The 55553-nt window shown below is 72.8% G+C and carries 59 protein-coding genes (2 of these 59 only partly in view); 38 read left to right on the top strand and 21 right to left on the bottom strand.

From position 1 onward, the window contains the following. The 4 genes from ACTMTB_RS08615 to ACTMTB_RS08600 all read right to left on the bottom strand — a co-directional run. Positions 1 to 817 carry the 5' portion of a DUF1906 domain-containing protein gene (locus ACTMTB_RS08615; RefSeq protein WP_441143878.1) on the bottom strand. Its footprint begins 116 nt before the window's first position, so 817 of the gene's 933 nt are visible here — the first part of the coding sequence; the start codon lies at positions 815 to 817; its stop codon lies beyond the left edge, outside the window. 47 nt (positions 818 to 864) lie between these two features. Continuing rightward, positions 865 to 1740, bottom strand: a complete 876-nt coding sequence (locus ACTMTB_RS08610) for a DUF1906 domain-containing protein (protein ID WP_441143876.1) — start codon at positions 1738 to 1740, stop codon at positions 865 to 867. A 166-nt stretch (positions 1741 to 1906) separates the two neighbouring features. After that, a complete protein-coding gene (locus ACTMTB_RS08605; protein ID WP_441143874.1) occupies positions 1907 to 2905 on the bottom strand; it encodes a phosphotransferase family protein in 999 nt (332 codons plus the stop codon). A gap of 82 nt (positions 2906 to 2987) precedes the next feature. Then, positions 2988 to 4160, bottom strand: coding sequence for a thiolase family protein (locus tag ACTMTB_RS08600; RefSeq protein WP_280839035.1), 1173 nt, complete (start codon positions 4158 to 4160; stop codon positions 2988 to 2990). A 101-nt stretch (positions 4161 to 4261) separates the two neighbouring features. Between ACTMTB_RS08600 and ACTMTB_RS08595 the strand changes: the two genes are divergently transcribed. Then, positions 4262 to 4699: a PH domain-containing protein gene (locus tag ACTMTB_RS08595; RefSeq protein ID WP_441143872.1), complete on the top strand. Its 438-nt coding sequence runs from the start codon at positions 4262 to 4264 to the stop codon at positions 4697 to 4699. A gap of 34 nt (positions 4700 to 4733) precedes the next feature. Here the strand turns inward: ACTMTB_RS08595 and ACTMTB_RS08590 are convergent, their stop codons facing one another. Together ACTMTB_RS08590 and ACTMTB_RS08585 are read right to left on the bottom strand one after the other, a co-directional pair. Continuing rightward, the gene (locus tag ACTMTB_RS08590; RefSeq protein WP_441143870.1) at positions 4734 to 5675 is read right to left on the bottom strand and encodes a rhomboid family intramembrane serine protease; all 942 of its coding nucleotides are present in this window, start codon (positions 5673 to 5675) and stop codon (positions 4734 to 4736) included. 27 nt (positions 5676 to 5702) lie between these two features. Next, the gene (locus ACTMTB_RS08585) at positions 5703 to 6233 is read right to left on the bottom strand and encodes a peptidylprolyl isomerase (RefSeq protein WP_280839038.1); all 531 of its coding nucleotides are present in this window, start codon (positions 6231 to 6233) and stop codon (positions 5703 to 5705) included. An 84-nt stretch (positions 6234 to 6317) separates the two neighbouring features. Between ACTMTB_RS08585 and ACTMTB_RS08580 the strand changes: the two genes are divergently transcribed. Further along, positions 6318 to 7115, top strand: coding sequence for a hypothetical protein (locus tag ACTMTB_RS08580; protein ID WP_441143868.1), 798 nt, complete (start codon positions 6318 to 6320; stop codon positions 7113 to 7115). A gap of 104 nt (positions 7116 to 7219) precedes the next feature. On the opposite strand, the gene corA is transcribed toward ACTMTB_RS08580, so the two are convergent. From corA to ACTMTB_RS08565, 3 genes are all read right to left on the bottom strand, one after another. Further along, entirely contained in the window at positions 7220 to 8368 is a 1149-nt protein-coding gene (gene corA / locus ACTMTB_RS08575) for a magnesium/cobalt transporter CorA (RefSeq protein WP_280839040.1), read from the bottom strand. A gap of 397 nt (positions 8369 to 8765) precedes the next feature. Beyond that, entirely contained in the window at positions 8766 to 9860 is a 1095-nt protein-coding gene (locus ACTMTB_RS08570; RefSeq protein ID WP_357615023.1) for an aminotransferase-like domain-containing protein, read from the bottom strand. A gap of 166 nt (positions 9861 to 10026) precedes the next feature. After that, on the bottom strand, positions 10027 to 10416 hold the full coding sequence (locus ACTMTB_RS08565) for a CBS domain-containing protein (protein ID WP_280839042.1): 390 nt from the start codon (positions 10414 to 10416) through the stop codon (positions 10027 to 10029). Positions 10417 to 10531: 115 nt separating this feature from the next. On the opposite strand from ACTMTB_RS08565, the gene ACTMTB_RS08560 reads away from it, so the two are divergent. The 5 genes from ACTMTB_RS08560 (at position 10532) to ACTMTB_RS08540 (ending at position 14049) form a co-directional block, all read left to right on the top strand. Then, positions 10532 to 10708: an NUDIX domain-containing protein gene (locus tag ACTMTB_RS08560; RefSeq protein ID WP_441143865.1), complete on the top strand. Its 177-nt coding sequence runs from the start codon at positions 10532 to 10534 to the stop codon at positions 10706 to 10708. After that, positions 10705 to 11475 (top strand): hypothetical protein, encoded by a 771-nt coding sequence (locus ACTMTB_RS08555; protein WP_441143863.1) that lies wholly within the window; start codon positions 10705 to 10707, stop codon positions 11473 to 11475. The genes ACTMTB_RS08560 and ACTMTB_RS08555 overlap by 4 nt, the downstream gene beginning before the upstream one ends. Positions 11476 to 11565: 90 nt before the next feature. Next, complete coding sequence (locus tag ACTMTB_RS08550) at positions 11566 to 12297, top strand: sugar phosphate nucleotidyltransferase (RefSeq protein ID WP_441143861.1); 732 nt, start codon at positions 11566 to 11568, stop codon at positions 12295 to 12297. Next, positions 12285 to 13352 carry an iron-containing alcohol dehydrogenase family protein gene (locus ACTMTB_RS08545; RefSeq protein WP_441143859.1) on the top strand — a complete coding sequence of 356 codons (1068 nt, stop codon included), beginning with the start codon at positions 12285 to 12287 and terminating at the stop codon, positions 13350 to 13352. The genes ACTMTB_RS08550 and ACTMTB_RS08545 overlap by 13 nt, the downstream gene beginning before the upstream one ends. Further along, entirely contained in the window at positions 13327 to 14049 is a 723-nt protein-coding gene (locus tag ACTMTB_RS08540) for a CDP-alcohol phosphatidyltransferase family protein (protein WP_441143857.1), read from the top strand. Before ACTMTB_RS08545 ends, ACTMTB_RS08540 begins: the two co-directional genes overlap by 26 nt. Positions 14050 to 14191: 142 nt before the next feature. On the opposite strand, the gene ACTMTB_RS08535 is transcribed toward ACTMTB_RS08540, so the two are convergent. Then, the gene (locus ACTMTB_RS08535; RefSeq protein ID WP_441143855.1) at positions 14192 to 15448 is read right to left on the bottom strand and encodes a glycosyltransferase family 4 protein; all 1257 of its coding nucleotides are present in this window, start codon (positions 15446 to 15448) and stop codon (positions 14192 to 14194) included. Positions 15449 to 15585: 137 nt separating this feature from the next. On the opposite strand from ACTMTB_RS08535, the gene ACTMTB_RS08530 reads away from it, so the two are divergent. Together ACTMTB_RS08530 and ACTMTB_RS08525 are read left to right on the top strand one after the other, a co-directional pair. Next, on the top strand, positions 15586 to 16446 hold the full coding sequence (locus ACTMTB_RS08530; RefSeq protein WP_441143853.1) for an Fpg/Nei family DNA glycosylase: 861 nt from the start codon (positions 15586 to 15588) through the stop codon (positions 16444 to 16446). 268 nt (positions 16447 to 16714) lie between these two features. Further along, on the top strand, positions 16715 to 18286 hold the full coding sequence (locus ACTMTB_RS08525) for a sugar transferase (RefSeq protein WP_441144037.1): 1572 nt from the start codon (positions 16715 to 16717) through the stop codon (positions 18284 to 18286). On the opposite strand, the gene ACTMTB_RS08520 is transcribed toward ACTMTB_RS08525, so the two are convergent. Further along, complete coding sequence (locus ACTMTB_RS08520; RefSeq protein WP_441143851.1) at positions 18283 to 19719, bottom strand: RNA-guided endonuclease InsQ/TnpB family protein; 1437 nt, start codon at positions 19717 to 19719, stop codon at positions 18283 to 18285. The two genes, ACTMTB_RS08525 and ACTMTB_RS08520, sit on opposite strands and share 4 nt — an antisense overlap. A gap of 144 nt (positions 19720 to 19863) precedes the next feature. On the opposite strand from ACTMTB_RS08520, the gene ACTMTB_RS08515 reads away from it, so the two are divergent. From ACTMTB_RS08515 to ACTMTB_RS08505, 3 genes are all read left to right on the top strand, one after another. Further along, positions 19864 to 21087, top strand: coding sequence for a sensor histidine kinase (locus tag ACTMTB_RS08515; RefSeq protein WP_441143849.1), 1224 nt, complete (start codon positions 19864 to 19866; stop codon positions 21085 to 21087). Continuing rightward, complete coding sequence (locus tag ACTMTB_RS08510) at positions 21084 to 21854, top strand: LytR/AlgR family response regulator transcription factor (protein WP_441143847.1); 771 nt, start codon at positions 21084 to 21086, stop codon at positions 21852 to 21854. The genes ACTMTB_RS08515 and ACTMTB_RS08510 overlap by 4 nt, the downstream gene beginning before the upstream one ends. Positions 21855 to 21923: 69 nt before the next feature. Next, positions 21924 to 22574 carry a DUF5701 family protein gene (locus tag ACTMTB_RS08505; RefSeq protein WP_441144035.1) on the top strand — a complete coding sequence of 217 codons (651 nt, stop codon included), beginning with the start codon at positions 21924 to 21926 and terminating at the stop codon, positions 22572 to 22574. Positions 22575 to 22852: 278 nt separating this feature from the next. Here the strand turns inward: ACTMTB_RS08505 and ACTMTB_RS08500 are convergent, their stop codons facing one another. The 3 genes from ACTMTB_RS08500 to ACTMTB_RS08490 all read right to left on the bottom strand — a co-directional run bounded on the left by ACTMTB_RS08500 (position 22853) and on the right by ACTMTB_RS08490 (position 26876). Continuing rightward, positions 22853 to 24967: a choice-of-anchor D domain-containing protein gene (locus tag ACTMTB_RS08500; protein WP_441143845.1), complete on the bottom strand. Its 2115-nt coding sequence runs from the start codon at positions 24965 to 24967 to the stop codon at positions 22853 to 22855. Positions 24968 to 25129: 162 nt separating this feature from the next. After that, entirely contained in the window at positions 25130 to 25414 is a 285-nt protein-coding gene (locus tag ACTMTB_RS08495) for a hypothetical protein (RefSeq protein WP_441143843.1), read from the bottom strand. Between the two features lie 91 nt (positions 25415 to 25505). Then, positions 25506 to 26876, bottom strand: coding sequence for a hypothetical protein (locus tag ACTMTB_RS08490; RefSeq protein ID WP_441143841.1), 1371 nt, complete (start codon positions 26874 to 26876; stop codon positions 25506 to 25508). A gap of 233 nt (positions 26877 to 27109) precedes the next feature. Here ACTMTB_RS08490 and ACTMTB_RS08485 point away from each other — a divergent pair, with 233 nt between their 5' ends. From ACTMTB_RS08485 to ACTMTB_RS08465, 5 genes are all read left to right on the top strand, one after another. Next, complete coding sequence (locus tag ACTMTB_RS08485; RefSeq protein ID WP_088959760.1) at positions 27110 to 27523, top strand: hypothetical protein; 414 nt, start codon at positions 27110 to 27112, stop codon at positions 27521 to 27523. Between the two features lies 1 nt (position 27524). Then, complete coding sequence (locus ACTMTB_RS08480) at positions 27525 to 29165, top strand: sodium/solute symporter (RefSeq protein ID WP_441143839.1); 1641 nt, start codon at positions 27525 to 27527, stop codon at positions 29163 to 29165. A 110-nt stretch (positions 29166 to 29275) separates the two neighbouring features. Then, positions 29276 to 30040: an ABC transporter ATP-binding protein gene (locus ACTMTB_RS08475; protein ID WP_441143837.1), complete on the top strand. Its 765-nt coding sequence runs from the start codon at positions 29276 to 29278 to the stop codon at positions 30038 to 30040. Continuing rightward, entirely contained in the window at positions 30025 to 31713 is a 1689-nt protein-coding gene (locus tag ACTMTB_RS08470) for an ABC transporter permease (protein WP_441143835.1), read from the top strand. Before ACTMTB_RS08475 ends, ACTMTB_RS08470 begins: the two co-directional genes overlap by 16 nt. Further along, a complete protein-coding gene (locus ACTMTB_RS08465) occupies positions 31713 to 32228 on the top strand; it encodes an SRPBCC family protein (protein ID WP_441143833.1) in 516 nt (171 codons plus the stop codon). Before ACTMTB_RS08470 ends, ACTMTB_RS08465 begins: the two co-directional genes overlap by 1 nt. 101 nt (positions 32229 to 32329) lie before the next feature. Here ACTMTB_RS08465 and ACTMTB_RS08460 read toward each other — a convergent pair whose 3' ends face one another. From ACTMTB_RS08460 to ACTMTB_RS08450, 3 genes are all read right to left on the bottom strand, one after another. After that, a complete protein-coding gene (locus ACTMTB_RS08460; RefSeq protein ID WP_441143831.1) occupies positions 32330 to 32584 on the bottom strand; it encodes a hypothetical protein in 255 nt (84 codons plus the stop codon). Positions 32585 to 32926: 342 nt separating this feature from the next. Continuing rightward, the gene (locus ACTMTB_RS08455) at positions 32927 to 33148 is read right to left on the bottom strand and encodes a DUF397 domain-containing protein (RefSeq protein ID WP_441143829.1); all 222 of its coding nucleotides are present in this window, start codon (positions 33146 to 33148) and stop codon (positions 32927 to 32929) included. Next, entirely contained in the window at positions 33145 to 33930 is a 786-nt protein-coding gene (locus ACTMTB_RS08450; protein ID WP_441143827.1) for a helix-turn-helix domain-containing protein, read from the bottom strand. The genes ACTMTB_RS08455 and ACTMTB_RS08450 overlap by 4 nt, the downstream gene beginning before the upstream one ends. 196 nt (positions 33931 to 34126) lie before the next feature. Between ACTMTB_RS08450 and ACTMTB_RS08445 the strand changes: the two genes are divergently transcribed. The 13 genes from ACTMTB_RS08445 to ACTMTB_RS08385 all read left to right on the top strand — a co-directional run bounded on the left by ACTMTB_RS08445 (position 34127) and on the right by ACTMTB_RS08385 (position 46734). Next, entirely contained in the window at positions 34127 to 34354 is a 228-nt protein-coding gene (locus ACTMTB_RS08445) for a hypothetical protein (RefSeq protein ID WP_441143825.1), read from the top strand. A 262-nt stretch (positions 34355 to 34616) separates the two neighbouring features. Further along, positions 34617 to 35372 carry a flavin reductase family protein gene (locus ACTMTB_RS08440; protein WP_441144033.1) on the top strand — a complete coding sequence of 252 codons (756 nt, stop codon included), beginning with the start codon at positions 34617 to 34619 and terminating at the stop codon, positions 35370 to 35372. Between the two features lie 221 nt (positions 35373 to 35593). Next, positions 35594 to 35965, top strand: a complete 372-nt coding sequence (locus ACTMTB_RS08435; protein ID WP_441143823.1) for a DUF485 domain-containing protein — start codon at positions 35594 to 35596, stop codon at positions 35963 to 35965. Further along, positions 35943 to 37616 carry a solute symporter family protein gene (locus ACTMTB_RS08430; protein WP_154941171.1) on the top strand — a complete coding sequence of 558 codons (1674 nt, stop codon included), beginning with the start codon at positions 35943 to 35945 and terminating at the stop codon, positions 37614 to 37616. The genes ACTMTB_RS08435 and ACTMTB_RS08430 overlap by 23 nt, the downstream gene beginning before the upstream one ends. A gap of 98 nt (positions 37617 to 37714) precedes the next feature. Beyond that, positions 37715 to 38689, top strand: coding sequence for an NAD-dependent epimerase/dehydratase family protein (locus ACTMTB_RS08425; protein WP_441143821.1), 975 nt, complete (start codon positions 37715 to 37717; stop codon positions 38687 to 38689). A gap of 78 nt (positions 38690 to 38767) precedes the next feature. Next, positions 38768 to 40000, top strand: coding sequence for an LCP family protein (locus ACTMTB_RS08420; protein WP_441143819.1), 1233 nt, complete (start codon positions 38768 to 38770; stop codon positions 39998 to 40000). A 232-nt stretch (positions 40001 to 40232) separates the two neighbouring features. Beyond that, complete coding sequence (locus tag ACTMTB_RS08415; protein WP_441143817.1) at positions 40233 to 41441, top strand: LCP family protein; 1209 nt, start codon at positions 40233 to 40235, stop codon at positions 41439 to 41441. 207 nt (positions 41442 to 41648) lie between these two features. Beyond that, positions 41649 to 42590 (top strand): LCP family protein, encoded by a 942-nt coding sequence (locus tag ACTMTB_RS08410; protein ID WP_441143815.1) that lies wholly within the window; start codon positions 41649 to 41651, stop codon positions 42588 to 42590. A gap of 58 nt (positions 42591 to 42648) precedes the next feature. Beyond that, complete coding sequence (locus ACTMTB_RS08405) at positions 42649 to 42984, top strand: rhodanese-like domain-containing protein (RefSeq protein WP_088959745.1); 336 nt, start codon at positions 42649 to 42651, stop codon at positions 42982 to 42984. Between the two features lie 11 nt (positions 42985 to 42995). Continuing rightward, entirely contained in the window at positions 42996 to 43787 is a 792-nt protein-coding gene (locus ACTMTB_RS08400) for a glycerophosphodiester phosphodiesterase (RefSeq protein ID WP_441143812.1), read from the top strand. Between the two features lie 52 nt (positions 43788 to 43839). After that, entirely contained in the window at positions 43840 to 45297 is a 1458-nt protein-coding gene (locus ACTMTB_RS08395) for a PAS domain-containing sensor histidine kinase (protein WP_441143810.1), read from the top strand. A 74-nt stretch (positions 45298 to 45371) separates the two neighbouring features. After that, a complete protein-coding gene (locus ACTMTB_RS08390; protein ID WP_441144031.1) occupies positions 45372 to 45788 on the top strand; it encodes an ATP-binding protein in 417 nt (138 codons plus the stop codon). A gap of 61 nt (positions 45789 to 45849) precedes the next feature. Continuing rightward, entirely contained in the window at positions 45850 to 46734 is an 885-nt protein-coding gene (locus tag ACTMTB_RS08385) for a DUF5926 family protein (RefSeq protein WP_441143808.1), read from the top strand. A gap of 49 nt (positions 46735 to 46783) precedes the next feature. Here the strand turns inward: ACTMTB_RS08385 and ACTMTB_RS08380 are convergent, their stop codons facing one another. Further along, the gene (locus ACTMTB_RS08380; protein ID WP_441143806.1) at positions 46784 to 47995 is read right to left on the bottom strand and encodes an arginine deiminase; all 1212 of its coding nucleotides are present in this window, start codon (positions 47993 to 47995) and stop codon (positions 46784 to 46786) included. Between the two features lie 162 nt (positions 47996 to 48157). Here ACTMTB_RS08380 and ACTMTB_RS08375 point away from each other — a divergent pair, with 162 nt between their 5' ends. The 5 genes from ACTMTB_RS08375 to pheA all read left to right on the top strand — a co-directional run bounded on the left by ACTMTB_RS08375 (position 48158) and on the right by pheA (position 51643). Continuing rightward, complete coding sequence (locus tag ACTMTB_RS08375) at positions 48158 to 48895, top strand: hypothetical protein (RefSeq protein WP_441143804.1); 738 nt, start codon at positions 48158 to 48160, stop codon at positions 48893 to 48895. 210 nt (positions 48896 to 49105) lie between these two features. Beyond that, positions 49106 to 49564 (top strand): hypothetical protein, encoded by a 459-nt coding sequence (locus ACTMTB_RS08370; protein ID WP_441143802.1) that lies wholly within the window; start codon positions 49106 to 49108, stop codon positions 49562 to 49564. Positions 49565 to 49640: 76 nt separating this feature from the next. After that, a complete protein-coding gene (locus ACTMTB_RS08365; RefSeq protein WP_154941152.1) occupies positions 49641 to 50030 on the top strand; it encodes an ACT domain-containing protein in 390 nt (129 codons plus the stop codon). Positions 50031 to 50169: 139 nt separating this feature from the next. Continuing rightward, the gene (locus ACTMTB_RS08360) at positions 50170 to 50676 is read left to right on the top strand and encodes a hypothetical protein (protein ID WP_441144029.1); all 507 of its coding nucleotides are present in this window, start codon (positions 50170 to 50172) and stop codon (positions 50674 to 50676) included. Between the two features lie 10 nt (positions 50677 to 50686). After that, complete coding sequence (pheA, locus tag ACTMTB_RS08355; RefSeq protein WP_441143799.1) at positions 50687 to 51643, top strand: prephenate dehydratase; 957 nt, start codon at positions 50687 to 50689, stop codon at positions 51641 to 51643. A 38-nt stretch (positions 51644 to 51681) separates the two neighbouring features. On the opposite strand, the gene ACTMTB_RS08350 is transcribed toward pheA, so the two are convergent. The 3 genes from ACTMTB_RS08350 to ACTMTB_RS08340 form a co-directional block, all read right to left on the bottom strand. Beyond that, on the bottom strand, positions 51682 to 52407 hold the full coding sequence (locus tag ACTMTB_RS08350) for an AIM24 family protein (RefSeq protein ID WP_210773886.1): 726 nt from the start codon (positions 52405 to 52407) through the stop codon (positions 51682 to 51684). Positions 52408 to 52500: 93 nt separating this feature from the next. After that, the gene (locus tag ACTMTB_RS08345) at positions 52501 to 52860 is read right to left on the bottom strand and encodes a metallopeptidase family protein (RefSeq protein ID WP_280839077.1); all 360 of its coding nucleotides are present in this window, start codon (positions 52858 to 52860) and stop codon (positions 52501 to 52503) included. Positions 52861 to 52959: 99 nt separating this feature from the next. Then, the gene (locus ACTMTB_RS08340; protein WP_441143796.1) at positions 52960 to 53391 is read right to left on the bottom strand and encodes an OsmC family protein; all 432 of its coding nucleotides are present in this window, start codon (positions 53389 to 53391) and stop codon (positions 52960 to 52962) included. A gap of 133 nt (positions 53392 to 53524) precedes the next feature. On the opposite strand from ACTMTB_RS08340, the gene ACTMTB_RS08335 reads away from it, so the two are divergent. The 3 genes from ACTMTB_RS08335 to ACTMTB_RS08325 all read left to right on the top strand — a co-directional run. Beyond that, positions 53525 to 54235, top strand: coding sequence for a hypothetical protein (locus tag ACTMTB_RS08335; protein ID WP_441143794.1), 711 nt, complete (start codon positions 53525 to 53527; stop codon positions 54233 to 54235). 204 nt (positions 54236 to 54439) lie between these two features. Next, on the top strand, positions 54440 to 55261 hold the full coding sequence (locus ACTMTB_RS08330; RefSeq protein ID WP_441143792.1) for an HAD family hydrolase: 822 nt from the start codon (positions 54440 to 54442) through the stop codon (positions 55259 to 55261). Beyond that, positions 55261 to 55553: the start of an HAD family hydrolase gene (locus ACTMTB_RS08325; protein ID WP_357609639.1), read on the top strand. Its footprint extends 520 nt past the window's final position; only the first 293 of its 813 coding nucleotides appear in the window; it begins with the start codon at positions 55261 to 55263; the stop codon falls past the right edge of the window. The genes ACTMTB_RS08330 and ACTMTB_RS08325 overlap by 1 nt, the downstream gene beginning before the upstream one ends.

Here is a 55553-nt window from a genome sequence, read left to right as displayed (position 1 = left end):
AGTTGCTGTCGATGTTGAGCCGGACGCCGCCCCAGGTCTCGTGGTGGTCGCCCTGGTACTGCTTCATCCGCCGCTTCGGCACCCAGTAGTTCGCCGGGATGGCCGGGTCCGACGTCGTCTGCACGCCGTCCCAGTTGGCGAAGTCCACCACGTCCGGTCGGATGTGACCGGGCTGGGAGTAGGCGCCGACGTGGTCCTGGAGACCGGCGGACCGGGTATTGGTGTAGAGGCCGGACAGGTAGCCGTGGTCGTGCAGGCGGGCGGTCCACGCGCTGGTGAACTTCAGGACCGCGGTCGAGCAGGCGGCGTCGCCCGAGGGGTAGCGCTCCATGTCCAGGATGATCGTGCTCTGCACCGGGAGGCCGAGGCCCCGGGCCCTGGTCACGGCGTCGTCGGCCGCCGCCCGCCCCTGCGCCGCTGCCTGCGCCGGGTCGATCTTCCGCTGGTACGTCGAGCACGGTGCCTGGAGGCCGACGTAGAGCGGGAAGAACCGCCAGCCCTTGGCCTGCTGGTTGGCCACCCACTCCCGGGTGAGGTTGGCCTGCGCGCAGCCCCGGTTGACCCCGCCGATGTAGATCCCGATCGCCCGGTACGGCGACTGCAGCCAGGCCGTCATCTGGGCGCCGGTGGGCGCGGCGCAGGTGTCGAAGCCCAGCCCGGTGAAGGTGCCCGGGTGCGGCCCGGTGTAGCCGGCGGCCCGAGCCGGGCGGTCGGTGGCGGCGATCCCGGCGGTGGCGAGGAGCATCCCGGCCACGGCGGCGGTCAGCAGCCGGTGGGCGGCCCGCCGCAGACCCGACGGAGCGGAGGTGATCGTCACGGGTTCCCCGTTCTGGTGAGGGTCGTCGGACGCTGGGAGGGCTCGGGTCAGCGGGTCGGCCTCACCACACCGGACCGGTACCGCGTCGGCGGCAGCTCCAGGTCGAGGTAGTTGCTGTCGATGTTGATCGTGACGCCGCCCCACGTCTCGTCGTGGTCGCCCTGGTACTGCTTCATCCGCCGCTTCACCCAGTACGTCGCCGGGATGGTGGGGTGGGACACCGTCTTCACGCCGTCCCAGTTGGCGAAGTCCAGCAGGTCGGGAGACACGTGTCCCGGCTTCCCGTAGGCGGCCACGTGGTCCTGGAGACCGCCCCCGCCGCTGCTGGTGTAGAGACCGGAGAGGTAGCCGTGGTCGTGCAGGCGGGCGCTCCACGCGCTGCTGAACGAGAGCACCGCGGCCGAGCAGGCGGCGTCGCCCGCGTTGTAGTACTCGATGTCCAGGATGATGGTGCTCTGCAGGACGATGCCGAGGTTGCGGGCGTTCGTCGCCGCGTCGTCGGCCGCCGCCCGACCCTGGGCCGCCGCCTGCGCCGGGTCGATCCGCCGCAGGTAGGTCGTGCAGGGCGCCTGGAGGCCGACGTAGAGCGGGAAGAGCCGCCAACCCTTCGCCTGCTGGCTCGCCACCCACTCCCGGGTCAGGTTGGGCTGGGTGCAGCCCCGGTTGACCCCGCCGATGTAGACGCCGACCGCCCGGTACGGCGACTGCAGCCAGGCGGTCATCTGCGCGTCCGACGGCGCGGTGCAGGCGTCGAAGCCCAGCCCGGTGAAGGTGCCCGGGTGCGGTCCGGTGTAGCCGGCGGCCTGCGCCGGCTCGCTCGGTGCGGCGACCGCCGCGGTCGCGAGAAGCATCCCGGCCACGGCGGCGGTGAGCATCCGGCGGGCGGCACGGCGTAGGCCCGTCGGAGCGGAGGTGATCGTCACGGATTCCCCGTTCTGGTGAAGGTCGTCGGACGGCGGAGCGGGCGTGGACACGCGCTCAACACCGACCGGGGGGAATCCTGCCTGGCCCACGGCGTGCTGTCCACCCCGTCGGCGTCCATTCCGGAGCCTGCCGGGATATCAGTCCCGCGCGCCGGGCAGCGGACGGTCAGACCGGCAGCGGCGCGAAGAGCTCCCCGAGCCAACCGGGCACCGCCTCGGCGTACTCGGCGCGGGCCGGGTCGGGGGTGACCAGGGCGCGCTGCCAGGACAGCGCCCGGCTGACCGTGGTCACCCGCATCGCCAGCTCGGCGGCCTCGCGCAGCGCCGCCCGGTCGTACCGGTCGGTCCACGCCTCCAGGTACGCGTCCCGCAGCCGCAGCAGCGCCGGGTCGTCGGCGGACAGTTCGCCGGCGTACGCCACGGAGCGCAGCGTCACCAGCAGCGTGCCGAAGGGGTGGGCGACGGAGGCGTCCCCCCAGTCGAAGAAGCGGTACCCGTCGGCGGCGACGAAGACGTTGCCGTCGTGCAGGTCGTCGTGCTGGATGCTCGCCGGCACCCCGAAGTCCGCCAGCCGCCCGCAGAGCGCCCCGAACTCCCCCCGGTACGCCCGCAGCCGCTGGTGCAGTTCCGGGTCCATCCCGTTCTCCGCGCCGAGCAGCAGCGCCTCCTCGTCGTCCAGCAGCACCTCGAACCGTTCCGGCAGCCCCGCCGGCCGGTGGTCGGGCACCCCGAGGGCGAGCAGCCGCTGCGCGTGCGGCGCGACGGTGAGCTGGAGCGCCGCGTACCCGGGCAGCAGCCGCTCCCAGCGGGACAGGTCCGGCGCGGCGGCGAGCGTGTCCCGCAGGCTCGGGCCGCCGTCGGGCAGCAGGGACCAGCCGCGCCCGGTGTCCACGGCGATCGGGTGGAGCACCCGGTCCGGGGTCAGCCGGGCCAGCTCGGCCACGAGCCCCGCCTCGTGCCGGGTGCCCGGGTTGTTGGCCTTGAACCAGACGTCCCCGCTGTCGGTGGGCACCCGCCAGACCAGCGACCAGGGCCGCATCCGGGGTTCGACGGGCCCGGTCACCCGACGACCGCTCCGGTCGAGCCGGTCGGCCACCCACTCCAGGACGGTCGCCTGCCAGTGCGGGTCGGCCCAGTCGGTCCGCGGCGTCGAGGTCTCGGTCACGCCGCGAAATCTAGGCCGTCGCCGGTGGCGGAGTCACGCGTATTCCGCCCGCCCCGGCGAGGACCCGTCGTGGTCGTGGCCGTCAGAGCAGCTCGACGATGGTGGCGTTGGCCATGCCGCCGCCCTCGCACATGGTCTGCAGGCCGTACCGGATGCCGTTGTCGCGCATGTGCTGGAGCATGGTGGTCATGATCCGGGCGCCGCTGGCACCGAGCGGGTGACCGAGGGCGATCGCGCCACCGCGCGGGTTGAGCCGGTCCGGGTCCGCCTCGGTCTCGGCCAGCCAGGCCAGCGGCACCGGGGCGAACGCCTCGTTCACCTCGTACACCCCGATCTCCTCGATGCCCAGCCCCGCGCGGCGCAGCGCCTTCGCGGTGGCCGGGATCGGCGCGGTGAGCATGGTGACCGGGTCGTCGGCGGCGACCACGGCGGTGTGGATGCGGGCCAGCGGTCGCAGGCCGTGCCGGCTGGCCCACTCGCTGGTGGTGACGGCGAGCGCGGCCGCGCCGTCGGAGATCTGCGACGCGGACCCGGCGGTGACCACGCCGTCGGCGCGGAACGGGGTCTTCAGCTCGCCGAGCTTCTCCAGTGAGGTGTCCCGGCGGATGCCCTCGTCGGCGGCGAACTTGCCGCCGTCGGCGAGCGCCACCGGGGCCAGCTCGGGGTCGAACGCGCCGGCGTCCTGCGCGGCGGCCGCCTTCTCGTGGCTGGCCAGCGCGAACTCGTCGAGCTGGGTACGGGAGAAGCGCCAGCGCGCGGCGATCAGCTCGGCGCCCACGCCCTGGTTGAACGGCAGCGGCTCGTCGGCGGCGAAGCCCTCGACACCCCGGTAGCGGTCGCGGAGCTGGTCGCTGAAGGGCATCCCGCCGGCGACGCTGGAGCCCATCGGCACCCGGGTCATCGACTCGACGCCACCGGCGACCACCAGGTCGGCCTGGCCGGAGGCGACCGCCGCGGCGGCGAAGTGCAGCGCCTGCTGGCTGGACCCGCACTGCCGGTCCACGGTGGTGCCGGGGACCGACTCGGGCCAGCCGGCGGCGAGCACGCCGTTGCGGGCGATGTTCCAGGACTGCTCGCCGACCTGGGACACGCAGCCCCAGACCACGTCGTCGACCTGGCCGGGCTCGATGCCGGTGCGCTCGGCGAGGGCGCGCAGCACGTGCGCCGAGAGGTCGACCGGATGCACGGCGGACAGGCTGCCCTTGCGCCGCCCCACCGGGGTGCGTACCGCGCCGACAATGACTGCGTCACTCATATCTACTCCCCGGTAACCTGGCTGCCGTCGATACTACGTCCTCCGGGAGCCGGTGTCGTCCGCCCCCGACAGTGGCCCCGTCCGGCTGGCATGCTGGACCCGTGCAACCTCCATCGTCCCCGTCCCACCAGTGGCGGGTGCCGCCGGCCCTGCCGGTGGTGAAGCTGGTCGGCGCGGTGCTGCTGGTCGCGCTCGGCCTGCTGCTCGCCGACGGTGACCGGGTCCAGGCCGTGCTGACCGTCGCGGTCGCCGCCGGCCTGGTCGGCTGGGCGCTGCGCGACCTGCTCGCCCCGGTCCGCCTCGCCGCCGACCCGGCCGGGGTCACCGTCATCCACGGGTACGCCGGCCGGCGGCACCTGCCCTGGCCGGCCGTCGAGGCGATCACGGTGGACCGGCGGTCCCGGCTCGGGCTGTCCACCGAGACCCTGGAGATCGACGCCGGGGAGTCGCTGCACATCTTCGGCCGGTACGACCTCGGCGCCCCGCCCGACGAGGTGGCCGAGACGCTCCGGTCGGTCCGGGCCGCCGCTCGCCACTGAGCAGCGGCTCAGCCGACGAGCATCGGGCAGCGGCTCAGCCGGTCAGCATCGCGGTGCGGACGATCACCAGGCCGAGCAGCGCCACCAGGACGACCGCCGTGCCGCCGGCCTGGAAGACCGATCGGCGCATGCGCGGCGCGTACGCCAGCACCCATCCCATCGCCGCGCCGGTGACCAGGCCGCCGATGTGGCCCGGGATGGAGATGTTCGGCACGGTGAAGGTGAAGATCAGGTTGATCACCAGGACCGGCACGATCGCCGAGGTGTCCCGGCCCAGCCGCCGCATGATCACGAAGACCGCGGCGAAGAGCCCGAAGATCGCGGTGGACGCGCCGGCCGACGCCGCGTTCGGTTCGCTGAACAGGTAGGCCGCGACGTTGCCGCCGAGGCCGGCGACCAGGTAGAGCCCGAGGAAGCGCAGCGGCCCGAGCAGGGCCTCCAGGTCCCGGCCGAGCACCCAGAGCGCCCACATGTTCAGCAGCAGGTGCACCAGGCCGTAGTGCAGGAACATCGCGGTGACCAGGCGGTACCACTCGCCGGTGGCGACGCCCTCCACCGGGAACTGCGGCGGCCACTGCGCGAGCACCGCGCCCCACTGGGTCAGCGGGGTGCCGCCACCGAGCAGCCCGCCCAGGCCGGAGCCGCCGACCATCGAGTCGCCGCCCCGGTCGCTGAGGATCGACAGCACCATGGCCAGCACGTTCAACGCGATCAGGGTGCGGGTGACGAGGCCGCGGCGGCCGGCGGCACCGCCACCGAAGGCGGTACGCGCCGGCCGCACGCTGCGGCGTCCCTCGTTCACGCACTCCGGGCACTGGTGGCCGACGGAGGCCTCCCGCATGCACTCCGGACAGATCGGCCGGTCGCAGCGGGTGCAGCGGACGTACGTCTCCCGGTCGGAGTGGCGGTAGCAGACCGGAGTGGTCGGCACCGGCCCGCCGGTGGCGTCGCCGGCCGGCCCGGGGCGATCAGTCATGCGTGCAAAGGTACCTCGCCAGGGCGATCAGGCCGGGGTGCGCTCGATCTCGACCCGCTCGATCACGACGTCCTGCAGCGGCCGGTCGCTCGGGCCGGTCGGGGTGTTCGCGATCGCGTCCACGACCTTCGCCGACTGCTCGTCGGCGACCTGGCCGAAGATGGTGTGCCGGTTGTTCAGGTGCGGGGTCGGCGACACCGTGATGAAGAACTGCGAGCCGTTGGTGCCCGGCCCGGCGTTCGCCATCGCCAGCAGGTACGGCCGGTCGAAGCGCAGCTCCGGGTGGAACTCGTCGCCGAACTTGTAGCCCGGGCCACCACGGCCGGTGCCGGTCGGGTCGCCCATCTGGACCATGAAGCCGCTGATCACCCGGTGCGAGATGGTGCCGTCGTAGTACGGCCCGCTGCCCGGCTGACCCGTGCGCGGGTCGGTGTATTCCTTGTTGCCCTCCGCCAGGTCGACGAAGTTGCGGACGGTCTTCGGAGCGTGGTTGGGGAAGAGCTCCAGCCGGATCGAGCCAGCGTTGGTGTGCAAGGTGGCGTAGACAGCCTCGGCCACGGGTACTCCTCACTCGTTGGTCAGTTCCATGCGGATCCTCCCATGTGCCCGATCTGGCAGTGCGGAGGCATCCGAAGGTGGAGGATGACGAAGGAACAACTCCCAGGAGGTGGGACCGTGTTTGGAATCGGGCGGCGCAAGACCCAGGGGCAGCTCGCGAAGGCTGAGCTGAACCAGGGCATCGGTCACCTGAGGCAGGCCGCCACGTACGCGGCGAAGGGTGCCGGCGCCACGGTCGGGCCGCGGGCCGTCATCGCGCGCGACCGGGCGTCCAGCGGTTTCGCGTCGACGGTCGCGGCGCTCGCGCCGCTGGCCCTGGCGGTCCGCAACGCCCAGGCGCAGACGGCGGGCAAGGCCCTCACCGGCCGGAAGGCCGCCGCCACGCAGCCGGCGATGAGCAGGAAGGCCAAGGCCAGGAACCTGAAGGCCGCGAAGAAGAAGCAGAAGAAGAGCGGGTCGATGATGACCGGCCTGCTGGCCGCCGGCGCGGTCGCCGGCGTGGCCGGCGCGATGGCCATGCGCCGCCGCCGCGAGCAGCAGGAGTGGGCGGAGTACGACCCGACGCAGGGCGTGGAGACCGTCCGCGACGAGGTGGACACCCTGGTCGTCGAGACCCCGTCGGCGAACGGAGGCAAGGTGACCGACTCGTCCACGATGTCCAGCGGCGCCGGCACGGCCGGTGGCCCCACCGGCGCGGGCAGCTCGGCGGTGGCCGGTGGCGACAGCGCCTCGACCACCACCCCCGGCACCCAGCCGGTGATCCACGCCAACGACAAGGTCCCCTCGGTCGCCGAGGGCGCCACGGACGTCTCCGGCCGGCCGGCGGACGACCTCAGCAAGGCGATCGGCAAGAACGGCGCGAAGTCCAGCAGCCGTCGCTGACCAGGCGGATCGCCGGCGGCGCGGGAGGCGACTCCCGCGCCGCCGGCGTGTCCGGGGTCGGTCGCGCGCCCGCCGGCCCGGACCGGCCGCCGTCGGCGTGCGGGTCAGAGCCAGCCGTTACGGCGGAACCAGCGATACAGCGCCAGCGAGATGGCGAGCATCAGGGCCAGCACGCCCGGATAGCCGTACGTCCACTTCAGCTCGGGCATGTTCTCGAAGTTCATCCCGTAGACCCCGGCGAACGCGGTCCAGACCGCGGCGATGGCGGCCCAGGCGGCGATCTTGCGCATGTCGTTGTTCTGGTCGACGGTGACCTGCGCCAGTCGCGCCTGGAGGATGGAGTTGAGCAGGTCGTCGTAGGAGTTGACCTGCTCGACGGTGCGGCTGAGGTGGTCCTGCACGTCCCGGAAGTAGCGCCGCACCTCCTGCGGCACCTCCCGGTTGACCTGCGCGGTGAGGGTCAGCAGCGGCCGCTGCAACGGGATCACCGCCCGCTTGAACTCCACCAGCTCCCGCTTCATCTGGTAGATCCGCTGGATCCGGCCGCTGCTCTGCCGGTCGAAGACGTCGGCCTCCAGCACGTCCAGGTCGTCCTCCAGCTGGTCGGCCACCTCCAGGTAGAGGTCCACCACCCGGTCGGTGACCGCGTACGCCACGGCCCACGGGCCGTGCAGCAGCAGGTCCCGCTTGGCCTCCAGGTCGGCGCGGACCGGGGCGAGCCGGCAGGCGTCGCCGTGCCGGACGCTGATCAGGAAGTTCGGCCCGATGAAGAGCATCACCTGGCCGGTCTCGACCACCTCGGAGTTCTCGGTCAGCTCCGCGTGCTCGCAGTAGCGGGCCGTGCGCAACACCAGGAAGGTGACCTCGCCGAAGCGCTCCAGCTTGGGGCGCTGCTGGGCCTTGACCGCGTCCTCGACCGCCAGCTCGTGCAGGCCGTACGTCTCCGCGATGGCGGTCATCTCGGCCAGCTCCGGCTCGTGCAGGCCGAGCCAGACGAAGGCGTTGCGCTCCCCGCGGGCCGCCTCCAGCGCGTCGGCGTAGTGCCACTGGCCGGGCTGGCGTTCCCCGTCGACGTAGAGGCCGCAGTCGACCACGCCGCTGCGCCCGGGCCCGGCCGGGGCCGGGATGCGGGGGGAACCGTCGGCGTTGAGGATGCGGGACATCGCCCGGACCGGCGCCGTCCAGGCCCGGGGGCTGAGCACCCGCCCGGTGTGCTGGTTCGTCGACCGCTCCCGCTGGACCCGGTCCGTCATGGCGTCCCCCTCCCCACGCTGCTGCGGCTTGCAGGCTACGCCTCCGCCGGCCGCGCTGCCCCGCGCCGGCCGGCCCGCCGGCGACTTCGTGATCACGCGGGTGTGCTGCCAATACGCCCCATCGGACGGAATCCGCCGCCACCGGCGCAAGATCACGAAGGGGTGGCGCCGGGTGGGCGCGCCGCGTTCAGGGGGGTGAGGGGGCGACGCGGCCCACCCGGCGCCGGTGGGGGCGGGGGGCGATGCTGGGCGGCGTCGCGCGTACGGGCGGCGCGACCGGTGACCCGGCCGCGCGTGGGCAGGTGAGCGACGCTCGCAGCATTGTGAGCCGCCGGCCGGCCCGAGGGGTGCCCCGGGCCGGCCGGCATCGCCAGATTGTCGGAAACCCGACAGATATTCAGCCCCGGACGGCGGCCACGGCCTCCGCCAGCCGGCGGACGCCCTCGTCGATCCGGTCCGCGGTGACGGCGGAAAAGGCCAGCCGGAGCGCGTGCTGCCCGCCATCGACCATGAAGTCGCTGCCCTTGACCACGGCGACGCCGCGCTCGGCGGCGGCCGGGGCGAGCCGGGCCACGTCCACGTCCGCCGGGAACTCCACCCAGAGGAAGTAGCCGCCGTCCGGCTCGACGAAGCTGGCCTCGGGGAGGTGCCGGCGCAGCGACTCGGCGAGCACCCGGGCCCGCTCGCCGAGGGCGGTCGACACGGTCTCGATCGACCGCTCGATCTCGCCCGAGACGCAGAACTGGTGCACGATCGCCTCGGAGACCATGCCGGGCGAGATGTAGAGGCTGGTCGCCTTCTTGGCGATGTCGGCGATCAGGTCCGCCGACCCGACCAGGTAGCCGACCCGGACGCCGGGGCAGACCGTCTTGGTGAAGCTGGAGGCGTGCACCACCACGTTGCGGGTGTCCAGCGAGAGCATCGACGGCAGCGCCTCGCCCCGGAAGCGGATGTCGGCGTACGGGTCGTCCTCGAAGATCGTGAACTCGTACTCGACGGCCAGGTCGAGCAGCTCGCGGCGCTTCTCCAGGGAGAGCGTCACGCCGGCCGGGTTCTGGTAGTTCGGGATGACGTGCGCCAGCCGGGGCCGTACCCCGGACTCCAGCAGCTTGCGCAGCTCGGCGGTGTCGAGGCCGTCCGGCTGGATCGAGACGCCGTGGATCTCGCCGCCCATCCGCTGGAGGTTGAGCAGGGTCCGGTCGTACGTGGGACGCTCCACGACCACCGCGTCACCGCGGCGGACCAGGTGGTCGAAGAGGAACGCGTCCGCCTGGAGCGAGCCGTTGGTGATCAGCACCTGATCCGCCTCGACGCCGTGCTTCTCGGCGATCCACTTCCGCAGGGGTGGGTACCCGACGGAGGTGCCGTACGCCGTGATTCCGGCGGGGTCGGCGTCGAAGGCACGGACGGCGGCTGCCTTGAGACCCTCGACATCGACGATGTCCAGCGAGGGAGCTCCACGGGCGAACGAGATCAGCTGCTCGGCGGTCATGCGCACGAGCCTAGGGCCTGTCCCGGCCGGTCCGACCGGCATACACGCCAAGTTCAACATGCGGGCAGATGATCGACCGACGGACGTGAGCGGGACTCTCGTCGACGGGGGAGTTCGGGCCGGTCAGGGGCCGCCGCGACAGGTGCGGACGACCCCCGGCCGGGACTCAACCCACGGTGAGCCGCTGCTGCGACCAGACCCGCATGAGGTCGCGCACGGAGATCACCCCGGCCACCTCCCGGCCGTCGAACACCACCAGGTGGCGGAAGCCGCCCCGGGCCATCGCCGCGGCCGCCTCCTCCACCGTCCAATCCAGACCGGCGTAGACGACGTCCCAGCTCACGTGCGCCCTGGTGCGTTCCACGTCGCAGTCCAGCCCGGCCCCGATCGCGTTGAGCACGTCCCGTTCCGTCATGATCCCGACCCCTTCGGAGTCGGGGTCGATCACCACCGCCGAGCCGACCCGGCGGGCCGACATCATCTGGGCGGCCTGCCGGAGCGTGTGCTCCGGACCCACCATGAGCACCTCGTTGGACATAGCTTCCCGAACCTGCATCACGCATCACCCCTTTGGGACGGCGGCACCCGGTACCCACATGGTGGGCCCAGGTGGCAGACCGGGACAAGACCGGGCATCGGCGCGACCGACGCCCGCTCGCTACTGTCGGCACGTGCCCACCGAGCCTCTCCGCTGCGCCGGCGCGCTGATCGTGGACGACGACGGCCGCCTCCTCCTTCAGCGCCGATCTCCCGAGCGGAGCCTTTTTCCCAACGCCTGGGACATCGGCGGCGATTATCTGGAACCGAGCGAGACCGCCGTCGCCGCGCTGCGGTCGATCGGTCGGTGAACTCCGACGTCGAGCTGGCGCCGCACCGGTTCGCCGGGCTGGTCGCCCCGGCGGTCGACCGGACCTTCGTCGCCGGCATGCTCGCCGGCCGCGACGGCGGCGGCGCCGAGCTGAGCCAGCGGTACGGCGGGCCGGCCGCCACCGGCTTCCTGGTCGAGTTCCGCACCCGGCTCGCCGCGCCGGGCGGCACGGTCGACGGGGCGGGCTTCGCCGCCGTCACCCGCTACCGGGATCCGGCCACCTGCCAGCGGGCCCTGGACAAACAGGTGGCGCACGGGATGATCGTCCGCCGGCCGGACGGCGGCTTCGCCGCCACCGAGCGGGGCACCGACTTCCTCACCGAGATCTACCAGGTGCACGGCGAGGTCACCGAGGAGCTGTGGGCCGGGCACGACGACCGGGTGCTGCGGCTGGTCGAGGCGTTCGGCCGGCTGCTGGCGTACGCGCTGCTGCTCGCCGGGGAGCCCGACGCCGAGCCGACGCCCGCGTTCGCCACCATGGCCCCGCCGTACGAGCCGGACGGCACGCCGCCCGGGGTGCTCCTGCTGAACCGGCTCGGCACGCTGCGTTACCACCGGGCCGACGCGCATGCCGCCGCGTGGACCGCCGCCGGGCACACCGCGTCGAGCATCAGCGAGCTGCCGGCGGGGCCGGAACGCCGGGCGATCGAGCTGGAGACCGACCGCCGCGCCGCCGGCCCGTACGCGGCGCTCACCGCCGAGGAGCGGCTCGCGGTGCTGGCCGACCTGGCCGCCCTGCCCGGCTGACAGCCCCTCTGGCCCCGGTTGGCGGCAGCCCCACCGTCACGCGGGGCTATCCTCCACGGTGACCTGGAGTCGTACGAGGGAGGACCCCGCATGATCGGGATGGTGCTCGCGGCCGGTGCGGGGCGCCGACTGCGCCCGTACACCGACACCCTGCCCAAGGCGCTGGTGCCGGTGGACGGTGAGATCACCATCCTGGACATCGCGCTGCGCAACCTCGCCGAGGTCGGGCTCACCGAGATCGTGATCGTGGTCGGGTACGCCGCCGACGCGGTCGTCCAGCGCCAGGCGGCGCTGGAGGAGCGCTACGGCGTCCGGCTCACCCTCGTGCACAACGACAAGGCCGAGGAGTGGAACAACGCGTACTCGCTCTGGCTGGCGCGCGAGCACTTCGCCCGGGGCGTGCTGCTGGTCAACGGCGACACCGTGCACCCGGTGAGCGTGGAGAAGACCCTGCTCGCCGAGCGCGGGCCGGGCATCCTGCTGGCGATCGACAACATCAAGGCGCTGGCCGAGGAGGAGATGAAGACCACCTTCGACGCCGCCGGCCAGCTCACCCGGATCACCAAGATCATGGACCCGGGCGAGGCGTACGGGGAGTACATCGGCGCGACGCTGATCGAGCCGCAGGTGGCCGACGCCCTCGCCGACGCGCTGGAGGCGACCTGGCGGCGTGACCCCGACCTCTACTACGAGGACGGCTACCAGGAGTTCGCCGACCGGGGCGGCGAGGTGCGCGCGGCACCGATCGGCGACGTCTCCTGGGTCGAGGTCGACAACCACGCCGACCTGGCCCGGGCGCGGGAGATCGCGTGCCGCTACTAGCTCGTACGGTGCTGACCCCGCTGCACATCGACGTGCGGCGCGGGGCGGTGGCCGACCTCGCCGCGATCCTCGCCGACGGGCGGATCTCCGCCGGCGGCGACGTGGCGGTGGTGGTGGGGCCGGGGCAGGGCGAGCAGATCGCCGAGCTGATCCGGCCGTCGCTGCGGTCGGCCGACGTGTTCACCGTCGCCGGTGGCACGCTCGACTCCGCCGACGACCTGGGCAGCAAGCTCCGTGCCCGCTCGTACGACGCGGTGGTCGGCATCGGTGGCGGCAAGACGATAGACGTCGCCAAGTACGCCGCCACCCGGCGCGGACTTCCCATGGTCACCGTGGCGACCAGCCTGGCCAACGACGGGATCGCCTCCCCGGTCGCCAGCCTGGTCAGCGAGGGGATCAAGGGCTCCTACGGCGTACACATCCCGATCGCGGTCATCGTCGACCTGGACTTCGTGGAGAGCGGCCCGGAACGGCACAACCGGGCGGGCATCGGCGATGCGGTGAGCAACATCAGCGCGCTGGCCGACTGGGAGCTGGCCCGGCAGGTCCGGGGCGAGCCGGTCGACGGCCTGGCCGCCTCGCTGGCCCGGATGGGCGCCGAGGCGGTACTCAACCACCCGGGCGACATGGCCGACGACGCCTTCGTCACCGTGCTCGCCGAGGCCCTGATCTCCAGCGGCCTGGCGATGGCGGTCTGCGGCACCAGCCGGCCGGCCAGCGGTGGCTGCCACGAGATCATGCACGCCGTCGACGCGCTCTACCCGGGCACCGCCTCGCACGGCGAGCTGGCCGGCCTCGGGGCGCTGTTCTGCACCTGGCTGCGCGGCGACCGGCGGCGCTTCACCGAGATGTCGGCCTGCCTGGCCCGGCACCAGCTGCCCCGGCTCCCCGCCGAGGTGGGGCTGACCGACGACCAGTTCGTCGAGGCGGTGCAGTTCGCGCCGGCCACCCGGCCGGACCGGTACACCATCCTCGAACACCTGGCGATGACGCCTACCGAGACGCGGGAGCGGCTGGCAGACTACGCCGGTGCAATCCGCGACCACTGTGGCTGAGCCCCGTCCCACCGTTGCCGACTTCCACCGGGTCAACCGGGGCGGCGGCCTGTTCAGCGAGTCGCTCAGCCAGTGGCTCGGCGCGGTCTTCGCGCTGGTCGCCCAGCGCCTCGGGCTGCGGCCGACGGCGCTGACCATCGCCAACCTGGTGCTCGGGCTGGCCACCTCGGTGGCCGTGGTGGCACTCGCCGACCCGGTCGCCGCCGGCGACGTACCCGCCTGGGTGGTCGGGCTGGTCGCGCTGGTCGGCTGGCAGGTCGCGTACTCGTTGGACTGCGCCGACGGTCAGCTGGCCCGGGTGACCGGGCAGGGCAGCGCGGCGGGCGCCCGGGTGGACGTGCTCTGCGACGTGGCCGCCCAGATCGCGCTGGTGGCCGCCCTGGCGGCGACCGCCGTGGCGCAGCGGCCGGAGACGCCGACCTGGCTGGTCGCGGTCTTCGCCGGCACCTGGATGGTCAACCTGGTGACCTCGGTGATGCAGGCCGGCCCGAATGCCGCCAGCATGGTCACCTCGACCTCGCTGCCGGTACGCCTGGTGAAGCTGGTCCGCGACTACGGCGCGGTGATCTTCGTGGCCGCGCTGGTCCTGATGCTCGCCCCGGCCCTCACCTACTGGGTGATCATCGCCTTCACGATCGTCAACGGCGGCTTCCTCCTGGCCAGCATCGCCTTCTCCGCCCGCGCCTCCCTCCGCTGACCCCCTCACCCCCACCCGCCCCGCCCCCGCCTCCTCGCCGCCTTCCCTGGCCGCACCTTCAGAGAAAGCGTGGCTATCCGAGCCGGAATAGCCACGCTTTCTCCGAAAGTGCACGCGAGAGGCCGGCGAGGGGCGGGCGGGGTCAGGGGCGGGTGATGGAGGCGTAGATGTCTAGGAGGCGCTTGGTGACGACGTCGGGGTGAAAGGTCTGCTCGTAGCGGAGGCGGGCCGGCTGGGACAGGGCGGCGGCACCGGCCCGGGCGACCGGGAGGGCGGCGGCCATCGCGGCCGGCTCCGGCGGGACCACCCAGCCGGCGGCGCCGGTCACCACGCCGGCGGGCAGCGGCGCGACGCCCCCGCCGGGGACCGCGGAGGCGATCTCCGCCGACCCGGTGCCGGCCGGCTCCCGGGGACCGTCCGCCCCGACCAGGTACGGGATGCCGCCGAGCGCGGTGCCGAGCACCGGCCGCCCGCTGGCCAACGCCTCGATGATCACGGTGGGCAGGACGTCGTGCCACATCGACGCGGCGATCACCACCGCGCTCGCCTCGACCGCGGCGCGTACCCCGGCCCGGTCGAGCTGGCCCAGGTAGACCACGTCGGCGCGCTCCGCGGCAGCCGCCTCGACCAGCGGTCGCAGCTCGCCGTCGCCGGCGACGCGCAGCGTGCCCAGCGTGCCCACCGGGTGCCGGCGCCACGCCTCCAGCAGCAGATCGAGGCCCTTCTCCGGGGTGAGCCGGGCCATGTAGAGGAACCCGTCGCCGAGCGGGGCCGGCCGGCCCGGGTCGGGCACGGAGTTGGGCTTGACCACGATCCGCTCGTCCGGGATGCCGTAGTCCCGCAGGTGGTCGGCGATCGCCGAGGTCAGCGCGATGAACCGGTCGACCGAGCGCCAGGTGCCGCGGTGCACGGCCAGGGTGGTCGCCATCAGGGCGCTCTGCGCGCGGGAGTTGCGGTAGCAGCGGTGCACGACCGCCGGCACGCCGAGCGCCCGGCCCTTGCAGTCCTGGCAGATCATCCCGTCCCGGAAGTAGATGCCGGAGGAGCAGACCTGCCGGTAGTTGTGCACCGTCTGCACCACCGGCACGCCGTGCCGGTGCGCGGTCCGCACCACCCAGGGCGAGATCAGCGGGTACGGGTTGTGCAGGTGCAGCACGTCGGGGCGGTGCGTGGTGAGCAGCCGGGACAGGTCCTCCTGGGCGCGCGGGGCCCAGATCGGGGAGATCGGCAGCAGGGCCTTGGCCGCCTTCGACATCGACGGGATCTCGTCCGAGCTGCGGATGAACGGCAGCACCTCGACACCGGCGTCGGTCAGCTGGGCGATCTCCGAGTCGACGATCGTGTTCTCGCCGGAGGGCTGGGCTTCCCGGTACCGGTTGTGCGCCACCACGATTCTCACGGAGCTCGCCTTTCGTTCGCGACTGTGCCGCTCTCTGCTCACGACTGCGGGGCGCGCAACGCTCGCTCCTCGCACTCGCGGCGGGGACTCGCAAGCTCGTTCCTCGCGCTCACGGGAAAGAAGGCTACCGTTGGAACGTGCCCGAACTACCGGAGGTGGAGGCGCTCGCGGGTTACCTGCGTGAGCGCGCGGTGGGGCGGCGGGTCGACCGGGTCGAGGTCGCCGCGATCAGCGCCCTGAAGACGTACGACCCGGCGCCCTCGGCGCTGTCGGGCCGGGCGGTGGTGGACGCCCGCCGGCACGGCAAGTTCCTCGACGTGGTGGTCGACGGCGGCCTGCACCTGGTGGTGCACCTGGCCCGGGCGGGCTGGCTGCACTACCGGGAGGCGTTCCCGTCCACCACCCCGCTGCGCCCCGGCAAGGGCCCGGTCGCCCTGCGGGTCCGCCTCGACGACGGCTCCGGCTTCGACCTGACCGAGGCGGGCACCCAGAAGAAGCTGGCCGTGTACCTGGTGACCGATCCGGCGCAGGTGCCCGGGGTGGCGAAGCTGGGGCCGGACGCGCTCGGTGCCGACCTGCCCACCTTCGCCGAGCGGCTGCGCAGCCGGCGGGGCCAGGTCAAGGGGGTGCTGACCGACCAGGCGGTGCTCTCCGGGGTCGGCAACGCGTACTCCGACGAGATCCTGCACGCGGCGAAGCTCTCGCCGTTCGCGATCACCGACCGGCTCACCGACGACCAGCTGGCCGCGCTGCACGCGGCGACCCGGGCGGTGCTCGGCGACGCGGTCCGCCGCTCGCTGGGTCAGCGGGCGGCGGAGCTGAAGGGCGAGAAGCGCTCCGGTCTGAAGGTGCACGCCCGGACCGGCCTGCCCTGTCCGGTCTGTGGCGACACGGTGCGGGAGGTGTCCTTCGCCGATTCGAGCCTCCAGTACTGCCCGACCTGTCAGACCGGCGGAAAGCCCCTCGCTGACCGTCGGTTGTCCCGGCTCGTACGGTGAGTGATGACACTCGGCGATTACGGAGAGGAATCGTCCCGGGCGCGTGGAAGCTGCCCGTCCGCGCCTCTACCGGGGCCGCCATCCATCGGTATAGTGGCTCGGTCCCCGGCTTCGAAAACTGACGTGGAGCCGGCCGGATCCCTGCTGGCAACGCCAGGCGCAATGTCCTTCGGGTCAGCGTCCGGCCCACTGGCAGCGTGGGAGACTGGAACGGTGGGCGACCCGCGCCCCTCACCGCGAGTGAGCGGCGCGTGTCATGCGGGAGGACATGGGTGAGGTGACGACAAGCCTCCAGCGCCCGGTAACCAACACAGGCCGGAGCAAACTCGTGCGGCACGTCGACAGCTTCGAGATCCAGCCGCCGACACCGCCGTCGCACAACGGCGTCCCCCGGTCGGGGTGGGCGAGGGCCCGTCGCCGGGTGTCGCGCTGGCACCGCCCGTACACCATCGCCCTGCTGCTGCTCGACTTCGCCGCCGTGATGCTGGCCGACTGGATGGCCCAGGAGGCGTTCGGCCAGGCGCGGGCGGGTTTCTACAACGCCCAGGAGGACCCCACCTGGTTCTACACGGTGGCGTTCCTGCTGCTGCCGCTCGGCTGGGTGGTCATCCTCTGGGGCAACCGCGCCTACGACCGGCGCTATCTCGGCCTGGGTCCCGACGAGTTCAAGCGGGTCATCCGGGGTGGGGTGGCGGTCGCCGCGACGGTCTCCTTCATCGCGTTCGCCACCAAGACCGACCTTTCCCGCTACACGGTCGGTTTCGCCCTGCTCGGGGCGTTGACGCTAGTCCTGGTGGGCCGGCTGACCGCCCGCTTCCTGCTGCACATGGTCCGTCGCCGGGCCGGTCACGCCGGGCACCGGATGGTGCTGGTGGGCACGCTCCCGGAGGCGCTGGAGGTCTACACCGCGGTCACCCGCAACCCGGGCGCCGGCCTGGTGCCGGTCGCCATCCACATCACCGACGGGTACGCCGCCGCCCGGGGCATCGAGACCCCGGTGCCGGTGTACGCCGGCCGGGACGTCCTCGCCCTGGTCCGCGAGGTCGGCGGCGACACGATCGCGGTCTGCGGCTCGGCCAGCGCCGAGCCGGGTGAGCTGCGCCGGCTGGCCTGGCAGTTGGAGGGCTCCGGCGTCGACCTGGTGGTCGCCCCGCAGCTGACCGACATCGCCGGCCCCCGGGTGCACATCCGCCCGATCGAGGGCCTGCCGCTGCTGCACGTCGAGGAGCCGACCCTGTCGGGCCCGGCGCTGCTGATGAAGAGCCTGATGGACCGGGTCGCCGCCGGGCTGGGCCTGCTGCTGCTCGCCCCGCTCTTCGCGGCCATCGCCCTGGCGATCCGGATCTCCGACCCCGGGCCGGTCTTCTTCCGGCAGCCCCGGGTCGGCCACGAGGGCCGCACCTTCCGGGTCTGGAAGTTCCGGACCATGTACGTCGACGCCGAGGATCGGCTGGCCGGCCTGGTCGACCAGAACGAGACCGACGGCATGCTGTTCAAGATGAAGCAGGACCCCCGGGTCTTCGCGGTGGGCCGCTTCCTGCGCGCCTCCTCGCTGGACGAGCTGCCCCAGTTGATCAACGTGCTGTGGGGGGAGATGTCGCTGGTCGGGCCGCGTCCGCTGCCCGCCGACGACGGCGACTTCCTGGGTGACGTGCGGCGCCGGCTGCTGGTCCGGCCGGGCATGACCGGGCTGTGGCAGGTCTCCGGCCGCTCCGACCTCTCCTGGGACGAGGCGGTCCGACTGGACCTCTACTACGTCGACAACTGGTCGCTGGCGTACGACCTGAGCATCCTGTGGCGGACAGTGGGCGTGGTACTGGCCCGCAAGGGCGCGTACTAGTGCGGTGTCCACGAACGTTCACCCGGTGTCCGGTGAGGGTTGTGGATCCTCGCCTTTCGGGCGAGCGACTCCCCACCGGATGGTGGGGCGGGCCTCCGCGGGCCAACTGATCCTCCCGCCACCGGGGCTGGGCGGCGGGGGTCACGCCGGGACCGGCCGGCACCGGGCAAGTGCCGTCCGGCTCGACGGTGCGTGAGCACCCCGGGCAGCACAACTGCGGCTGTGGGGGTGGTGGGTCCGCCGCCCGGGATGCGGGTGGCGATGATGGCGGCCGCGACCAGGTCGCGGTGCCCGGTGAGCTGGCAGTGCGGGCAGGACAGGCTCCGCCCACGCGGTTTGGGTATCCGCCGCCGGCAGGCGGGGCAGGTGGAGGAAGTGCCACGTTGATCCACGAGGTGGACGGTGATACCGGCCAGGGTGGCCTTGTCGGTCAGGACCTGCATGAGCCGGCCGACCTGCCATTGCCGCAGCCGCAGGTTGTGCCGCCGCCCCGCCGGTACCTCGAGCACGCCGCGGGGGTCCCCGACGTGCAGCACGCCCACCCGCTGGCGGACCGCCCAGGACACGACCGTGGCGGCGGCTTCGTGCTGGGCCTGACGGACCCGACGCCGGTGCCGGCCCTGCACCAGACGGGTCCGGCGGCGATACTTGCGCCACCGCCGCGACCCCCGCTGACCCGGCTTCGGGGCGCGGCGGGCGACCGCGCGGCCGCGGGCTTTGCTGTCGGCCAGGTGCATGCGATGCTCGGCGCGAATCGCCCGCCCCGACACCAACAGCCCCTCCCCGTCCGGGCCGGCCACCGCATACGGGTGAATCACACCGAGGTCTACCCCCGCCACCCGACCCGGGTCCGGCCCCTCACCCGGCGGGTAGGTGGCGACCGGCACCTCGGCGGTAACGTCCAGGAACAACCGGCCACCCTCACACAGCAGCGTGACCGACCGGACCTGCTCGGGCGGGTACGGCAGATCCCGGGCCAACCGCACCCACAACGACGGTCTGCCCTTCGCCACCGGGATACGCACCCCGCGCTCGTCCACCGTGAAGGTGCCGTGATACCAGCGCACCGGCACCAGCCCACGCCGCCGCCGCGGGAACCGCGCCGACACGTCACCGCTGTTGCGGCGTTTCGCCGCTGCGAACCACGCGTCGGAGAGCCGGCGCAGCACCGACCTCGCACCCGTGCTGTCCAACTCGGCGAACGTGCCCGGACCCGACGCCGCCAACTCCCGGCACAACTCCTGATAGCCCACCAGCGGGGCGTCCCCGCGGCGACGCCGCCACCCGTTGATTTCCAACAGGCACGCCCACACGTCACCGGCCGAACGCAGCAACCCGAAACACCGCCGCCGCTGCCCCACCGTCACCCGCAACCCCACTCGAGCAGTGCGATACACCACCCGCGGACCGCACGGATCACGACGACGAGGCATACACCAAAGCCAACACCACCCCTACGACACTCTCGCACCCCACACCACCCGGCCAACGTTTGTGGACACCGCACTAGCGGCTCGGCCGCCGCAGACGCCCGGCCAGGGCTTGGCGTGGCGGCCGGCAGCGGCAAGGATCGCTGCGTGGATGGCAACCTCTCCGCCGTCGTCGGCGTCGTCTCGCTGGTCACGGCGCTGGCCGCCGCGCTCTGGGCGGTGCTGCGGCTGCGCGGCCGGCGGGGCATCGCCACCGCCACCCAGCGGGCCACCTACGAGGTGCTGCACACCGCCGGCCTGGCCGCGGAACCGCTGCGTACCGGCCTGACCCCGGCCGGCGCGGCGAAGGCCGTACGTCACCTGCGGACCCTGGTGGGGGCGGTCGGGCTGGCGCTCACCGACTCCGACGCACTGCTCGCCCTCGACGGGCGCGGCGGCCACCACGGCGACCAACTGCTCGCGGCGGCCCGGCGGACGGTGGAGGCGGGCCGGTCGACGGTGCTCGGCGAGTCGGAGCTGCACTGCGACCGGGTCGACTGCCCGGTACGCGGGGCGGTGCTGGCGCCGCTGAGCGCGCAGGGCCGGGTGGTCGGGGCGCTGGTGGCGATCGCCGACGCCCCACCCGCGCCCGGGCTGGTGCAGGCCACCCTGGAGACCGCGCACTGGGCCGGCAACCAGCTCGCCCTGGCCGAGCTGGACTCGTCCCGGGAGCGGCTGGCCCGGGCGGAGATCCGGGCGCTGCGCGCCCAGATCAGCCCGCACTTCATCTACAACGCGCTGACCGCGATCGGCTCGTTCGTCCGCACCGACCCGGAGCGGGCCCGGGAGCTGATCCTGGAGTTCGCCGAGTTCACCCGGTACTCGTTCCGGGCGCACGGCGAGTTCACCACGCTGGCCGAGGAGCTGCGCTCGATCGACCGCTACCTGACCATCGAGCGGGCCCGGTTCGGCGACCGGTTGCAGGTGCGGTTGCAGATCGCCCCGGAGGTGCTGCCGGTGACGCTGCCGTTCCTCTGCCTCCAGCCGCTGGTGGAGAACGCCGTGCGGCACGGGTTGTCCCGCAAGCCCGGCACCGGCATGGTGAGCATCGAGGCCCGGGACGCGGGCGCCGAGTGTCACATCACGGTGGAGGACGACGGAGTGGGCATGGATCCGGCCACGCTGACCGCGGGGATCGCGGAGCTGGCCCGCGCCGGCAGCGATCCGACCGACGACACCGGCCAGCACGTCGGCCTCTCCAACGTCGACGAGCGGCTCCGGTCGGTCTTCGGGGACCGGTTCGGTCTGGTCGTCGAGACCGGTCCCGGCTCGGGTACGAAGGTGAGCCTGCGGGTGCCGAAGTTCCATCCCGGCGTACGGGCGGGATCGTGACCGTGAACCCGACGGCGGGGTTCCTGCGGGTGCTGGCGGTCGACGACGAGCCGCCGGCGCTGGACGAGCTGGCGTACCACCTGCGGGCCGATCCCCGGGTGGCCCGGCTGCACACGGCGGGCGACGCGACCGAGGCGCTGCGGGTGCTCCGCGACGCCGACGTGGACGTGGTCTTCCTGGACATCCGGATGCCCGGCCTGGACGGGATGGAACTGGCCCGGGTGCTGCGCCGGTTCGCCCGGCCGCCGGCGATCGTCTTCGTCACCGCGTACGACGACGGCGCGGTGGACGCCTTCGACCTCGGGGCCACCGACTACGTCCGCAAGCCGGTACGCGCCGACCGGCTGGCCGAGTCGCTGCGCCGGGTGATCGGCTCCCGGGTGGTGCCGTCGCACCCGGCGGCCCTGGCCCGGGCCGAGGAGGACCCGACCATTCCGATCGAGCTGGCCGGGACGACGCGGATGCTGCCCCGGTCGGCGGTGCGCTGGGTGGAGGCGCAGGGCGACTACGCCCGGCTGCACACCGCCGACGGCTCGCACCTGGTCCGGGTGTCGCTGGCGACGCTCGCCGAGCGCTGGGCGGACGCCGGGTTCGTCCGGATCCACCGGTCGCACCTGGTGCAGCTGAAGCTGATCGCCGAGCTGCGCCTGGTCAACTCGGGCTACGTGGTGGTGATCGACGGGACGGAGCTGCCGGTGAGCCGGCGGCACACCCGGGAGCTGAAGGACAAGCTGGTGCGGGCGGCCAAGCAGGATTGGAATCGCTGAGCGGGAATAATCCCGGGAGGCCGTACACTGTACGGTAGGCCCTACGACAACGGGAGGCCAACCGTGCCAATGTTCGACCCCGCCACCGAGTTCGACCGCCAGCTCGACGGGCTGATCCGCCTGGGCTACCCGGAGCTCGCCGGGCTCACCGAAACCGCGTTCCGCGACCTGGTCACCCCGCTGCGGGACGCCGCGGTCAGCGGCGCGGCCGGGCTGCCCGCCCCGACCGAGGCTCGGGTGCCGTTCCTGCTGGTGACCACCCGCGACCTGGTCCCGGTGCCCGACCGGCTGGCGCTCACCACGCTGGCCGGTAAGCGCAAGCCCGGCTTCCTCGACCGGAACTTCCCCCTCGACGACCTGCCCAGGTTCGACCCGATCAAGGAGTTGGAGGCACCGGCCGGGCCGGCGTACCTGCTCTTCGACGTCGATCGGGGCGAGGAGTTCCGCAACCTGGCCCCGGCCGCCGCGATGGAGGGCATGACCGCTCAGGACCGGCTGCCGCTCACCATCGACGAGGGGATCGCCTTCATCACCCACTTCCCCGCCGCGCTGGCCAGCAACCGGTGCTTCTCGCTGGTCGGGTCGCGCTGTGGGGACAAGCGGGTGCCGGCGCTCTGGATCAGCCAGGGCGCGCCGAAGCTGGGCTGGTGCTGGTACGGCAACCCGCACACCTGGCTCGGCTCCGCCACCGCCCGGCCCGAACGGGTCGGCCTGGAGTGACTGCGCGGCGCCGGCAGGGAATGCCTGCCGGCGCCGCCCTGCGGGGCCTTTCCCGGCCCGGTCACATGGGGAGCGGGAAACGGGTCCAGGTCGCGCCATCGGCGGTGCGAAGCACGTGGTCCGCGCCGAGCGCGGACATGTCGTCCCGACCGTAGAGCCAGGCATAACCGGGACCGGCCCTGCTCCACCTGTCCCACTCCCGGGCGGGGCGGAGGTTCCCGACACGCCGACAGGGCGCCCCGGCCGAGCCGGGACGCCCTGTCGAAGGGTGGCGGGAGTCAGCCGGTCGTGCCGGCGCGGCTCCCCGATTCCAGGAGCGCGAAACGCGGGGTTGCGGCGACCTTGGCCGCCGCCGGGTCGCTCGCCGTGCCCGGGTAGAGCCAGAAGGTGCCCACCAGGTCGGCGACCAGGTGCGTGCTGCCCGAGAGGTTGTGCGCGTTGAACGCGTCCTGCGGACCGATCCCGGTGAACACGGCGTTGGACACGATCTGCCCGGCGGCCGGGTTGAGGTTGCTCGCCGTCGGCTTGGGCAGGCCCAGGTCGGCCGGCCACACGGTGATCACGGTGTTGTTGGTCGGGGACACGGCGGTCACGTTGGTCACCAACGCCTCGGTGTCCGCGGCGACCACCCTGGACGGCGCGGTGATCTTCCGGGTCACGTTCGCGCCCAGCGCACCGGCGGTGCCGAGCCCGGTACGGCTGTCCAGGATGCGGGTCGGGCTCAGCGACCGGAAGCGCAGCCCGTCCGGCACCTTGCCGTCGTCCATCACACCGACCAGGTCGACCACCACGTTCGAGGACTGCGACGTGAAGACCGCGAAGGACGGCACGGCGGTCGGCGTGCCACAGTCGGTGCAGAGCCTCGTCTTGACGATGGTCAGGTTCGGCACGATCTTGCCGGCACCGTAGTTGACCGTCGAGGAGGTCGGCACCGGGCCGTCACCCGACCAGACGCTCAGGAATCCCGACCTCGCCGGAGCGACCGCGGTGACGTTCAGGACCAGGCCCCGGACGTGCCCGTTCAGGTCCGGGCCGAAGTCGGCCCAGATCTCGGTCGCACTCCCGGCCGGGATGGCGCCGCCGTCGGTGCGCGAGTCGTAGAGCCGGGTCGGGTTGACCGAGCCGTACTGGCCACCCACCCCGGCCTGGTTTCGCACCGACTGGGCGCCGGCGTAGAAGCCCATCACGTCGACGACCACATCGGTCGAGCCGCTGCGGTTGTAGACGGCGACCCGACCGGCCGCGCCGACCTTCACGGTGACGTTGTTGGAGCCCAGCCAGCCGGCCGGGAAGTTGATCGATGAGGCGTTCGGTCGGCTCTCCCCGGCGGGGTAGACGGCGAGGAAACTGCTCGCCGTCGGGCCGGTCACCGTCACGTTGAGCACCACCGAGCCGACTCCGTCGGCGGGCACCCCACCTCGACCGGCGACATCCAGTTCGACGGTCTGGCCGGCGCCGATCTTCGCCTTCGGTGCGCCCAGCCCGGACCGGGTGTCCATCAGCCGCTGCGGGGCCAACGGGTAGTACATGCCCGTCACGCCCTCGAAGGCCCAGTAGCGCAGCGGCAGGAGGCGCTGGCCGTAGCTGCTGTTGTCCGGCAGCACGAGGTTGCCATAGATCTCACCGCTGCGGCTCGCGCGGGTCGCCACGGTCATCGTGCAGGTGCCGCCCGGCGCGATGGTCCGGCCGGAGCAGGTGTCGCCGGTGATCGCGAACTGTGCCGGATCGGCGCCGCCCAGGCTCGCCTGGCCGAAGACCTCGGACGCGCTGCCCTTGGAGGTGAAGCTGACCGTACGGGTGACCGGAGTGGCCCCGACCTCGACGGTGGTGCCGAACTCGAGGAAGCTCACGTTCGGCACGGCGGCCAGATAGTCCAGATTCGAGTTCCATCGGATCTCGCCCCGGAGCGCCTCGGGCTTGCGTTCACAGTGGAACTCGTAGGACGCCGCGAAGGAGATCACTGCCTGGGTGGCCGGGTCGCGGCCCACTTGCCTGACGGTGATCGAGCCGTAACTGTCGCTGCACCCTCGCCCGCTGGACGAGATGTTCAACATGCCGTTCTCGGCGTCAGACAAGGGAAGGGTCGGGTACGTCTGTCCCGCCCTCCAGGACTGGCCGCTCGGCGGACGCATGCTCGCGTCGACGTACTCCAACCCCCCGGCCCAGGTGGCGTAGACCGAGAACCCGTCGCCCGCGTACGCGTTCATGGACATCTGCGAGTTGCCGGCGTCCCAGACGCCGGAGTCGCGGATGGGGAAGCCGCCCGTGTCGCCGACATCGGCGGTGAAGACCGTGAAGGGCGCCGTCGGAGCGGCGTTCGCCGCTTCCGGCACCCCCGACACCACACCTGCCACGGCGACGACGACGCCGAGCAGGGCGCGGAACATACGCATGGAGACCCCGAGATGTACGAGAGGGGGAAAGATCGGCCCAGGTTAGAAGTCGTGCTCGGCGGATGGCAAGGTGGTGGGCCACATCCGGCCGGAACCGGCTGTTCGGCGGACACGCGGAAGGGCGCCCCGGCCACCGCCGGGACGCCCTTCACCCGACGAACGTCAGCCCGGTACGCCGGTGCCGCGTACGGTGAGCGGCTGCCGGCCGGCCACGCTGGTCGTGCCCGCGGTGCCCGAGTAGAGGTAGAACCGTCCGACCACGTCGGCGACCAGGTTGACGCTGCCGGTGAGGTTGTGGACGTTGAAGGCGTCCTGCGGACCGATCCCGCCCAGCACCGCGTTGGAGACGACCTGCCCGGCGGCCGGGTTGAGGTTGCTCACGCCCGGCTTGGCCAGGTCGGTGTCGGCCGGCCAGACGGTGATGACGGTGTTCCTCGTCGGCGCCACCGCGGGCTGGACGGGCCGGCGCCCGAACCCGCCGGAAGCGGGGAAGGGCGCCCCGGCCGTCGGCCGGGGCGCCCTTCGGTGGTGCGGGTGCTCAGCGGTGGGAGGCGCCCACGAACTGAGGCTTGCTCTTGCCGGCGTCACCGGAGAGCGTGGCCGCCGGAGCGGCCGGGTAGTAGAACGTGCCCACCATGTCGGCCACCAGGTGGGTGCTGCCGCTCAGGTTGTGCACCTTGTACGCCCCGTTCGGCTCGACGATGCTCAGCACCGCGTTGGAGACAACCTGGTTGGCGTACGGGTTCAGGTTGCTGGTGCTCGGCTTCGGGATTTCCGGGATGTCGGCCGGCCACACGGTGATGACCGTGTTGTTGGTCGGCTTCACCGCGGTCACGTTCATGACCGCCACGCCGGTCTCCGGGGTGTAGCCCGGCACCACGGCGCGACGGGTCCCCCCGGCGGGGATGGCACCGACGATGCCCAGGTTGGTGCGGGTGTCCACGATCCGGGTCGGGCTCTTCGGCGCGAAACGCATGCCATACGGCGCGAAGCCGTCGTCGACCGCGCCGACCACGTCGACCAGGACGTGCGCGGAGGCCGAGGTGAAGATCTTGAACTTCCGCGAGCCCACGGTGCACCACTGGAACGGCTCGGCACCGGTGCACGGGGTGGTCTGGATGAACGCGGTGTTCGGCACGTTGCGGCCGGCACCGTAGTTCACCGTGGACGCGGTCGGCTTGGCGGTGGCACCCGACCACGCGGTGAGGAAGCCGGCACTCGCCGGCGCCACCGCGGTGAGGTTGGTGACCAGGGTCCGCATGTGCGGGTTGCGCTCCGGCCCGAAGTCCAGCGCGTACTCGAGGGTGGTGCCGGCCGGCGGCTTGCCCTCCGGGTCGGTGCGGGTGTCGAAGGCGCGTTCGGGCTCGTACCACTCGTACTGACCACCGTTGCGGTTGGTCATCGAGTTGTCCTTGGCGTAGTAGCCGACCACGTCGACCACCACGTCCGTGTAGCCGTTGCGGTTGTAGACGGAGACCTTGCCGCCCGTACCGAGCTTCACGGTGACGTTGTTGGAGCCCAGCCAGCCCTTGGCGAAGTTGACCGACGAGGCGTCGGGCCGGGTCTCGCCCGCCGGGTAGGCGGTGACGAAGCTGTCCATCGTCGGGCCGGTGATGGTCACGTTCAACACGACGGCGCCAACACCGGCGGCCGGTACGCCACCGCGGCCGGCGACCTGGAGGTCGACCTTGGCCAGCGGGCCGATCTTCGCCTTCGGCGCGCCGAGGCCCGCGCGGGTGTCCATCAGGCGGGCCGGGGAGACCTCGTAGTAGGCCCCGGTCGTGTCGGCGAGATCCGCCGTCGCCTGCTGTGGCGCGGCGGCGGGAGCCGCGGATGCCGTACCCGGCACCACGGCCAGTGCACATGCCCCGGCGAGAGTCGCGCCGAGCAGAGTGCGGAATTTGCGCATAGAAACCCCGTGGATGAAGAGGAAACAGGGAATTGCTGCCCCAGCGTAGGGGGCGCGATCAATACCGGCAAGGACATACCTCGCCACAACACAAGGGGTGAACGCGCGGGAACTTAATGCCGTATTAATGTTCAACTCGTGAGTTGTCCACAGGGGTGAAGCGTTCTCCACAGGTTGTCCACAACCCTGGTGGACACCCTTGACATCCGCGCTGAGCAGGCGAGACTGCCCAGGTGACCGCTGCCGACGATCCGGTACCGGCCCCCCGGGCGCCACAGCCACCCGGGCGGGCGCGCATCGTGCTGGCAGAGGTGTCCCGCCGGGACAGCCGGGCCGAACGCACCCGCGTCGAACTCGCCCAGCAGACCCGGGTCGGCGAGGCGCTGGTCCGCGGCCTGGTCCGGGCGCAGCTGGCGCTCGCGCTGCGGATGAGCCTGGTCGTGCTGATCGGGCTCGGCGGCCTGCCCTGGCTGTTCGCGATCGCGCCGGCCGTCGGCCGGGTCACCGTCTTCGGCGTCAACCTGCCCTGGCTGCTGCTCGGGCTCGCCTCGTTCCCGTTCCTGATCGCGGTGGGCTGGGCGTACGTGCGGCTGGCGGAACGCAACGAGCAGGACTTCACCGACCTGGTCCAGCGGCCGGAGCGCTGAGATGGGCAACGGCTACGTCGTCCCGGCCATCGTGGCGGTCACCCTGGTCACCCTCGGCATCGGCTTCTACGGGCTGCGGCTGGCCCGCACCACCTCCGACTTCCTGGTCGCGTCTCGCGCGGTGAGTCCGACCTGGAACGCCGCCGCGATCGGCGGGGAATACCTGTCGGCCGCCAGCTTCCTCGGCGTGGCCGGGTTGATCCTCAAGTACGGCGTCGACGTGCTCTGGTACCCGGTCGGCTTCGCCGCCGGCTACCTCGCCCTGCTGCTCTTCGTGGCCGCGCCGCTGCGTCGCTCCGGCGCCTTCACGCTGCCCGACTTCTGCGAACTACGGCTCGGCTCGCGCCGGTTGCGCACCCTGGCCACCGTGTTCGTGATCTTCATCGGCTGGCTCTACCTGGTGCCGCAGTTGCAGGGCGCCGGGCTGACCCTGGCCACGGTCGCCGGCTCGCCGTACCCGGTGGGTGCGCTGCTGGTCGCCGTCGTGGTGACCACGAACGTGGCGTTCGGCGGGATGCGGGCGATCACCTTCGTCCAGGCCTTCCAGTACTGGTTGAAGCTGACCGCGCTGGCCGTACCGGCGATCTTCCTGGCGTTGCAGTGGCAGGCCGACGCCCGGCCCGCGGTGACCCCGCCCGACGGGCCGGCGTTCCGGACCGCGACCACCGTCGTGGTCGAGCACCGCGCGGCGCTCACCTTCGCCGACGGCACGACCCTCCAGGTACGCCCCGGCGACCGCCTCGACTTCGCCGCCGGCGACCCGGTGCCCGAGGTGTCCGGAGTGGCCACCGACGCGGCCGACTGGCTGCTGCCGGACACCGCCGGGGATGACGACCGGGGCCTCTTCGCCACGTACTCGCTGATCCTGGCCACGTTCCTGGGCACCATGGGGTTGCCGCACGTGCTGGTCCGCTTCTACACCAACCCCGACGGCGCGGCCGCCCGGCGCACCACGCTGGTCGTGCTCGCCCTGGTCGGCGTCTTCTACCTGCTGCCCACCATCTACGGCGTGCTCGGCCGGATATACACGCCACAACTGCTGGTCACCGGGCAGACCGACGCGGTGGTGGTGCTGCTGCCCGGGGCCGCGCTCGGCGACGGGACCACCGGCCGGCTGCTCGCCGCGCTGGTCGCGGCGGGCGCGTTCGCGGCCTTTCTCTCCACCTCGTCGGGGCTGCTCACCAGCGTCGCCGGAGTGATCTCCACCGACGTGCTCGGGCGCGGCTCGGTACGCGGCTTCCGGCTGGCCACGGTGATCGCCGGCGGGGTGCCGGCGGTGCTCGCGCTCAACGTCTCCGGGCTGGACGTCTCCCAGGTGGTCGGGCTGGCCTTCGCGGTCGCCGCCTCCAGCTTCTGTCCGCTGCTGGTGCTCGGCATCTGGTGGCGCGGGCTGACCGATCTGGGGGCGGCGGCCGGGGTGCTGGTCGGTGGCGGGGCGGCCGTGGCGGCGGTCCTGGTCACCGTGCTCGGGCCACCGCTGTCCGGCTGGCCGGCCACGCTCATCGCGCAGCCGGCCGCCTGGACGGTGCCGCTCGCCTTCACCGTGATGGTCGCCGTCTCGATGGCGACCCGCCGGCGGGCCCCGGCCGACGTCGGGGCCACCATGCTCCGGCTGCACGCCCCCGAGGCGCTACGGCTGTGACCCCCGGCCGTGGCGGTGGTGTGGGCTAGGGACGGGTACGTCCCGGGGAGGACGCGCGATCATCCTGCGGCCGGAGCTTCGGCTGGTCCGGCCCGGATACGGTCGGACGCATGACTGGTGGGCACCCCGCGCTCGCGCTGCGCGGCCTGGCGAAGCAGTTCGACGGCAAGGTCGCGGTGGCGGGCGTCGACCTGGCCGTCCCGGCCGGCTCCTTCTACGGTCTGCTCGGCCCGAACGGCGCCGGCAAGACCACCACGCTGTCGATGGCGGTCGGTCTGCTGCGCCCCGACCACGGCCGGGCCTGGGTGCTCGGGCACGACGTGTGGGCCGACCCGGTAGGCGGGAAGCGGCTGCTCGGCGTCATGCCGGACGGCGTACGGCTCTTCGACCGGCTCACCGGGGCGGAGCTGCTGGCGTACCACGGTCTGCTGCGCGGGATGGACCCGGCGGTGGTCGACCAGCGGGCCGCCGAGCTGCTGGACGTGCTGGCGCTCACCGACGCCGGCCGGACCCTGGTGGTCGACTACTCGGCCGGCATGAAGAAGAAGATCGGCCTGGCCTGCGCGCTGCTGCACGGCCCCCGGGTCCTGGTGCTGGACGAGCCGTTCGAGGCGGTCGACCCGGTCTCCGCCGCGCTGATCCGCGACATCCTCCAGCGGTACGTCTCCGGCGGCGGCACGGTGGTCTTCTCCAGCCACGTCATGGAGGTCGTCGAGCGGCTCTGCTCGCACGTGGCGATCCTCGCCGAGGGCACCATCAAGCGGGTCGGCACCCTGGACGAGGTGCGCGGGGACCGGTCCCTGGAGGAGGTCTTCGTCGAGGTGGTCGGTGGCCGCACCGCGACCGGTGAGGAACTGTCGTGGCTGTCGCGGTGACCGTCCCGGCCGAACCGGTCCGGCGAGTCTCCGCCCGGCACTTCGTCCGGCTCAAGCTGCGGGTGATGGGCAACAACTTCCGGGGCCAGGGCTGGCGGATCGCGATGTTCGTGATCGGCGTCCTGGTCGGCCTCTGGTTCGCCGCCGGCGGTTTCCTGGCGCTGGCCGCGCCGGGCTTCGCCGGCGAGCCGCGGTACGCGCTGATGACCGCCGCGTTCGGCGGTGGGCTGCTGGTGCTCGGCTGGCTGCTGCTGCCGCTGGTCTTCTTCGGCGTGGACGAGACCCTGGACCCGGCCCGGTTCGCGCTGCTGCCGCTGCCCCGCCGCACCCTGGTCGCCGGGCTGTTCGCGGCGGCGCTGGTCAGCGTCCCGGTGCTCGCGGTGCTGCTCGCCGTCTCCGGGCTGGTGGTCACCGCCGCCGCGCTGGGCGGCTGGGCGGCCGGGCTGGTCGCGGCCGTCGGGGTGGTCGCGGGGCTGCTGCTCTGCGTCGCCGCCAGCCGCGCGCTGACCAGCGCGTTCGCCACCATGCTGCGGTCCCGCCGGGTACGCGACCTGGCCGCCGTGCTGCTCGCGGTGGTCGCCGCCCTGCTCGGGCCGTTGCAGATCGCGGTGCTGGCGGCGGTGCGGGAGGCCGACTGGGACCGGCTGGCCGGGGTGGCCGAGGTGGTGGGCTGGACCCCGTTCGGCGCGCCCTGGACGGTCGGCGTGGATGTGGCCGAGGGGCGGGCCTGGGCCGTACCGGTGAAGTTGCTGATCACGGCGGTGACCATCGGCCTGCTGCTGCTGTGGTGGTCGCGGTCGCTGGAGTCGGCGATGGTCGGCGCGGCCAGCGCCGCTCCCGCCAAGGGCCGGCGCGGGCCGGCGGGCGGGGCCGTCGCGCAACTCTTCCCCCGGGCGCTGGCCTGGACGCGCCGGGACCGGTTCGGCGCGCTGGTCGCCCGGGAGGCGCGCTACTGGTGGCGGGACGCCCGGCGCCGGGCCAACCTGATCACCGTCGCGGTGGTCGGGGTCTTCGTGCCGGTGATGGTGAACCTCGGCGGCCCGCAGTTCGCCGCCGAGGACGGCCCGGACCTCACCGCCGGCAACTCGTCGCCGGTCCTGCTCAGCCTGTCGATGCTCTTCGTCGGGGTGCTCGCCTCGGTCACCCTGGCCAACCAGTTCGGCTTCGACGGCAGCGCGTACGCGGCGAACGTGGTGGCCGGGGTGCCCGGTCGGCTGGAGCTGCGCGCCCGGATGACGGCCTTCTCGGTGTACGTGGCGCCGATGCTGGGCGTGGTGTCGGTGGTGATCGCGCTGGTGCTGGGCGAACCCGGCTGGATCGGGGTGGCCGGCGGGGCGCTGCTCGCCGCGTACGGGGCCGGGTTGGCGATCAACGGGTTCGTGTCGGTGCTCGGGGCGTACTCGCTGCCGGAGACGAGCAACCCGTTCGCGATGAACACCGGGGCGGGGGTGGCGAAGAGTTTCCTCACCCTGCTGTCCATGGTCGCCTCGGCGGCCGCCGCGGTACCGATGGTGGTGGCCGCGGCGCTGCTCGGGGACGCCTGGCTCTGGCTGGCCCTGCCCCTCGGCGCGGCGTACGGGCTGGGGGCGGCACTGCTCGGCTCGTACCTGGCCGGGGACGTGCTGGACCGGCGGATGCCGGAGCTGCTGGCCACCGTCACCCCGCGCCGCTGATGCCGGTCGTCGAGGCGGTGGCGACCGTCCCGGTCCCGCCCGAGCTGGCCTTCGCGGTGTCGCAGACCACCGCGCCGGTGCGCTACCGGTGGGACCCGTTCGTCCGGGAGCAGCACTTCACCGACGGGGCGACCCGCCCCGGCAAGGGGGTGCGGACCTTCACCCGCTCCCGCCACGGCCTGGTCATGGTCAGCGAGTACGTCTCGTTCGCGCCGCCGACGAACGTCGGCATGAAGATGGTGCGCGGCCCGTGGTTCTTCGAGATGTTCGCCGGCGGCTGGCGGTTCGCACCCGCTGCGGAGCCCGGCCACACCGTCGCTACCTGGCGGTACAGCTTCCGGTGCCGCCCGGCGTTCCTGCGGCCGGTCGCCGACCGCGTCGGCGTCTGGCTGCTCACCCGGGACATCCGCCGCCGGATCGCCGGCTACGCCGCCGGCTGCGCGGACCCGGAGGTACTGGCCGCCGCCCGCCGCTCGCTCACCGCCGACGATCCGGCCGACGGGGGTACGACCTGAGCGCCCCCGCCCCGGGCGCGCCACTCCCGTTTGCGGCGTGTCGGCGTGTCCGACGGGCCGGACAGCCCGACACGCCGCAAACCGGGTGGATCGAGCGCGGGTCAGACCCGGCGCATGAAGGCGAAGAGGAAGTGGCTGCCGGTGACCGAGGCGACGTTGACCAGTTCCCAGCCGTAGTTCGACAGGTGCTCGACGGCCTCCATGAGCTGGGTGACGCTGTTGCCCATGAACCCGGGCCGGGCCGAGACGGCCAGGTGCCGGAACGGGTAGGCGCGGAGGTCGACCTCGCCGCGCAGGATCGAGTCGGCACCGACGGACCGGGACTGGGCGAGCTGCGGCGGCGTCACGAAGGCCATGCCCGGCACGATAGGCCGTCCGGGCGAGGGCCCCGATTCCGACAAGATCGCGGCCCTGCGGACGAGTACGCACCGACCACGGCGCCGGCCAGCGACTCGCTGGCCCCGCGCGACCGCGCCACCGTGTCGGTGATCACCGGTCCCGGGTCGGCCGCGCGGTTCGCGCGAGCCCGACGGCGGACGGTGGTCGGAGGTCCTTTCGAGCTGATGTCGTCAACGACTCAGGCTCCGGGCCCGACGGGTTTGATTCGTTCACAACATCAGTTCGAAAGGGCCTGCAGAGCGCCCTGCCTCGTCCGGGCCGGGCAGAGGTCGGGCCCGGCAGAGGTCGGGCCCGGCGGATCATGCGGGCAGGGCCGGACCTCGATCGGTCGGCGGAGCGGAAGGCGTCTGCGCGACGAATGACCGCCAGGCGTCGGGAGCGAAGGTGAGGGTCGGGCCGGAGCGGTCCTTGCTGTCCCTCACCAGCACCACGCCAGGCAGGTTGTCCGCCACCTCGACGCAGTTACCGCCAGAGTCCGTCGATCGGCTGGAGGTGCGCCAGTGCGGCTTGATCATCGTCATGGCGTCACCTTCAGCTTCCGGATCAAATCCAGCGAGGCGCCTGTGGACAGTGCTTCGCCGAGCAGGCTATCCCACTTGCGATCGATCAAGCCGATCATTTCAGGGTCGTCCATGACGTGTCCCCGAGCGGCATTCTCCAGGTAGAGGGCCCTGTCGCCGTCCGGCAGCTCAGCAAGCACGAACCCACCGCCGAGCCCGACGTGCTCCCCGACGCTCAGCGGAATAACGTGCAGCCGGAGGAACGGCAGGTCGGCCACACCCAGGAGTCGACCGAGTTGCTCATCGAGCACGGCAGGCCCACCAACCGGACGGTGCAGCGCCGACTCATCGAGCAGAAAGACGCAGTGCGGTGGCTCGTCGCGGTGCAGCAGTTGCTGCCGCTCCATTCGCACCGCCACCAACTCGTCCACCATCGCTGGCGCGTGCAGCCCACCGGCCGAGATGACCGCGTGCGCATACTTCTCGGTTTGGAGCAGGCCGGGCACCAGGCAGGCTTCGAAAGCACGCAGTCGAGTGGCCTGCTGTTCGTAGCCTCGCCAGGGCGCGAACCAGGACGGCCCCCGCTCCTGGTCGGCCACCTTGAGTAGTTCGGCGAGGAGGCCGCCGGTGCCGAGGGCCTGGTCGGCGGCGACGGCGAACTCCATGGTCGGCCGGCGGCGGCCGGTCTCGATCGCCGCCACAGTCGACGGACTCCACTTGATCGTGGCGGCCAGCCCCTCCTGGGACACCTCGGCACCCGCTCGGGCGGCCTTCAACGCCCTGACCCACATCTCGACGTTCATCCTTACCTCTCCGGTAAGTACGTGACCCCGCTGCGTAGTAAGCCCTGGCATCCTCCCCTGCGACCGGCCCGCCGTCCAGGGTGGAGAACACGCGGCCCGGCCGGTGGAGGCGTCGACCCGGCGGCCGGTCCTGCGTCGGGTCGCCCCGGTCAATCCCCCGACCGGGGCGACCCCCGAGACCGGGAGGAAGTCAGCGATGTTCGGGTTCATCCGCCGCAGGAACGCCGCGCTGTGGCCGTACCGGAGGAAGAAGGTGGCACCGGCGACCGGCGTGCCGGGCGCGACCGAGCCGCAGGGGTCGGTGGGCCGGCCGAACCAGCCGCCGGCGTGGGCGACCGCGCCGACGGTCGCCCTGCCGCGACCGGGCCGCGCAGGCTGGCTGACCCCGGCGCAGACCTGGCGGGCGAACGGCGGACGGTGGTGACCACCGCCCGGGCGTGTCGCGCCGGGAAGGCGGACACGACCCTGAGCGTGATGCCTCTGAGTCATAAATATGCCTCTGAGTCATCACGCTCGTTGCGGCAAGCGCCTCCAGCCGCCGACACGCCGGAACCCGCCCGGCGTAGCGCCAGCGCGCGGACCGTCGCCGCGCGGACCGCCAGCGCGCGGATCATCGCCGCGTCGGCTATCGCCGTGCCGACCGGCAGAGGGGAACGGCGGTGAGCAGGCGGGTGCCGCATCTGCCGATGCGGCCGCTCTGGCGGTGCCGGGCCTGCGGCGCGCACTGGCCGTGTCAGCCGGCCCGACTCGTCCTGCTGGTCGAGTACCGGCACGACCGGACGGCGCTGCTGGTGTACCTGGGCGGGCTGATGGCCGAGGCCGCCGATCAGCTCGCCCGACTCCACCCGCAGGCCCGACCGACCGACCTGCACGAGCGCTTCCTTGGCTGGGCGCGGGCCCGGGGCGGCACAATGTTTCACGTGAATCATGAGCCGGGTGCCGAGATCCACCACACCGATCCGTTCGCGGTGCCCGCCGGGCAGCGCTCGCCCGTACGCCGGTTGCGGGGTCGGCTGGCGGCGCCGGTGACCCTCTGGACGGCGCCCGGCCCGGCGGGGCTGACCGTCTCGTCCACCCTGGTCGCCGAGGGTGAGCCGGACCGGCTGCTCGGGCTGATCGACGCGGAGTCGGACCTGTGGGCGGCGGTGGAGGGGGCCGGCCGGTTCGCGGTGGCGCCGTTGGGGCCGCCGCACCGGCAGCTCGCCGACCGGTTCGCCGGGCTCTTCCCCTCCCCGGGCGGGCTCTTCGCCACCGGATCGTGGCTCGACACCCCCTACGGCCCGGTCCCCAGCGACGCCGGCGGGTGGGCCGGCTGCCGGCTCGACGACGCCCGGGAGTACGGCTGGGGTCTGCTGGTCGAGGCCACCATCGAGGCGGTCGACCTGACCGAGGAGACCATGCCGCTGCTGCACTACCGGGGCCGGTACCACGAGCTGACCTGACGGCCCGGCGCCAGCACCTGGCGGCCCACCGACCAGCTCGTGGTGGCCCGGCGAGCGCCCGCCCGACCTACCGCTCATCGGAGTGACCTGCGTCACTCGGCGCAACCCGCAGACCGTTCGGCGCAGCCGCCGACCGGCCCCGATCTCGGCCTTCCCTGGATGGGAGCGCGCTCTCTACGGTGCGCGAAACTCCCCAGGCCTGTGAAGGTGGTGATCCACAGATGTCCACGGACACACCCGCGTCCGCGCCCGCCGAGTCGGCGGCGGAGCGGTATCTCGCCGTACAACGGTCGGACGAGTTCGCCGGGTTGCGTCGCGCGTTGCGCGGCTTCGTCTTCCCGATGACCGTCGCGTTCTTCCTGTGGTACGCGCTCTACGTCATCCTCTCCGCCTACGCGCGGGGCTTCATGGGCACGAAGCTCTTCGGCAGCAACATCAACGTCGCCCTCGTCTTCGGCCTGCTCCAGTTCCTCTCCACCTTCCTGATCGCCTGGCTCTACTCCCGGTACGCCGACCGGAAGATCGATCCGGTCGCCGACCGGATCCGCGCCGAGATCGGGGAGGTGACCCATGAACACGGTCCTCGCGGCTGAGGCGGGCAGCACCACCGCCCGCAACCTCACCATCACGCTCTTCCTGGTCTTCGTGGCGGTGACCCTGGCCATCACCATCTGGGCCAGCCGGCAGACCAAGACCGCCACCGACTTCTACGCCGGCGGCCGATCCTTCTCCGGCTTCCAGAACGGCATGGCGATCGGCGGCGACTACATGTCGGCCGCGTCGTTCCTCGGCATCGCCGGCATCATCGCCCTCTACGGCTACGACGGCTTCCTCTACTCGATCGGCTTCCTGGTCGCCTGGCTGGTGGCCCTGTTGCTGGTGGCCGAACTGCTGCGCAACTCCGGCCGGTACACGATGGCCGACGTGCTGGCCTTCCGGATGCGGCAGCGTCCGGTGCGTACCGCCGCGGCCGTCTCCACCATCACCGTGTCGATCTTCTATCTGCTGGCCCAGATGGTGGGCGCGGGCGCGCTGGTCGCGCTACTGCTCGGCATCAAGCCGGGGACGACCTTCCTCGGCATGGACGCGGACACCGCCAAGGTCGCCACCATCATCATGGTCGGCGCGCTGATGATCATCTACGTCACGGTAGGTGGCATGAAGGGCACCACCTACGTGCAGATCGTCAAGGCGTTCCTGCTGATGGGCGGCGCGCTGGTGATGACGTTGCTGGTGCTGGCGAAGTACAAGTTCAACCTGTCGTCGCTGCTCGGTGACGCCGCCGCCTCCTCCGGCAAGGGCAGCGCCTTCCTCGAACCCGGGCTGCGCTACGGCGTCGAGGTGGCCGGCAATTCGACCCAGACGTTCTACAACAAGATCGACCTGCTCTCGCTCGGCATCGCGCTGGTGCTCGGCACGGCCGGCCTGCCGCACATCCTGATCCGCTTCTACACCGTCCCGACCGCCAAGGCGGCCCGCAAGAGCGTGCTGTGGGCGATCGGCATCATCGGCACCTTCTACCTGCTCACCCTGGCGCTCGGCTTCGGCGCCGCGGCGCTGGTCGGCAGCGAGGCGATCACCGCCCAGGACAAGGCGGGCAACACGGCGGCGCCACAGCTCGCCGAGGCGCTCGGCATCGACTTCCTCGGTGGCGATCTCGGCGGGGCCACCCTGCTGGCGATCATCGCGGCGGTCGCCTTCGCCACCATCCTGGCCGTGGTCGCCGGTCTGACCCTGGCCTCCTCCTCCAGCCTGGCGCACGACTTCTACGCCAACGTGCTGAAGAACGGCCAAGCCTCCGAACGGCAGGAGGTAACCGTCGCCCGCGTCTCCGCCCTGGTCATCGGCGCGGTCTCGATCGTGCTCTCGATCTTCGCGCAGAGCCTGAACGTGGCCTTCCTGGTGGCGCTGGCCTTCGCGGTGGCCGCGTCGGGCAACCTGCCGGCGATCCTCTACAGCCTCTTCTGGAAGCGGTTCAACACCTCGGGGGCGGTCTGGGCCATCTACGGCGGACTGCTGGCCGCCGTGTTCCTGGTGTTCTTCTCACCGGTGGTCTCCGGGGCACCGACCTCGATGTTCCCGGACCAGGACTGGCAGTGGTTCCCGCTGTCCAACCCGGGCATCCTCTCGATCCCGTTCGGCTTCCTGTGTGGCTGGATCGGCACGGTGATCTCGAAGGAGCGCGACGAGGAGAAGTACGCGGAGCTGGAGGTGCGGGCGCTGACCGGCGCGGGAGCGCACTGACGTCCACCACCGAAGGGGCCCCGGCGCGCGTGCCGCGCCGGGGCCCCTTACCGCATGCCGCGCCGTATCCGGGGGGCACCCTTAGTAGGCTGGCCGGCATGAAGGTAGCCCCGCGTTTCGGCAGCGGTCATCGCGTCCTGGTCACCGGCGGCGCCGGTTTCGTGCCGTCCCACCTGGTCGACGCCCTCGTCGGGCGCGGCTGCCAGGTCGTCGCGCTGGACAACTTCGTCACCGGTTCGAAGGACAACGTCGCGCACCTGCTGGACAACCCGTCCTTCGCCCTGGTCGAGGCGGACATCTCCGACGGGCTGCCGCCCCACCCGGCGCTGGCCGAGCGGTTCGACGCCGTCCTGCACATGGCCTCCCCGGCCAGCCCGACCGACTTCGAGAAGCTGCCGGTGGAAATCCTCCGGGTCGGCTCGGCGGGCACCCTGCACCTGCTGGAGCGCGCGCTCGCCGACGGCGCCCGGTTCCTGATGGCCTCCACCTCCGAGGCGTACGGGGATCCGAAGGAGCACCCGCAGCGCGAGACGTACTGGGGCAACGTCAACCCGATCGGGGTGCGCGCCGTCTACGACGAGGCGAAGCGCTTCTCCGAGGCGGCCACCATGGCGTACCACCGGAGCAAGGGGCTGGACGCGGCGATCGTCCGGATCTTCAACACGTACGGCCCGCGGATGCGCCCCGACGACGGCCGGGCCATCCCCACCTTCATCTCCCAGGCGCTGCGCGGCGAGCCGATCACCGTGCACGGCACCGGCAACCAGACCCGCTCGATCTGCTACGTCGACGATCTGGTGCGCGGCATCCTGCTGCTGCTCGACTCGACCGAGACCGGGCCGATCAACTGCGGCACCGAGCACGAGATGAGCATGCGGCAACTCGCCGAGACGATCGTGTCACTCTGCGGAAGCAGCTCCGAGGTGACGTACATCACCCGCAGCGCGGACGATCCGGAGATGCGTCGACCTGATCTCACCCTCGCCCGGGAGCTGCTGGGATACGAACCCACCGTGGCGCCCGAAGACGGACTGCGACGCACGATCGACCACTTCCGGGCGCGGCTAGGGTAGCGCTCCGCCCGGCACGCGGGACGCGACGCGGCGTTCGCCTTCGGGCAACGCTCGACCGGCATACGTACGCTGAATCGCATGTCCGCCACATCGTCAGCCGGCGTCCCGCTTCCGTACACGCACCGGAGCGCCGGACGCGCCGCGGTCCCCGGTCCCGACCGGGCCGCCGGGCGCGCCCGGCGGTCCGAGACGCAGTGGTACCCGTCGTACGACGAGGAGCGCCCCCGCTCCGGCGGGCCCGGCGGCCCGGGCGGACCCGGCACGCCGCCGGGGCCGGGCGGTCCGGGTGGCCCCGGCCGGCGTGGCCCCCGCCCGCGCTGGGGACGGATCGGCCTGGTGGCCGGCGTGGCGGTGCTGGTGCTGGCGCTGCTCGGCGGCCTGGGGGCGTGGGTCTACACCGACAACCTCGACAAGGACCTGGCCCGCACGGACCCGTTCTCGGAGATCACCGGCGGGCGGCCGGCCAAGGCGGTGAACGGCGCGCTGAACATCCTGCTGGTGGGCTCGGACTCGCGCGACCCGGACGCGCCGGTGGACAAGCAGAGCCAGTGGCGGGCCGACACGATCATCGTCATGCACATCCCCGCCGACCACAAGTCGGCCTACCTGGTCTCCATCCCGCGTGACCTGTACGTGCCGATCCCGGAGAGTGCCGGCGCGGAGTGCGACTCCGGGCGGCGCGCGAAGATCAACGCGGCGTTCGCGTTCGGCGGCCTCCCGCTGGCGGTCCGCACGGTGGAGTGCTTCAGCGACGTCCGGATCGACCACGTGATGGCGATCGACTTCGGCGGCTTCAAGGAGGTCACCGACGCGCTCGGCGGGGTGGACCTCAAGGTGGAGCGGAGCATCACCTCGATCCACAAGCCGTACCGGAAGTTCACCAAGGGCACCATGCACATGGACGGCGCCACGGCACTGGACTGGATCCGGCAGCGCAAGCAGTTCCCGGAGGGCGACTTCGCCCGGATGCGCCACCAGCAGGAGTTCCTGCGCGCGCTGATGGACAAGGCGGCGAGCACGGGCACGCTGGCCAATCCGAAGAAGCTGAACGCCTTCCTCCAGTCGGTCACCGACGCGGTGACCGTCGACAACGGCTTCTCGCTGGTCGACATGGGTGTGCAGTTCCGCAGCCTGCGCGGCGAGAACCTGACCTTCATCACCAGCCCGAACACGGGCAGCGACACGATCAACGGCGAGTCGGTGGTGGTCTCCGACCGGGCGAAGGCGCTGGCGATGTACAAGGCGATGTCGGCGGACACGATGGCGGCCTGGGTGGCGGCCAACCAGGACCCGGACACCAAGGGCAACTGACCCGGGCGGCCGGTGTTGCCGGCACATTTCGACGGACGTCATCAGAGGTGCGCTCACGTCTGGTTCCATCATCGGCCGCCAACCACCGACCAGACGTATTGACTCATCCGTTCGGTTGAATTGCCGCCGGAAGTGCCGGGATATCCAGGAATTGAGCGCCTGACGATCTCGCCTTGACGGGAAGCGGTACGTAGAGTGGTCCCGCCCCCCGACCAATCGAGCTGGAGCACGCATGCCGGTTCAGACCAGCCCCCGCCCGACGTCGCAGGATTCCGACCCGTACGCACGGCCGTCGACGATCCCGTCCCAGGGCGGTCGGGGCGGTCAGCGCACCGGCGGCGCCAGGAAGCGCACCAAGCGCAAGGACCCGCTCTGGGCCCGCCTGACGGTGATCTTCGGCGCCGTGCTGATGATGACCAGCGGCGTCGCCATCGTCGGCAGCAAGGCGCTGATCAGCCAGGCGACCGGCAACATCTCCCAGAAGAACCTGCTGGGCGGGGCGGGCAAGACCGACGCCGAGGGCGGCGCCGACCTGGATGGCCCGATCGACATGCTGCTGCTGGGCGTGGACGCCCGCGAGCGCTGGGCCGCCGACGACGTCCGGGCGGACAGCATCATCGTGCTGCACATCCCGGCCAGCCACGACCAGGCGTACATGATCTCGATCCCCCGGGACACCGAGGCGCAGATTCCCGCCTTCAAGAAGAGCGGCTACGCCGGTGGCACCGACAAGATCAACGCGGCGTTCCAGGCCGGCGCCCGCAACGGCGGCGGCTGGGAGGGCGGTGCCCAACTGATGGCCCAGACCATCAAGAACATGACCGGGATCAGCTTCGACGGCGCCGCGATCATCAACTTCGGCGGATTCAAGAGCGTCATCGACACCCTGGGCAGCGTCCGGATCTGCGTCAAGCACGAGGTGCAGTCGATCCACACGGTGATGGTCGACGGCAAGCACATGTGGAAGGCGGACGCCAAGAAGACCGGCCGGCCGATGACCCCGGTGGTCTACAAGAAGGGCTGCCGCGAGATGTCCGGCCTCGAGGCGCTGGACTACTCCCGGCAGCGCTACGGCCTGCCCGGCGGCGACTACGACCGGCAGCAGAACCAGCAGCAGCTCATCAAGGCGATGGCCCGCAAGGCCACCGAGAAGGGCATGCTGACCAACCCGGTCAAGGTCAACCAGTTGATCCGGGCGGCGGGCAAGGCCTTCATCCTCGACGTCGGCGAAGCATCGGTCGCCAACTTCATCTACACCCTGCGCGGGGTCAGCGCCAACGAGTTGACGATGCTGCGCACCAACGGCGGCAAGTTCAACGGCAACGCCAACAACCGTGAGGCGCTCAGCCCGCAGACGCTGGAGATGTTCCAGGCGGTCAAGCACGACAAGCTGGGCGAATTCGTGTACGCCAACCCGGCGGTCCTCTCCACCCGCAGCTAACCCCGATGACCGGCCGGCAGTCACGGCGAAACCAGCCCCGAGCGCAGTGACTGACCCGTAGCCTGAAGTGAGCATGTCTCACGTAACGGCCACGGGGAGGGCGTCACGGCCAGGTCAGCGAGGTCCGACCGAGGGCTGGACGGACCGCCACCCGGCCGCCGGGCCACCCGTTGGCCGAGGGTCCTGCTCCGGCTCGGACTCGCCCTGGTGCTGGTCGCCGTCGTCGCCGTGGTCGGCATCAAGGCACTCACCGCGCGGTACGAGCGCACCATCACCCGGGAGCAACTGCTCGCCCGGGACGCCCGGCAACCCCGCACCGACCTCTCCGAAGGGCTGAACTACCTGCTCGTCGGCACCGACCGACGGGGTGGGACCGACGGGCCGGACCAGCGCTCCGACACCATCCTCATCGTGCACGTCCCGCCCGGCCTGCGGCAGGGCTACCTGGTCTCCGTCCCGCGCGACCTGCTGGTGGCCATCCCGCCCGGCGGCAACGGCTACGGCGGCGGGCAAGACAAGATCAACGCCGCGTACGAGCACGGCGGCGGCGGCCAGGGCGGCGCCCAGTTGCTCTCCTCCACCCTCACCCGGCTCACCGGCATCCGCTTCGACGGGGCGGCGCTGGTCGACTTCGCCGGCTTCAAGCGGGTCATCGACCTGCTCGGCGGGATCCGGATGTGCGTCGACACCGAGGTCCGGTCGATCCACACCGGCACCCTCTTCACCCCCGGCTGCGAGCAGATGGACGGCGCCCGGGCGCTGGACTACGTGCGGCAGCGCTACGACCTGCCCGGCGGCGACTACGACCGGCAGCGGCACCAGCAGCAGATGCTGCGGGCGGTGCTGGAGCGGGCCGGGGAGACGAACCTGCGCGGCGACCCGCTGAAGCTGGACCGGGTGCTGCGGGCAGTGGGCGGCTCGCTGACCCTGGACACCAACGGCGTCCGGGTCGAGGACCTGATGGTGGCCCTGGGGTCGCTGCCGTCGGACGCGCTGAGCGGGGTGCAGGTGCCGTCGTACCCGGAGACCATCGACGGGATCTCCTACGTGGTGCTCGACAACGGCGGCAACGGCCTCTTCGACGCCGTACGCGGCGAGCGGGTGCCGGGCTGGGCGGCGGCCAACCCGCGCTGGGTCACCCGGTTGTGAGCGGGCGTACCGGCCGGGCCCGTGCCGATGCCGCCGGTGAGGATCTAGGCTGCTACCCGTGTTCGGATCCCAGGTACCCAGCGTTCCCGTGACCGAGATCGACGACGAGACCTACCTGCTGGACGTCCGCGAGGACGACGAGTGGGTGGCGGGCCACGCCCCCGGCGCCCACCACCTGCCGATGATGGAGCTGCCGGCCCGGCTGGCCGAGGTGCCCACCGACCGGGACGTCGCGGTGATCTGCCGTTCCGGCGGGCGCTCCGCCCAGGTCGTCGGCTACCTGCTCAACAACGGATGGGAGCAGGTGCGCAACGCCGACGGCGGGATGCGCCAGTGGGAGGCCGTCGGCCGGCCGGTGGTCGGCGGGGACGGGCAGCCCGGCCGGGTCATCTGAGAGCCGGCGCCATGGGCGATCCGCTGGTCTTCGCGCACCGCGGCGCGTCGGCCGACCTGCCCGAGCACACCCTCGCGGCGTACCTGCGTGCCCTCGACGAGGGCGCCGACGGGCTGGAGTGCGACGTCCGGCTCACCCGCGACGGGCACCTGGTCTGCGTGCACGACCGCCGGCTGGACCGGACCAGCAACGGACGCGGGCTGGTCAGCGCCCGTACCCTCGCCGAGCTGGAGCTGCTCGACTTCGGCTCCTGGCATCCGGGCTGCGTACCGGCCGACGGCGACGAGGTGCTGGACGAGTCGCACACCCGGCTGCTCACGCTGGAACGGCTGCTGGAGGCCGTACTGGCCGCCGGCCGGCCGGTCCGGCTGCTGGTGGAGACGAAGCACCCGTCCCGCTACGGCGGCGACGTCGAGCGCCGGCTGGTCGCGCTGCTGCGCCGGTACGGGCTCGCCGAACCCGGCCCGGACGACCCGGTACGGGTCACCGTGATGTCCTTCTCCCCGCTGGCCGTACGCCGGGTCCGGGAGCTGGCCCCGGCGCTGCCCACGGTGCTGCTGCTGGAGGTGCTGCCGCGCTGGCTGCGACTCGGCCGGCTGCCGTTCGGCGCCGGGATCGCCGGGCCCGGCATCGGCCTGGTCCGGGCCCGCCCGCAGCTGGTGCCCGCCCTGCGGGCCGCCGGCAATCAGGTGTACGTCTGGACCGTCAACGAGCCGGACGACCTGGAGCTGGTGCTGGCCGCCGGGGTGGACGGGGTGATCACCGACCGACCGGCGCGGACGCTGGCCCGGCTGGGCCGGTGAGGCCCACCGGACGGGGCTGCCCGAACTCCGCCCGAGGGGGCACACTCGGGACATGCCGGAGCGTACCGATCTCGCCGCCCTGATCACCGGCCACAGCGCGGTGATCGAGATGATCAATTCCGGAGACGCGGGCCTGCCCGTCCTCACCCAGCTGCTCCGGGTGGCCCGCTCGGCGGTGGGCGCGGCCAGCGTGGCCTTCGTCGAGTTCGCCCCGACCGGCGGCCGGGTCATCGCGGCCAGCGGCAACGCCAAGTGGATGATCGGCCGCCCGCTGCCCGCGTCCGACCCGGTGACCGTCTGCCTGCTCGCCGGCCCCCGGGTCCGGCAGGTCCGGGTGGACCACCTCCCCGGGCAGCTCGCCGGGGAGCTGGCCGCCCGCGGGCTGCGCCGGATGATCGGGGCCCGCGCCGAGATCGGCGGGCTGACCGTCGGCAGCCTGCACGCCCTCTACGCCGACGGCGAGGACGCCGCCGACCCGGAGGGGCAGGCCGTGCTGGGCTACGTGGCCGCCTGCATCGCCCACATGTACGGCGACCAGAGCGGCCTGCCGGTGCACGGCGACGGCCCGGTGGTCGCGGCGCTCGCCGACGGTCTGGCCGTGGTCGACCGGGAGGGGCACGTGCGGCTCTGGAACCCGGCCGCCGCCCAGGTGACCGGCCGCTCCTCCGCCGAGGCGCTGAACCGGCCGCTGCCCTTCCCGCTCCCCCCGTCCGGCCAGGTGCTCGACCACCAGATGCCGGACGGACGCTGGCTGCGGATCACCTCCGGGGAGCTGGCCGGGCCCGGCACCCAGCGGGTGGTCACCTTCCGCGACATCACCGACCAGCAGCGCCGCGACTCCGAGCGCGACCTCTTCGTCGCGGTGACCAGCCACGAGCTGCGCACCCCGGTCACCGTGATCAAGGGGTACGCGGACACCCTCACCGACCACTGGGAGTCGCTGACCGACACCGACCGCCGGCAGGCGGCCCGGATCATCGGGCAACGCGCCAACGAACTGGCCCGGCTGATCGACCGCCTGCTCTCCTCGGCCATCGACGGCCGGCCCGGCGGTGAGCCGGCCGTGCCGTTCGACCTCGGAGAGGCGCTGCGCGCCACCGTGCCGGACCTCCCCGCCGACCTGCGTCACCGGCTCGTCCTCGACCTGCCGGCCGGCCTGCCCAAGGCGCTCGGCGACCGGCACAGCATGGCCACCGTCCTGACCGAGCTGGGCACCAACGCCGCCAAGTACTCGCCGCCGGAGTCGCCGATCGAGGTCACCGCCGGCACCGACGGGCAGACCGTGCTGTTCCGGGTCAGCGACCGGGGCATCGGCATCCGGCCCGAGCACGTGGAGCGCGCCTTCGACCGGTTCTGGCAGGGCGAGTCCGGGGACCGCCGGGGCTATCCCGGCGCCGGGCTCGGCCTCTATCTCGTCCGCCGGATCGTTGAACAGCAGAATGGATGGGTATCCCTCCGGCCGAGGAACGGTGGCGGTACCGTCGCAGAGGTGCGGCTGCCCCGGGGATGACCTGCGCGGGGCACCGGGGGACGGGGCGAGAAGGAGCGAGGGTGTCGACGCACGCGGTCGAACGTTCGTGGTGCGTGGTGGTTCCCCACCACGCCACCGGAGCGCGGCTGGCCCGGCACCGGCTCGCCGACGAACTCGCCGAGGTCGTACCCCCGGTCCTGCTGGCCGACCTGGTGGCGGTCCTGGCCGAGCTGGTGGGCAACGCCGTCCGGCACGCCGACCCGCTGCCCGGCGGGGTGGTCCGGGTGGCCTGGCGGCTGCGGCCCACGTCGGGCGGCCCGACCGTGTCGATCCGGGTGACCGACGGTGGCGCGCCGGCCGGCCCGCGGATGCGGGCGGCCAGCCCGGACGCGGTCGACGGCCGTGGCCTGCACATCGTCGCCGGCCTGGCCAGCCGCTGGGGAGTCGAGCGGGACGGCCTGGGCCAGAGCGTCTGGGCCGAGTTCGACCCGACCGGCTCGGCCCGACCGGACCTGGTCGTCGCCGGTTGAGCCGGCCCCGGGGGCGGGTCCTCCCCACACCGTCCCGGCCGGGCCTCTAGGCTGTCTCGCCGTGAGCAAGCGTCGAAAGAACCAGCGCGCCGTCGAAGCGACCCCCCGCCGGGAGAAGGTCCGCGACATCTTCGTCCCCCGTCCCTTCGAGGGACTGGTGGACGAGCCGGAGTGGATCGCCCTGCGCGAGCTGGTGCCGGCCGCCTCCGCGCCGCTGCGGCTCACCCCGGAACTGGTCGAGGAGTACGGCGAGCGCCCGGTCACGCTCGCCACCGTGCTGCCGATGGCCGCCCCGGCGATGACCAAGCCGGACGGGCGGGTCTTCATCGGGTTGCAGCGCCACCAGCAGTCCGGTGACGTCTCCCGCGACCTGGCCGAGGCGCTGCTCTGCGCGCTGCGCACCGAGCCGGGCGGCCAGGTGACCGTGCCGCCGCTGCCGGGTCCGGGCCCACGCCTGCAGGACGTCCTGGTGGACGGCCCGCTGGAGATCACCATGCACGACGGCTTCGACTTCTGGCTGGACCCGGGCGCGGCCGACGACCCGTCGGTGCAGGCGTCGCTGGAGCGGGCGAACGCCGCGATCTACCCGACCGTACGGCTCGCCGCCGGCCGGGCCGCCTACTGGTGCCAGGTGCCGGAGAAGGCGCACGTGCGCTGGGTGCTGCCGGAGGACGAGGACACCGCGCTGGACGCGTTGTCCCGGCTCTCCGCCGCCGGCACCCTCACCCTGGGCGAGGGCACCCGCTTCGCCGGCATGTTCCGCGCGCACGGCCGGCTGGTGCCGGTCTGGGACCTGCCCGAGGACGTCCCGGCCGCCGACTGGGAGGCGCCGGCGAGCGCCTTCGCCGAGCGGTACGCCGAGATGCTGGAGGAGAAGGAGCCGCTGGACGCCGCCGGGCGGCGGGCCCGCCAGGGGCTGCTCGGCCGCCAGCTCACCCTGCGCTGACCCACGCCCGACCGGCCGCTTCCGGGCCCGCGACGGCCCGGAAGCGGGGTCAGGGCCGTCGTAGTGGCTCGCGGACCAGCGGGCAGGACATGCAGCGCGGGCCGCCCCGACCCGAGCCCAGCTCGGAACCGGCGATCGGGATGACCTCGATGCCGGCCCGTTCGAGCTGGGCGTTGGTCTCGGTGTTGCGCTCGTAGCCGACGCAGAGCCGGGGCGCCAGGGCGAGGGTGTTGTTGCCGTCGTCCCACTGCTCGCGTTCGGCGGTGACCGGATCCAGCCCGGTGTCGATCACCCGGAGCTGGTCGAGGTCCATCGCGTCGGCGGCGGCGCGCAGGAACGGCGCGGGGCCGTCCACCCGCGGCTCCCCGTCCGGCCCGGCGATCACCGTGTACGCCGACAGGCTGCTGGCGATGTTCGGGTACATCAGCACCGCGTCGGCGTCGACCATCGTGCAGACCGTGTCGAGGTGCATGGTGGCGCGTTCCTGGGCGATCGGCACCACCAGGATGGTGTGCGCCAGCCCGGCGGCGAAGACCTGCCGGGCCAGCCGCTCCGCGCCGGCCGGGGTGGTCCGCTCACCCACCCCGACCGCGAGCACGCCGGGGGCGAGCAGCAGCACGTCGCCGCCCTCCAGGTGCTCCAGCTCGGGGTGGTAGACGGCCTGGGTGCCGACGAAGCGTGGGTGGTGGCGGTAGATCGCGTCGGTCAGGGTGGACTCCCGCCGGCGGGCCGGCATGGCGAGGCTGGTGACCCCGACCCGGTCACCGATCCACAGTGACGAGTCGCGCGTGAAGAGCAGGTTGGGCAGCGGGTCGATGACGAAGTCGTGCCGGTCCATCAGCGTCCACACCAGCCCGCCGGGGCGTTCCGGGCTGATCCGCACCTCCTCGTGGGCGAGCCCGGCGATGAACACGTCGGCCAGCGCCGCCGGATCGAGGTAGGCGAGGTGGTCGGCGACGCGGCGGCGCAGCGTCTCGCCGAGTCGGGGCGAGCGGAGCACCACCTCGGTCAGCTCGGCGCGCGCGTCGGGGACGGCCAGGGTCTCGGCCAGCAGGGTGGCGAGGTAGAGCACCTCCACGCCGCGCCCGCGCAACGCCGCCGCGAAGGCGTCGTGCTCCTCCTGCGCCCGTCCCACCCATGGGATAGCGTCGAAGAGCAACGAGTCGTTGTTGCGGGGGGTGAGCCGGGCCAGCTCGGGCCCGGGGCGGTGCAGCAGCACCGTGCCGAGCCGACCGACCTCGCTGTCCACGTAGTGGGTCACCCTCGCAGCGTAGGGCAGGTGCGAAGGGCGTTCGGGAGAGAAGTGTGGATGAATATGGCATTCATCCGCACTCATTCCGGCGCTCCAACTTGCCGTACCCGGGGGATGGCAACGTAGGGTAGTGAGGACATAACTTCGAGGGACCTTTTGCCGGAGGTCGCGATGACTGTCTTTCCCGCTCGTCGAGCCGTACCCACCCGGGCACTGCCGCCCGTGGCGGTGCCGCACCCCCGGACCGAGGCGCCGTCGGCGCTGGAGCCGGCCCGCCCGACCCCGTTGGAGTGGGCCCGCCGCCGTCGGGCGGAGCGCGGCGCGCGCCGGCTGGAGGCCGCCGGGGCGCGCGCGCTCGGTCAGCTCGACCACCTGGGCCCCGCCTGGCACGTCATCGAGTGGCCGCGTACGGACGTCGCCGACGTGCTGCTCGACCGCGGCCAGGACGACCGGGCCGGTTTCCTCGCCATCGGCCCGAGCGGGCTCTTCGCGGTGAGCATCGCCGACCACGGGCGCGCCCGGGTGCTGGTCGCCGGGGACGTCGTCCAGATCAACGGCAAGCGGCCGCCGTACGTGGCCGAGGCGCGGCGCGACGCCAAGCGGGCGAGCAAGGCCCTCTCCGACGCGGTCGGGCTGCCGATCCCGGTGACGCCGGTGCTGACCTTCGTCGGCTCCGGCGTCATCAGCGTCTACGGCCTGCCCAAGGACTGCCTCATGGCGACCCACCGGGAGCTGGACCGGCTCCTCGTCGCCGGAGGCAACCGGATCAGCCCGGCCACCGCCGAGAAGCTGTCCCGGGTCGCGCAGCAGCCGCAGACGTGGCTCAACGGCACGTACCGTCCCGCCGCCGACTACCGGTGGTACGACGAGGGCCGAACGGCCGCTGACAAGCCGGCCGCCCGCCGGTAACGTCACCGACGACGCCACGGCACCCGGTGTTCACCGAGGTCACCCAAGGTCCGCGCCGTTGCCGGCCGCCCGGTCGTTCCGGGCATCCGATCGTCACCGGCGGCCGGTGACAGCAGCGCGGTACAGCGACCGTCGCGGCGACCGGCTAGCGTGGACAGACCGTCGGTGTACACTAGCGTGGACAGACCGTCGGTGTACATAGGAGGCTCGGTGGCCCACGTCGAACTCTCGCTCTCCGAAGTGTTCGCGCCGGCGTCGCGGACACCGACAGAGCCGGGGTGCGACAACGTCGGGCAGTGGTCGGCCATGGTCTCCCACGCCGAGGAGCCCTGCCTGCTGATCGACGCGGACACCCGGGTCGTGGCGATCTCGTCCGCCGGCTGCGACCTGCTCTGCCTGGGCGCACCAGAGGACGTGGTGGGCCTGCCGCTGCTGGAGGGCGGCCTGCGGCTGCTCGACTTCACCGCCGCCCGGGGCGAGCTGACCGAGCAGGAGACCGACAAGATCCCGCCGCTGCTCGCCCTGCACTCCGGCCGGCTGGCCCGGGGCCTGCTCCGGGTCCAGCCCGCCGGCGAGGACGTGCCCGACGCCACCGTCGACGCCATCTCCACCCCCGTGCTCACCGACGGCTCGGTCGCCGGCTCACTCACCTTCTTCTCCGAAATCTGACCTGCGTCCGAGGTGTGGCGGGCGCCGCACGCCGCGATGCTGGGGCGGGCCGGCACCGACGCCGTAAGGTGCCCTCATGCTCGATGTCGCCCTGCTCCCGGGGGAGTACGCCGTGTGCCGGCTGGCCGCCGGCACCTCCCTGCCCCCCGCCCTGTGGGCCGAGCCGGGCGTCGCGGACGTGGTCACGGTGAGCTGGACGGCCGACGGGATCTCGGTCATCTGCCCCGCCGGCCGGGCGCCCGCGCAGGCGGACGTCGAGACCGACTGGCGGTGCCTGCGCGTGGTCGGGCCGGTCGGCCTCGCGCTCACCGGCACCCTCGCCGCCCTGGTCGACCCGCTCGCCGAGGCCCGGGTCAGCGTGGTCGCGTTCTCCACCTACGACACCGACCACGTGCTGGTCCCGGCGGTACGCCTCGGCGAGGCGACCGGCGCGCTGGAACGGGCCGGGCACCGGGTGCTGCGCTGACCTTCACCGCGCCGCCGGATCCTCCTACGATGGGCTCGGCCACCCCCGGCCGTCCCGACCCGATGCCCACCCGAGGCTCGATCCCCCCGAGGACCGGTCCGTGCCGCCTGACGCACCGCACCGCACCCCACCCCGCCGGCTGGCCGTCGCCGGCGTACTGCTCGCCGTCGTGCCGCTCGCCGCCTGCGGCGCCCCGCCGGAGCCCGCCCCCGCGCCGGTCACCAGCTCCCGGCCGGCGCTCGTCACCCCCGCGGCGCCGACCGCCGCCCCGCCGGTGACCCCGCCGCTGGGCATCGCGCCGACGCTCCCGCCGACGCCCAGCCCCACGCCCGGCCTGGTCGCCGTCGCCTGCGCCGGCCGGCCCTCCGCCGACCGGGTGGTGGGGCTGCTGCGCGGCCGGGTGCTCCCCCGGGGCGTGTCGGTGCGCGCCACCCAGGGGCCGCTCTGCGCGGCCGACTGGCAGTACACCGTGCTGGCCGTGACCGGGCACGAGGAACTCCAGGTGGTCACCCGTACCGAGTCCGCCGCGTTGCGCCTGGTCACCGCCGGGACCGACGTCTGCTCGATCGAGGTGCGGACGGTCGCGCCGCCCGGCATCCGGACGTTGGCCTGCGACGCCGGCACGGGGGCGGTACCCGGTGCGTAGGCTGGGCGACATGCCCGGTACACCACCGACCCGTTACGTCTACCTCGGACCCGAGGGCACCTTCGCCGAGCAGGCGCTGCGCACCGTGCCCGCCGCCGAGCACGGCAGCCGTACGCCGGCGCGCAGCGTCGGCGAGGCGCTGGAGAGCGTCCGGGCGGGGGACGCCGACGCGGCCCTGGTGCCGCTGGAGAACTCGATCGGCGGCGCGGTCGGGGTGACCCTGGACGAGCTGGCCGAGGGGGACCCGGTGGTGATCACCCGGGAGGTGATCCTGCCGGTCGAGTTCGTGCTCGGCGCCCGCCCCGGCACCACACTCGGCGCGGTCCGCAGCGTGGCGGCCCATCCGCAGGCCTCCACCCAGTGCCGGAACTGGCTGCGGAACCACCTGCCCGACGCGACGGTGGTCGACGTGCTCTCCAACGGCGCGGCGGCGGCCGGCGCGGCCGCCGGTGACTACGACGCGGCGATCTGCGCCCCGATCGGGGCCACCCGGCACCGGCTGGCCGTGCTCGCCGACAAGATCGCCGATCATCCCGACGCGGTGACCCGCTTCGCGCTGGTGTCCCGCCCCGGCCCGCCGCCGCCCCCCACCGGGGACGACGTCACCTCGCTCGCCGTCTACATCGCCCACGACCGGGTGGGCGCCCTGCTGTCGGTGCTGATGGAGCTGGCCGTACGCGGGGTCAACCTGACCCGGATCGAGTCCCGCCCGACGGGCGAGGCGCTGGGCCGGTACGTCTTCTTCCTCGACTGCACCGGGCACGTGGCCGACGTACGGATGGGCGAGGCGTTGCAGGGGCTGCGGCGGGTCTGCGCCGACGTGCGCTTCCTCGGGTCGTACCCCCGGCACCGCTGGGTCGACGGGACGGCCGAGCGGCCGGTCCCGGCACCCGCCGGGCTCTCCGACGCCGACTACGCCGACGCGGCGGCCTGGCTGGCCCGGCTGCGGGCCGGCGAGCTGAGCTGACCCGGCGGGGCACCCGGACCGGGCACCCCGCCGACCCGTCAGCTGAGCAGGCCGCCGAGCAGGCCACCCTGCTGCTGCTGCTGGGTGCCGCTGCCCATGACCGGCGGCTCCTCGGAGGGCTGCACCACCACGAAGCCCTGACCGGCGAAGCTCATCGTGAACGCCTCGCCGGTGCTGCGGCCGAGCAGCGTGCCCAGGCCGAGCTGCTCGGCCCGGTGGTAGCCGGTCTGCAGGTTGGCCGACCAGCAGACGGCGGCCTGCGGGTCGACGTAGGTGGGGGCGTCGACGTTGAGCACCACCGGGGTGCCCTTGGTGGTGATGGCGATCCGGCCGTGGCCGCTGAAGACGCAGTTGAACAGGCCGGACGACGAGGCCATGCCGGCGCCGCCGACCATCTTGATGTCGTACGACAGGGTCGAGTCGAAGGCCAGCACGCTGGAGCCGTTGATGGAGAGGGCGTCGCCCGGCTCCAGGTCGATGATGTGCACGTCCTTGGCCAGCTCGGCGAGGAAGACGTCACCCTGGCCGCTGAGCTTCATCAGCGGCACACCCTCACCGGTCAGCCGCTGCTTGATGAACTTGCCGATGCCACCGGAGCCGAGCGCCTGGAACTGCACCTGCCCCTGGTAGGCGACCATCGAGCCGACCCGGGCCATGGCCTCGCCGTTCAGCTCGATCTTCAGCATCTTGGAGTTCTGCAGCCGCATGCCGGGCTGGGCGGACTCCTTCTCGAGGTTCTCCGCGGAGAACAGCGCGCTGCGCATCGGTTTCCTCCTGGTTCGGGGTGTGTCTCACCGGAGGGTAGGTGACCAGCGCAACCGGTCGCATCGGCCGAGCGGGGCCGCCGAGCAGGACCGTCAGCCCCAGCCCAGGGCGTGCAACCGGTCGTCGTCGATGCCGAAGTGGTGGGCGATCTCGTGGACCACGGTCACCGCCACCTCGTCGACCACGTCGTCCTCGCTGTCGCAGATGCGCAGGATCGGGCGGCGGTAGATGAGGATCCGGTCCGGCAGCACGCCGGTGTAGTCCCATCCCCGGCTGGTGAGCGCGTGCCCCTCGTAGAGGCCGAGCAGGTCCTCGCCGGGCGGCGGGTCGTCCTCGACCAGGATCACCACGTTGCTCATCAGCCCGAGCAGCTCCTCGGGCACCTCGTCGAGGGCTTCCCCGACCAGCTCCTCGAAGCGTTCCCGGCTCATCTCGACCGCCACGCCGTCCATTGTCCCCGACGCCGGGCGACCCGCCCGGTCAAGATCCGCGCGGAGCCACGGAAAGGGTGCCGGTCCGGCACCCTTTCCGTCGCGTACGACCGGTCGGGGTCAGGAGGCCAGGCGGGCGGAGAGGCTGATCTGCGCGCCCGGGGAGAGCAGCCGCGAGATCGGGCAGTTCTCCTTGGCCGCCTCGGCCAGCTTGGTGAACTGCGCCTCGTCCATGCCCGGCACCTGGCCGACGGTCTCCAGGTCGATCCGGGTCACGGACATGCCCGCGTCGGTCTTGTCGAAGTGGACCTTGGCAGTGGTGTCCACCGACGAGTCGGTGGCGCCCGCGTCGGCGAGCTGCTTGGAGAGCGCCATCGAGAAGCAGCCGGCGTGCGCGGCGCCGATGAGCTCCTCGGGGTTCGTCCCCTCGCCCTCCTCGAAACGCGACTTGAAGGAGTAGTTCCCCTGGAGTCCGCCCTTGCCGGTGCGGACGATCCCGGAACCCTCGGTGAGGTTGCCCTGCCAACGTGCGGAAGCGGTACGGATAGGCATGCACCCGACGCTAACCGAAACCGCACCGTCGGGCGACCGACCCGGCGTACCCACCGCCGCCACGTCGTGCCCCGACCGGCGCCGCCCGGCGTGTCATGATGCGGTTCAGGCCCGCGACGGCGGAAGGTGGCCGATGTCCCAGGATCTCCCCGTCCCGCGCCAGGAGGACCGCTCCGACGGCACGGCCGTCGTCGAGTGGGGCTCGCCGTCCCCCGCCCCGGCCGGAAGGTGGGGCCGGGCCCTCGGCGGGCTCGGCCGGGACCGCCGGCTGCCCCTGGTGCTGGCCGTCCTCGGCGCGGTCGCGGCGATGGCCTCCCTGGTCGGCGAGTGGCTGGTGATGACGCTGCCCAACGGGGGCCCGGAGGGCAACGTCACCGTCCGGGTGCCCGGCGGGGTGGCCGAGGTCGACGGCTTCGGGGTCGCGTACCTGGTGGGGCTGCTGCTGCTCGCCGCCGTGACGGCGCTGGCCCTGCGCGGCGGCCCGGCCGTCCGGCGGGAGGCGCGGCTGGCCGGTCTGGCCGTGGCCGGCGCGCTGCTGGCGCTGCTGACGGCGACCGCCTTCTCGCTGGACGACTCCGGACAGCGGGCCCTGTTCTACTCGTCCGAGGACGGCTTCCGGGTGGACTACGGGCGGGGCCTGGTGATGGCCTTCGTGGCGACCGCGCTGGCCGGGGCCGCGCTCCAGCTCGCCGGCCGGCAGCCGGCCGAGCGGTCGGAGGAGGACACCGACCCGCAGGCGGAGCCGGTCGACTACCGCCGGCCCGGCCGCGTGGAGGACGACGGCCCGGCCGACCTCACCGTCACGCCGACCGTGCCGTTCGCCCGTCGGGAGTCGGCCGGCTGACCGGCCGTCCCGACCGGGCCGGGGCGGTGCGGCGGCGCCCACCGGGACGGGGCCCGGGCGTCACCGGGCGTTGGCGCCGGATTCGCCGGAACGCCGTGGTCGGGGCCGGTACCGCGAGGTACGGTTGCTGCCCGCCGTCACTCCGGGTCGAGGCACCGATGACCGAAACGGCTGGCTGCGACGGCGGCGGGCGAAGGAGGAACCATGATCCGCCCGGGCCTGCCCAAGCTGATCGCCACCGATCTGGACGGGACGCTCGTCCGTAGCGACGAGACCGTCTCCGCGTACACCCACCAGGTGCTCGACCGGGTGCGGGCCGCCGGCATCCCGGTGGTCGGCGCGACCGGTCGCGGCCCCCGGCTCAAGGAACTCACCCGCAACGACATCCGCGCCGCCGACTTCCTGGTGATGGCCGGCGGCGGCTGCGTGGTGGACCAGAGCGACCCGGCCGGCCCGGTGGTGCTGCGCGACGAGCGGCTGCCCGGTGAGGTGCTGGCCGGACTGCTGGCCGACCTGGAGGCCGAGGTCGGGCCGCTGACCGTGATGGTCGAGGCGTCCGCCGAGCAGGACGCGCCGCTCTGGGGCGACTACCACCCGAGCTGGCCGTACCAGGACCGGTTCGAGGCGCGCAGCCGCGCCGAGTGCCTCTCCTGTGACGTGATCAAGGCGTTCGTCCGGACCGCCGACCACCACGTGGACGAGCTGCTGGCCACCGCCCGCCGGATCGTCCCGCCGCAGGTGGCCACGCTCACCCAGGCCGGGCTGGGCTTCGTCGAAATCTGCCCGCCGGGGGTGGACAAGGCCACCGGGCTCAGCGTGGTGGCCGAACGGCTCGGCGTCGACCCGGCGGAGGTGCTGGTCTTCGGGGACATGCCCAACGACCTGCCGATGTTCTCCTGGGCCGGCTGGGGCCGGGTGGCCGTCTCCAACGCGCACCCCGCGGTCCGCGCCGCCGCGGACGAGATCACCCTGCGCAACGACGACGACGGGGTCGCGGTCTACCTGGACCGGCTACTCTCCCGGTGATGGGAGAGACACCCCGACTGGTCGCGACCGACATCGACGGCACGCTGCTCGGCGACGACCGGACGCTCAGCGCGCGTACCGCGACGGTGCTGGAGCGGATCTGCGCGCAGGGCACGCCGGTCGTGCTGGTCACCGGCCGCCCGATCCGCTGGCTCCAGCTCGTGTACGACCAGCTCGCCGCCCCGCTGCCGGCGATCTGCGCCAACGGCGCCGTGGTGTACGACCCGGTCGCCGACGAGGTGCTGCGGGCCGACCCGCTCGCCCCGGAACTCCTCGCCGAGGTGGCCCGCCG

It is taken from the genome of Micromonospora sp. L32, from assembly GCF_052068055.1.
Lineage (GTDB): Bacteria > Actinomycetota > Actinomycetes > Mycobacteriales > Micromonosporaceae > Micromonospora > Micromonospora purpureochromogenes.
This window is presented reverse-complemented; position numbering and strand designations above follow the sequence as displayed.

Coding starts and splice junctions, on each gene's coding strand:
- ACTMTB_RS08600 (WP_280839035.1), bottom strand. CDS start 4,160: ATGAGTGACGCAGTCATTGTCGGCGCGGTACGCACCCCGGTGGGGCGG.
- ACTMTB_RS08590 (WP_441143870.1), bottom strand. CDS start 5,675: ATGACTGATCGCCCCGGGCCGGCCGGCGACGCCACCGGCGGGCCGGTG.
- ACTMTB_RS08580 (WP_441143868.1), top strand. CDS start 6,318: ATGACGAAGGAACAACTCCCAGGAGGTGGGACCGTGTTTGGAATCGGG.
- corA (WP_280839040.1), bottom strand. CDS start 8,368: ATGACGGACCGGGTCCAGCGGGAGCGGTCGACGAACCAGCACACCGGG.
- ACTMTB_RS08570 (WP_357615023.1), bottom strand. CDS start 9,860: ATGACCGCCGAGCAGCTGATCTCGTTCGCCCGTGGAGCTCCCTCGCTG.
- ACTMTB_RS08565 (WP_280839042.1), bottom strand. CDS start 10,416: ATGCAGGTTCGGGAAGCTATGTCCAACGAGGTGCTCATGGTGGGTCCG.
- ACTMTB_RS08550 (WP_441143861.1), top strand. CDS start 11,566: ATGATCGGGATGGTGCTCGCGGCCGGTGCGGGGCGCCGACTGCGCCCG.
- ACTMTB_RS08525 (WP_441144037.1), top strand. CDS start 16,715: ATGGGTGAGGTGACGACAAGCCTCCAGCGCCCGGTAACCAACACAGGC.
- ACTMTB_RS08520 (WP_441143851.1), bottom strand. CDS start 19,719: ATGCCTCGTCGTCGTGATCCGTGCGGTCCGCGGGTGGTGTATCGCACT.
- ACTMTB_RS08505 (WP_441144035.1), top strand. CDS start 21,924: ATGTTCGACCCCGCCACCGAGTTCGACCGCCAGCTCGACGGGCTGATC.
- ACTMTB_RS08500 (WP_441143845.1), bottom strand. CDS start 24,967: ATGCGTATGTTCCGCGCCCTGCTCGGCGTCGTCGTCGCCGTGGCAGGT.
- ACTMTB_RS08490 (WP_441143841.1), bottom strand. CDS start 26,876: ATGCGCAAATTCCGCACTCTGCTCGGCGCGACTCTCGCCGGGGCATGT.
- ACTMTB_RS08480 (WP_441143839.1), top strand. CDS start 27,525: ATGGGCAACGGCTACGTCGTCCCGGCCATCGTGGCGGTCACCCTGGTC.
- ACTMTB_RS08475 (WP_441143837.1), top strand. CDS start 29,276: ATGACTGGTGGGCACCCCGCGCTCGCGCTGCGCGGCCTGGCGAAGCAG.
- ACTMTB_RS08465 (WP_441143833.1), top strand. CDS start 31,713: ATGCCGGTCGTCGAGGCGGTGGCGACCGTCCCGGTCCCGCCCGAGCTG.
- ACTMTB_RS08460 (WP_441143831.1), bottom strand. CDS start 32,584: ATGGCCTTCGTGACGCCGCCGCAGCTCGCCCAGTCCCGGTCCGTCGGT.
- ACTMTB_RS08455 (WP_441143829.1), bottom strand. CDS start 33,148: ATGACGATGATCAAGCCGCACTGGCGCACCTCCAGCCGATCGACGGAC.
- ACTMTB_RS08450 (WP_441143827.1), bottom strand. CDS start 33,930: ATGAACGTCGAGATGTGGGTCAGGGCGTTGAAGGCCGCCCGAGCGGGT.
- ACTMTB_RS08445 (WP_441143825.1), top strand. CDS start 34,127: ATGTTCGGGTTCATCCGCCGCAGGAACGCCGCGCTGTGGCCGTACCGG.
- ACTMTB_RS08440 (WP_441144033.1), top strand. CDS start 34,617: ATGCGGCCGCTCTGGCGGTGCCGGGCCTGCGGCGCGCACTGGCCGTGT.
- ACTMTB_RS08435 (WP_441143823.1), top strand. CDS start 35,594: ATGTCCACGGACACACCCGCGTCCGCGCCCGCCGAGTCGGCGGCGGAG.
- ACTMTB_RS08430 (WP_154941171.1), top strand. CDS start 35,943: ATGAACACGGTCCTCGCGGCTGAGGCGGGCAGCACCACCGCCCGCAAC.
- ACTMTB_RS08425 (WP_441143821.1), top strand. CDS start 37,715: ATGAAGGTAGCCCCGCGTTTCGGCAGCGGTCATCGCGTCCTGGTCACC.
- ACTMTB_RS08420 (WP_441143819.1), top strand. CDS start 38,768: ATGTCCGCCACATCGTCAGCCGGCGTCCCGCTTCCGTACACGCACCGG.
- ACTMTB_RS08415 (WP_441143817.1), top strand. CDS start 40,233: ATGCCGGTTCAGACCAGCCCCCGCCCGACGTCGCAGGATTCCGACCCG.
- ACTMTB_RS08400 (WP_441143812.1), top strand. CDS start 42,996: ATGGGCGATCCGCTGGTCTTCGCGCACCGCGGCGCGTCGGCCGACCTG.
- ACTMTB_RS08395 (WP_441143810.1), top strand. CDS start 43,840: ATGCCGGAGCGTACCGATCTCGCCGCCCTGATCACCGGCCACAGCGCG.
- ACTMTB_RS08375 (WP_441143804.1), top strand. CDS start 48,158: ATGACTGTCTTTCCCGCTCGTCGAGCCGTACCCACCCGGGCACTGCCG.
- ACTMTB_RS08365 (WP_154941152.1), top strand. CDS start 49,641: ATGCTCGATGTCGCCCTGCTCCCGGGGGAGTACGCCGTGTGCCGGCTG.
- pheA (WP_441143799.1), top strand. CDS start 50,687: ATGCCCGGTACACCACCGACCCGTTACGTCTACCTCGGACCCGAGGGC.
- ACTMTB_RS08350 (WP_210773886.1), bottom strand. CDS start 52,407: ATGCGCAGCGCGCTGTTCTCCGCGGAGAACCTCGAGAAGGAGTCCGCC.
- ACTMTB_RS08345 (WP_280839077.1), bottom strand. CDS start 52,860: ATGGACGGCGTGGCGGTCGAGATGAGCCGGGAACGCTTCGAGGAGCTG.
- ACTMTB_RS08340 (WP_441143796.1), bottom strand. CDS start 53,391: ATGCCTATCCGTACCGCTTCCGCACGTTGGCAGGGCAACCTCACCGAG.
- ACTMTB_RS08335 (WP_441143794.1), top strand. CDS start 53,525: ATGTCCCAGGATCTCCCCGTCCCGCGCCAGGAGGACCGCTCCGACGGC.
- ACTMTB_RS08330 (WP_441143792.1), top strand. CDS start 54,440: ATGATCCGCCCGGGCCTGCCCAAGCTGATCGCCACCGATCTGGACGGG.